This is a genomic window from Wolbachia endosymbiont of Nilaparvata lugens (assembly GCF_007115045.1).
Taxonomy (GTDB): domain Bacteria; phylum Pseudomonadota; class Alphaproteobacteria; order Rickettsiales; family Anaplasmataceae; genus Wolbachia.
This window is the reverse complement of sequence record NZ_MUIY01000001.1, coordinates 189,335-244,078: the sequence shown is the minus strand read 5'-3', so window position 1 is coordinate 244,078 and position 54,744 is coordinate 189,335. Positions and strand designations below refer to the sequence as shown.

Sequence of the window (54,744 nt, the reverse complement as noted above, 5' to 3'; positions counted from 1 at the left end):
ATTTTCTTCTTTTTTAATAGTTGGTGATTATGGAGATGATTTATTGCGTGCTACTAAAAATTTGCACTATGTAGATTTAATCAAACCTATTGGGTTAAATGTTTTTGATATATTGAATCATGAATGCGTGATGTTAACAAAAGACACTTTAAAGCATCTTGAAGGTAGATTGTTATGATTAAATATAATAATATAATAAAATCTCCTGTAATCACAGAAAAGGCTTCTCTTTTAAGAGAGAAGTTTAATAAATACTCTTTGTATGTTTTTGTAAATGTAAATAAGCGTCAAATAAAATCGGCAATAGAGTCTTTATTTAATGTCAGAATTTCTTCTGTAAATGTTATTAGAGTTAAACCTAAATATAGACGTTTCAGAGGCGTGGTTGGTTGTAAAAAACAGAGAAAAAAGGTTTATTTTTCTTTGATAGATGGTCAAAAATTAGATATAATGAGCGTTTAATATGGGTATGAAACTTTTTAATCCTGTTACTCCGTCTTCTCGTGGGACTATATTAATAAGTAAAATTGGTTTATCAAAAGATAAGCCGGAGAAGTCTCTTGTATTTGGTAAGAAATCCAGTGGTGGAAGAAATAATCATGGTAGAATTACAACTCGTCACAGGGGTGGTGGTCACAAGAAGAATTATAGAGTTATAGATTTTAAACGTAATAGAGGTGATCAGGGTATAGTTGAGAAAATAGAGTATGATCCAAATAGAAGTGGGTTTTTAGCATTAGTATCATATAAGGAAGATGATACTAAATCTTATATATTAGCTCCTCAAGGTATGAAGTCTGGTGATGTTGTGACAGCTGGAGATGATGCTGATATTTTACCAGGGAATTGTTTACTACTCAAGCATATACCTGTTGGTTCTTTCGTTCATAATGTTGAGCTGAAGCCAGGTAATGGTGCTGCGATTGCTAGAGCTGCTGGTTGTTATGCACAAATCGTTGGTCGTGATGGCCAATATGTTTTATTACGACTCAGGTCTGGTCAAATTCGGTTGATTTTATCTTCTTGCAAGGCTACTATTGGTGTAGTATCTAACCCTGACCATAAGAATAGAAAGTTGGGTAAAGCTGGGAGAAGTAGGTGGCTTGGGATTAGACCTACTGTACGTGGAGTTGCAATGAATCCGGTTGACCATCCTCATGGAGGTGGAGAGGGAAAAACTTCTGGTGGTCGTCATCCTGTTACTCCTTGGGGTGTTGCAACAAAAGGAAAGAAAACTAGGAAAAAAAATAAATCTAGTGATAAGTATATAAAAAAATTGAAAGGTTAATTTATGAGTAGATCTGTATGGAAACCACCTTTTTTACACCCATCTGTACTAAGATTAGTTCAGAGAACTTTAAAAGAGGGTTCTATTAATAAGGTGATAAAAATTCATTCCAGGGCTTCTGTAATTCTTCCTAATTGTTTGGGTTTAAAGTTTGCTGTTTATAATGGTAAAGATTACATTCCTGTTAGTGTTGATAACCAGAATATGATAGGTCATAAATTTGGTGAATTTTCACCTACTCGTAAATTTACTGGCCACGGTGGTGATAAAAAGGCAACAAGAAGATAGGTAATTGATATGAAAAGTAGGGATATAATAGTTGAGGCTGGTTCTAGGATTTTAAGATCAACTCCTCGCAAATTGAATTTGGTTGCTGGTTTAGTACGTAATAAAAAAGTTTCTTTTGCTAGTGTACAATTAAGATTTTGTAAAAAAAAAGCTGCTGGTTTTATAATGAAGGTGTTGAATTCTGCAATTGCTAATGCTCAAAATAATTATGGATTGAACATTGATAATCTATATATAAAGGAAATTTTAATAGGCAAGTCCCTTACTTTGCGTAGAGTATATCCAAAAGCTATGGGTAGGGCTAATAGAATGAGTAAATTTTATAGTAATATTACTATAAAATTGAAAGAAGTTGTATGATTTATAGAAATGGAAAGTTAATAAGGAAAGTGTAAATATGGGACAGAAGGTTAATCCTAAAGTATTTAGATTGCAAATAAATAGTAATACCTGGGATTCTATTTGGTGTGCTACAGACGATTATAAACAGAAGTTACATCACGATCTATTTATTCGCAGCTATATAAATGAATCCTTTAAGCATGCTGGTATTTCTAAAGTAATTATAGAGCGTACAGTTAATTTAACGTCTGTAATAATACATTCTTCTAAGCCTGGAGTTATAATAGGTAAGAAAGGTTCGGATGTTGAGAAGATAAAGCAAAAAATAGCTAAAAAAGTAGAAAGTAGCGTTGAAGTGAATGTAGTAGGAGTTAAAAAGTCTGAAATAGATGCAGCTTTAATATCAAAGAGTATTACACATCAGCTAGAAAAAAGGATTTCATGTAGAAGAGCGATGAAAAAAGCTATTCAAAATTGTTTGAAGATGGGTGCTAAGGGTATTAAAGTAAGTTGCTCTGGGCGTCTTGGCGGAGCTGAAATAGCTCGTACTGAATGGTACAAAGAAGGTCGCTTGCCTTTACACACTTTGCGGGCTAATATAGATTATGCTTTTTGTAAAGCAAAAACTATATGTGGTATTATAGGAGTTAAAGTTTGGGTTTATATTGGTAGTTAAGGTATATTGAAATGTTTGTTCCCAAAAAGAGTAAATATAAAAAGGCATTTAAGGGGAGAATTAAGGGTAATGCGAAGGGTGGTAGTACACTATCTTTTGGCGATTATGGCTTAAAAGCTTTGGAAGGAGGTAAGATTCAGTCTAAGCATATTGAAACTGCAAGGCGCGTAATATCTAGAACGTTAAAACGCTCTGGTAAAGTGTGGATAAGAATTTTTCCTGATACTCCGGTTAGTAAGAAGCCGGCAGATGTGCGTATGGGTAAAGGGAAAGGTAGTGTTGAATTTTGGGTATTTAAAGCTAGGCCAGGTAGGATTTTGTTTGAAATTAGCAGTGATGTTCCCATGCCTTTAGCAAGGTTGGCGCTTGAAAAAGCGGCTGCCAAGTTTCCTATGAAATGTAAATTTATATCTAATCATAATTGAATGGAGTTGCAATGGATATAGTTGAAATTGAATCAAAAGCCTCAAAAGAATTGCATGAAATTCTTTTGAGCTTGAGGAAAGAATTTGTTAATTTGGCTTTTCAAAAAAAACTGGGCCAGTGCAACAATTTTTTGCGTTTTAGCTTAATAAGAAAGAGCATAGCTCGTAGTCTAACTGTATTAAATAGAAGAAAGAGAGAGGGAAAAAATGCCTAAGAAGGTTTTTTGTGGTGTCGTAACTAATGCTGAGTCTGATAAGACTGTAAAGGTTTCGGTGTTACAAGTGTATAAGGATAGGCTATATAAAAAGGTTATTAAAAAATATAAGAAATACACAGTGCATGACGAAAATAATAGTTGCAAAAAGGGAGATAGGGTTTTAATACAGGAACACAAGCCTATTTCTGTTACTAAAAAATGGGTTGTTATCAATAGCTAAAAAGGAATAGGTATTTATATGATTCAAAAAAATACATTGTTAGAAGTAGCTGATAATTCTGGTGCGCGTGCAGTGCTTTGTATTGGCTTGTTAGGTGGTAGGAAATCTGCATCCGTAGGTGATACGATTATTATATCTACTAAGTCTATTAACCCAAAAGGTAAAGTTGAAAAAGGAAAAGTATATAAAGCAGTTGTTGTTAGAGTAAAAAATAGTGTTAAGAAATCTGATGGTTCTGTAATTCGTTTTTCTAGCAATGCTGTGGTTTTAATTAATGATCAAGGTGAACCACTTGGCACTCGGGTGTTTGGTCCAGTAAAAAAGTTGTTATCTGGTTCTTTTATGAAAATAATGTCATTAGCTGATGAGGTTTTATAATGAGTGCTAAAATAAAAAGTGGTGATGATGTTATAGTTTTAACTGGTAAAGATAAGAGAAAAATTGGTAAGGTAATCAAAGTTATAATACGTGATGCTAAAAAGAAAGTAGTTGTTTCTGGCGTAAATGTGTGTAAGAGACATACTAAACCAAGAGCTGGTGGTGGTGGTATATTGAATAAAGAGTTAGCTATTGATGTATCCAATGTTGCAATATTGGATCCTAAGTGTAAAACTCCAACTAAAGTAGGATTTAAGATTATAGATGGTAGAAAAGTGCGTTTTGCAAAAGTTTCTGGAGAAGTGATAGATTAGGTTGATATGTTTAAACAATTGTATAAAGATAATATAGTAAAATCCTTAAGGGATAAGTTTAATTACAGCAATGTAATGCAAGTGCCTAAACTTGTCAAGGTGTGTATCAATATGGGCGTTGGAGATGCTGCTACGGATAATAAAGCGATAAATGAGCCATTTGATAATCTACATTTGATTGCTGGGCAAAAGCCTGTGTTAACCTTTGCAAAAAAATCTATTTCTGGTTTCAAAATTAGAAAAGGTGCAACTGTAGGTTGTAAAGTGACTTTGCGTAGAAATAAAATGTATGAATTCTTAGAAAGATTAATATATATTGCTTTGCCAAGGGAAAAAGATTTTAGAGGGTTTAGTGTGAAGCAATTTGATGGTCATGGTAATTTTTCCCTTGGTATCAAGGAGCATATATCATTTTTAGAAATAGACTATAATAAAATAAGTAAAATTAGAGGTATGGATATTAATATTATAACAAGTGCAGTTAGTGATAAGGAAGCAAAGGAATTATTACTGGCTCTTAAATTCCCTTTTTTTGATAATTGAGAGAAAATATATATGGCAAAAAAATCCATGATACAGAAGAATCTTCGTAGAATAAAGTTATGCGATCAGTATAGGGTGAGAAGAGAAGAATTGAAATTTATAATGAATAATAAGGATTTATCTATTGCAAAAAGGTTTGCAGCTCAAATTAAGCTGATTAAAGATTTGCCTAGAGATTGTGCTCAAAGCAGAATTAGGAATAGATGCGCTTTAACTGGTAGGCCGAGAGCAGTATATAGAAAATTTGGTTTATGTAGGATTGTTTTACGTGATTTGTGTTCTTTTGGACAAGTTCCAGGGGTTACAAAATCTAGTTGGTAAATGTGATATAAGGAGTGTAATAGTGTCGTTATCTGATAGTATTGGTGATTTTTTAACAAGAATACGTAATGCTCAATTGGCAATGCATAGGGAAACAAGAGTCCTATTCTCTAAAGTGAATTCTTCTATATTGAAGATCTTAAAAGAGGAAGGGTATATTCTTAATTATAAAAAGCAAGAGAGTGATAGTGTCCCCTCGCTTTTTGTGCAGTTGAAGTATTATGATAAATCACCTGTGATTAATGATATAGCTAGGGTATCAAAGCCCGGTTGTCGTTATTATTCTAAGTGTAAGGACATTTCTAAAGCATATAATGGTCTTGGAATTTTTATTATATCTACGCCGAAAGGAGTGATGACCGATTATAATGCACGTAGATTAAAAGTTGGTGGAGAAGTTTTGTGTCGTGTATTTTAAATGATAGGAGAAATGTATGTCTCGTATAGGTGCCGCACCTATCAATATTCCTGCTGATCTTTCAGTTGAATATAATGATGGTAGGGTATTAATAAGAAGTGTTAGGGCAGAAAAAGAGCTGAACTTGTGTAGTGGCATTCTGTGTCAGACAGTTGATAATCAATTGTTACTTTCTGTTGATCAAGGCAGGGATGATTATGATAAAATAAAATCTATATGGGGCACTTATAGAAGTAATATTAATAACATGATTAACGGTATGGTTAATGATTTTTCTGTTGATCTTGAGATTAATGGTGTAGGGTATAAAGCAGAATGTGATGATAAGTATTTGACTTTATATCTTGGTTATAGTCATAATATTAAGTATAAAGTGCCTAAAGACGTTGAGATTAAGTGTATAAAGCCAACTCATTTAGTGATTCGCGGTATGGATAAGCAAAAAGTCTATATGGTGGCTTCTGATGTATGCAAAATTAGAAGATATGATCCTTATAAAGGTAAGGGTATTGTAATAAAAGGCAAATTTATGCTGCGTAAGGTTGTAAATAAAAAGAAGTAATTAAAATGAAAAGATTGTATAATTTTTTAGGTAGCTATGAAAAAAGGAAACTTCGTAATAGAGCGAAGCTCGATAAGAGCGCTGGGCGTTTACGTATATCCATATTTAAGTCTAATAAACATTTTTACGTTCAGTTGATTAACGATGCAAAAGGAACAACCCTAGCTTCTGCTTCTACTTTGGATGATAAAATTAGGAATGTATGTAAAGGTGGGGTCAATGCTGAAACTATAAAACAGGTTTCTTCTTTATTGATTGAGCGTCTGTCTAGTACAAAATTGCAGCAGCGGTTCGTCTTTGATCGGGGGGCATATAAGTATACAGGATTGATTTCTCAATTTGCTGAAGCTTTAAGAAGCTCTGGATTTGAATTTTAGAAGGTTTGAAGTATGGCTGTAAAGAATTTACAAAATAATAATGATTTATCAGAACTTTTGGTTTCAGTCCGAAGGGTAACAACGGTTACTAAAGGTGGTAGAAGATTTTCATTTTCAACTTTGGTTGTTGTTGGTGATGGTAAGGGTAGGGTAGGATGTGGAATAGGTAAACACGCAGAGGTTGCTGAAGCAAGAGTGAAAGCTGTAAATGCTGCAAAGAAGTCGATGATTAGGGTGTACTTACGTGAAGGTAGAACTTTACATCATGATATTAAAGCTAAATTTTGTTCTGGTGAGATAGTTTTAAGAGCTGCAAGAACTGGAACGGGTATTATTGCTGGTGGAGCAATGAGGTCGGTTTTTGAGGTATTAGGTATAAAGGATGTGGTAGCTAAGTCTACTAGATCAAATGATCCTCATAATATTATATGTGCAGTATTTAAGGCTTTTGATGTTATGTTATCTCCTCGCCAAGTGGCAGGTAAGAGGGGTAAAAAGATTAGTGAGATAGTTGGAAATAGGTAAAGTATGAATGATGCTGTAAAATTAAATTCTGTATTTACCAAATTATCTAAGAAAAAGAAGCCTAAATTATTAGGCAGAGGTATTGGTTGTGGTAAAGGTAAAACATCCGGTAGGGGGCATAAAGGGCAGAAAGCGAGAAGTGGCGTTTCTATAAATGGTTTTGAAGGTGGACAGCAGTCTATATATACTCGTTTACCTAAAAGAGGTTTTAAGCCTATACGCAAAAACTTATACTCTATATTTAATGTTGGTGATGTACAGTGCTTAATGGAAGCTAAAAAAATAGTCAAGGATTCTATAATAGATAAGGAGCTACTGCATAAATTAGGTTTTATCAGATCTGTAAAAAGTAAAATCAAACTTCTTAATAAGGGTAAATTAAGCGAGAAATTTGTGTTTCATGTTGATTTTGCATCAGAAGCTGCAAAAAGATCTGTAGCTTCAGTTGGTGGTAGTGTAGAAATACTATCATGAATTATGAACAGTAAATTTGCATTTGATAGTTTGGGTTCTACGTTATTATATAAAACTGATTTACTAAAGCGCATATTTTTTACGCTGATGGCTTTAGTTTGTTATCGTTTAGGCACTTATGTTCCTATTCCTGGAATTAATCTTGATATAATCAATGATATATTTCCAAAAGAGAGTTCTGGTATTTTTGGAGTATTTAATTTATTTTCTGGTGGCGCTTTAGCTAGAATGACGATCTTGGCGTTAAACGTTATGCCATACATAGTTGCATCCATAGTTATGCAATTATTGTCTTCTGCCGTTAAAGTAATCAATGAAATTAAAAATGACGGAGAGTTGGGACGTCGAAAGATGAACTCTTATATACGCTATATGACTATAGTGTTTTGTATCTTTCAATCAATTACGATCTTAATAGGGTTAGAAAGAATGAATAGAGAAGGGATATTAGTTGTAGTTGAACCTGGTATTATGTTTCGTACTATAGGTGTCTTTAGCCTTTTAGGTGGAACTATATTTTTAATATGGCTTGGTGAGCGGATCAGTGTGAGCGGTATAGGCAATGGTATCTCATTAATCATTTTTACTGGCATAACATCTGAATTACATAATGCTTTATCATCTCTGCTAACATTAAATAAAAATGGTAGTATGTCGTTTTTCATTACCCTTTTTGTTATAGTATTGTTTTTTTTACTGCTCCTTTTAGTCATTTTTACAGAATCTTCTTATAGAAAGGTAATTGTTCAATATCCCAAAAAACAGTTTAAAAAATTACATAATGATGATTTTAGTTACATTCCATTGAAGATCAATTTATCTGGTGTAATACCAACTATTTTTGCTAACGCAATTTTATTAACGCCTATTTCAATTGCAAATTTCTATAAAGGTCATGCCATTGCTGATTTTATTTTAAACTACTTTATGGCAAATAAAGTGATGTACATTATAACTTACTTAATACTCATAGTACTTTTTAATTTTTTCTATACCAATTTTATATTTAATCCAGAGGAAAATGCTGATTTTCTTAGGAAAAATGGTGGTTTTATTCCTGGTAGAGGGCCTGGAAAACATACTTCTGATTATCTTCAAAATATAGTTTTTAAATTAACATTTATTGGGTCTGCGTATTTGGTGGTAATATGTACTATACCTGAAATTATGAGGTATCATTATGATATACCATTTATTTTTGGTGGGACGAGCTTGCTGATTATAGTTAACGTTATTACTGATACTATTATGCAAGTACAATCTTATGTTTTTTCAAATAGGTACGATAGTTGGATAAAGAAATATGAGTCTAAAACAAGGAGACTAAAGTGATTATTACAATTTTTGGTCCTCCTGGCTCTGGTAAGGGTACTCAGTCCAGTTTGTTAATAGCAAAGTATAATTTTAAATTAGTTTCAGTAGGAGATTTATTAAGGAATATTATATCTAGTGGAAGTAAATTAGGTAAAGAAATAAAGGATACTGTTGAATCTGGTAATTTAATTCAAGATGAAGTTATATGTAAATTATTGTGTGACCAGCTTGCATTAATAGATGGTGATTTTTTGTTAGATGGTTTTCCAAGAAATTTAAATCAAGCTCATTTTTTAACTCAATTTTTGCAAAAAAGATGTAATAGGGATGTTGATCTTGTAATTGAGTTGCAGCTTGACGATAATATTGCAATTGATAGATTAAAAGATCGTCTTACTTGTTTGGATTGTAAAAGTATATATAGTATATCTTCTTTTAAAAATACTACTTGTGCTAAATGTAAAAGTACGAGATTGGAGAAGAGAATTGATGATGCTAATATGCTTGCAATTAATAAGAGGATAAGAGAATATCATTTTCAGATGAAGGGTTTGCGCGAGTATTATAAGGGCAAGTTGTTAACAATTAACGCTAATTTGAGTGTTGATAGAGTAATGCAAGAGATTGAAAGTAAAATTTCTTGTAATTTGATTTGACTATAAGTTGTTTTATGGTATAAATTAAGAGTTATTATTAATAAAGTATCGAGGTATCAGTGGCACGTGTTGCAGGCATAAATGTTCCAGTAAAGAAGTGTATTCCTTTTGCATTAACTTATATACATGGTATAGGTATTACTACTGCGAATATAATTTGTCGTAGCTGTAAAATTGATGAGCGTAAGCGTGTTTCAGAATTACAAGATGAAGATATAGAGAAAATTAGTAGTTTTATTAGGCAAAAATATGTCATAGAGGGTGAGCTCAGAAAAAAAGTGGCTATGGATATAAAATCTTTAATGGAAATCGGTTGCTATAGAGGATTAAGGCATAGAAAAGGTTTGCCTGTGAGGGGACAAAGAACCCATACTAATGCTAAAACTCGTAAAGGCAGATCTAAATTGCCTATTGCTGGGAAAAAATAAAATTTGTTATTATCGTGAGTTTTTATGAAAAAAGTTAAAACGGTTGGTAAGAATACAAAAAGGTTTATTACTGGTATTGTCCATATTCGTGCAACTTTTAATAATACTTTTGTAAATGTGACTGATGTTTGTGGTAATACGCTTTACCAGACTTCTGTTGGTGCATGTGGTTTTTCTGGTTCGAGAAAATCCACACCTTATGCTGCAGGTAAGGTTGCTGATTCTGCTGCGAAGAAAGTAATAGAGAGATTTGGTATGAAGGTTGTTTCTGTAATAATTCGTGGTCCTGGTTTTGGTGCAGAAGCTGCAGTTAAAGCACTTCGGAATTGTGGATTGACTGTCACTTCAATTGCAGATAAAACGGCGATACCTCATAATGGGTGTAGATTAAGGAAAAAAAGAAGAGTATAGGATATTTGGAAGGTTTTTGTATGTATTATAGTGATAGTGTTTCTTTCTGTGGAAATTTAGATAGATTAACTAAGCCTAATGCGATTAAGGTAATATCAGGTGATTCAAGTAAAAAAAGTGATATAGTTCTAGAACCTTTGGAAAGTGGTTTTGCTTTAACGTTGGGCCATGCATTAAGGCGTGTAATGTTGTCTTCTCTTCGCGGTAGTGCTGTTTATGGAATAAAAATTGAAGGCGTGAATCATGAATTTACTTCGATCCAAGGAGTTAGGGAAGACATAACTGATATAGCATTAAATATGGGCATGTTGAGATGTAAGCTAAATAACACGTCTAATAAGTGCTTAAATTTGAGCGCTAAAGGGCCTTGTCAAGTATTAGCTGGAATGATAGAAACTGGTGACGAATGCTCTATTGTTAATAAAGATTTGGTGATATGTACACTAGGTCAAGATGTGGAGCTTAACGTTACTATATATGTTGCTAGTGGAAAAGGTTATCTTTCTGTAAATAAATATAAAGAAAATGAATTTTTAAAGTTTATGAATGAACAAGATTTAATTGGCTTTATTCCGATTAATGCTTTATATAGTCCTGTCGAGAGGGTTTCATATAAGGTAGAGAATAGTCGTGTTGGTCAAGTTACTGATAAAGATAAGCTGATATTGTCAATTGAAACTGATGGTACAATCTCTCCAAGTCAAGCTATTGATTATGCTGCAAGAATATTACAGGAGCAGTTGCGGCCTTTTGTTACTTCTAGTATAGGTGATAAAAGATCGAGGGTTTCTTTATCTGGTGATGCTAAAGGTTTGGGGTATGATCCTGTTTTATTGCGTAAAGTAGAGGAACTGGAATTATCTGTTAGGTCTCACAACTGCCTGAAAAATGAAAATATTGTTTATATAGGTGATCTTGTATCGAAGACAGAGAGTGAATTATTAAGGACTGCTAATTTTGGCAGAAAGTCTTTAAATGAAATTAAGGAAGTTCTAAGGAGTTTAGGCTTGTCTTTGGGTATGAATATACCAAATTGGCCACCTAAAGATATAGATGAACTAGCTAAACAACATACTGAGGAGGATTAGGTAGTGTATGAAACATGGAGTAAAAAAAAGTAAATTGTCTCGTTGTACCGAGCATAGGTTATCAATGTTAAAGAATCTATCTATCTCGTTAATTAATCATGAGCAGATTGTAACTACTTTACCAAAGGCTAAAGCACTTCGTCCATATGTGGAAAAGTTTATTACAATTGCTAAGAATAACGATTCTTTACATGGTAGGAGGCTGTTGCTTTCACGTCTTCATAATAGTAAGTTAGTAGTTGATAAGTTATTAAGCGTTCTAGCTAATCGTTATCAAGACCGTAAAGGTGGATATTCTAGAATAATAAAATTTGGTACTCGAAAGGGTGATTGCGCTCCAATGGCAGTGATAGAGCTAGTTGATAGAGATATTTCAGCAAAAGGTGAGATTTATAGTAAAAATAAAAAAGGAAGCAAAGTGGTTACACAAAGCTAATCATTCTTTTTATGGTAAATAGGTTACGCTATTTTGTAGGTTACTTTGGAGAATTGTTAGTTTCGATATATTTAAAGCTGAAATTCTATAATGTTATAAAACGTCGCTTCCGTTGTAAGTTGGGTGAAATTGACTTAATTGTATCTAAAAAAAGGGAGCTGATTTTTATAGAAGTTAAAACAAGTTTATTTGGAAAAGAAGTACCGATATCTCATTTTCAGTGTCAGTCTATTATAAATTCTTCTAAATATTTCTTAAGTAAAAATCTTGATTTTTTAGATTATTCAGTCAGATATGATTTATGTTTTCTTTCCTTAAAGAGAAGGCCTATTTATATAAAAAATGCTTGGATTGAGGAATGGTAGCTTAAATAACTTAGATTTACTAGAATAGGTAATTTAATATGAAAAACAATAATTTAGTTTCATCTTATGCTAGAGCACTGTTTCATGTCTCAGGAAGCAGATTAGGTATTATAAGAAAAGAAGTAGAATTTTTGTTAGCTTTTTTTAAAGATCAAAGTGATGTTTTTGTGTACCTATCTCATCCTATGGTTTCTCTTGTGCACAAAAAAGAAGCGATACTTTCTATAAATGAGAACTTGAGTGAAAACTTAGTCAAATTTATTATGGTTACACTTGCAAACAAGCGCTCCCGTTTATTAATCCTTATATTAGAAAAATTCTTAAATCTTGTCAGGGAAAGTGAAAATGAATTGGAAATTACTATAAAATCAGCAGAGATTTTAAAGAAACCTGATATAAAAATAATTACTGAATCTTTGAACTTTCTTGGTAAAATAATAAAAGTCAGTCATGTGGTTGATCCTTCTATACTAGGCGGCTTTGTAGTTAGGTATGGTTTTAACTTGATTGATGCTTCGCTTAAGAGTTATTTGGATAGATTGGTTGATTTGAGTAAAATGGAAATGTTGAAAATAAGGAATTGTATATGAAGAATAGCATAAACGCCTCTGAAGTAGTAAACATAATAAAAGAGAAGGTTGAGACATTTGATAATCCTATAAAACGAGAAAATATAGGTGAAGTAATTTCAGTAACGGATGGTATCACATTGGTTTATGGGCTGGAAAAAGCAAAGTTTGGTGAAAAGGTATCTTTTGCAAGCGGTGTAGAAGGGATAGTTCTTGATTTAGATCATGATACAGCTGGAATAGTTGTGCTTGGCAATGATCGTGATATAAAAGAAGGGGACGTTGTAAAATGTAGTGGCGATGTTGTACAGGTGCCTGTAGGTCATGAATTATTAGGGAGAGTTGTAAATGCATTAGGCGATCCTATAGACGATGGCGGAGAAATTAGAGCCAAGAACAAAATGTATATAGAATCTAAAGCGCCAGGTATTATTGACCGTAAATCTGTGCATGAACCTCTGCAGACAGGAATTAAAATTATAGATTTGTTGATTCCTATAGGTAGAGGGCAACGTGAGTTAATTATTGGTGATAGACAAATTGGTAAAACCACTATTGCGATTGATACTATTATCAATCAGAAGAAGATTAATGACGAGGTAAACGAAAATCAAAAAATTTACTGTGTTTATGTTGCTATTGGACAAAAAATTTCGACAGTAGCAAAAGTGGTGAATAAGCTAAAAGAAAGTGGAGCATTAGAGTATACAACCGTAGTTGTGGCTAGTTCATCTGACTGCGCGCCCATGCAATTTTTAGCACCTTATACCGGTTGCACTATTGGAGAATTTTTCCGTGATAATGGAATGCATTGCTTGGTGGTATATGATGATTTATCTAAGCATGCTGTGGCATATAGGCAGATGTCCTTATTGCTCAGACGTCCTCCTGGTCGTGAAGCTTATCCTGGAGATATATTCTATGTACATTCTCGCTTGCTTGAAAGAGCTGCTAAAATGTCTGATGAAAAAGGACAAGGGTCTTTGACTGCTTTGCCGATTATTGAAACTCAGGCCGGTGATGTATCTGCATATGTGCCAACTAATGTGATTTCAATTACTGATGGACAAATTTTTCTTGAGTCTGAGTTGTTTCACAAGGGATTTCGCCCTGCGGTGAATATAGGTTTATCAGTTTCTCGGGTTGGCTCTGCTGCACAATTGAAATCTGTGAAAAAAGTTGCTGGTTCTATAAAGCTGAGTTTGGCCCAATATAGAGAACTGGAAGACTTTGCTAAATTTGGTTCTGATCTTGATGCTACTGTTCAATTGTCCTTAAACAAAGGTAAATACCTTATTGAATTATTAAAGCAAAAACAGCATTCACCTATGTCAATAGAAGAACAAGTATTGCTTATGTATATCTTTTCTAATCTGTATAGTCAATTAAGTAAGGTACAGGTGAGCAACATCAATAAGTTCGAGTGTGATCTTATCAATTATTTTCAAACTGTTCACCCTGGAGTTTTAAAAAAGTTGTCAGGTGACATGAATGATGATATAAAAGATGATATTGTTGGTATTGTGAGTGATTTTGTCACTCAATTTAATTGCGTTTAGGCGGTGATTATGACTTCATCCATTGTTAACAAGTTCCCTATTACAAGGGAAGGTTTTGAGAGTATGCAAGTCGAACTTGAGAAATTAAAGGAAGAAAAACCTTCTATCATACAAGCTATTTCTGATGCCCGTGATCAAGGTGATTTATCAGAGAATGCAGAGTATCATGCTGCGCGGGAAAGATTAGGTTTTATTGAAGGTCGTATAATCGAGTTAGAAAATAAGCTTTCGCATGCAGAAGTAATAGAAGTGAAAGATTTGTTTGGTGATTCAGTAATATTTGGTGCAACTGTTACGGTAAGCATGTTAAATGATGATAACAGTGAAATTGAATATGTTTATAAGATTGTAGGTGGATATGAAGCTGATGCTTCAAAGCAGTTGATCTCTACGGATTCACCACTCGGTAGTGCTTTAATTGGCAAAAAAGTTGGTGAGTATGTGGAAGTGATAGTGCCAAATGGAGAGAAATTGTATAAAATAGTTAAGATTGAGTTTAAGTAAATCATGGTACAAGCAGCTTACCCTTCAATTGATCTGTCTCTCATTTCTTCTGTGGAAGGTGTATTAGAGGATGCGCGTTCCGGTAAATTATTCATTTTAGTTGATAATGAAAATAGAGAGAATGAAGGTGATTTGGTTGTTTTAGCTGAAAAGGTGAAGCCAGAACATATTGCTTTTATGGTTAGGTATGGCACTGGTATTGTGTTTTTAGCTATGACGAAGTTTTACATGAATAAACTTAACCTTGAATTTATGAAGAGAAGTAATGTAGATGAAGCACTTATTCCTCACACTGCATTTACTACGTCAGTTGATGCTCGTTATGGTATTACAACGGGTGTTTCTGCTCATGATAGAACGCATACGATACTTACCGCTATTGATGAAAAAAGTACTAAGGATGATATTATTACTCCTGGTCATGTTTTTCCTATTATTGCAAGTGAGGGCGGGGTTTTAGCACGCAACGGTCATACTGAGGCAAGTGTTGAGATAGCAAAATTGGTTGGATCTAATCATGCGGCTGTAGGGTGTGAGCTAGTGAATGATGATGGATCTATGATGCGCTTACCCCAGTTGCTTGAATTTGCTGAACAACATAATATTAAGTTAACTACCATTGATAAACTTATCAGTTACGTTCAAAATTTAAACTAGCGTTTATAGATTCGTATAGTTTAAGTGTTAAAATATAAAATTCCTCAAAGTTATACAAACAAGGAATTTCCATGTCTAAGCTTTTTGTTTTACTATTTTTTTTCGTATACTGTAATAGCGCTTACTCTGTTAGTATTATTAGAGATAGTGAAGTGGAAGCGGTAGTTAAGGATCTAGCGCAACCTTTATTTTCTGCTGCGGGTATTGATAATGATAAAATAAAAGTTTTTATAGTTGATGATAGATCGATTAATGCTTTTGTAATTAACAATAATAGCATTTTCATTCATTTAGGGCTTTTACAATATTCGACTGAACCTTATGTCTTACTTGGTATATTAGCACATGAAATTGCTCATATATCTGCTGGTCATGTATTACAAATGAGTAGTGCTGTAGGTTATTTTCAATCAATAGCAATGATTAGTTATATGGTAGGATTAGTTTCTAGTATTGTCATTAACCCTCAGGTTGCGAGTGCAATCTTGCTTAGTGGTGTAACGCTTAGTTCAAGGTTGTTTTTTAACTATTCTCAAGAGCAAGAGAGTGTAGCAGATAGCTATGCTTTAAGATACCTAGATGAATCTGGCTATGATAATTTGGGTATGAAAGAGATTTTTGACTATTTTAAGAGTATTGAGCATGAAAACACTGAAGAGTATTTCCGCACTCACCCACTTAGTGATAAGCGTATATTTGCTGTACAGAATTATAAGGTTAAAAACAATATAAAACCAATCCTTGCAGATAAATTGCTGAAGTTTGAGCGTATGGTTGCAAAGCTAGACTCTTTCTTTGCTCCTATTCATGTGTTATCTAATAAATATGAAGGTAGTTCTAAGTATGTAAATGCTGTAATTCACTATAGGCAAGGAAAGATAGAAGAGGCTATTACTAAAGTTAATTCATTGATTCAAGAGTCACGCAATGATCCTTATTTATATGAATTAAAAGCGGAGATGTTATACAAAGCTGGAAATTTAAGTGAAGCAATAAAAATGTATGAAGAATCACTTAGATATTTATCTGAGAAGAATAACTATTTAGTGAAACTTGCGTTATCTCATACTTTATTATTACACGGTGAAATAGAGAAGGCAATTTTTTACCTAGAGCAGGTTGCAAGCGTAGAAACAAATAACGCCTTTGTCTGGAAGTATTTAAGTATTGCATATAAACGTAGCGCTGATATGGCAATGTATTATTTTGCTTTGACGAAAAAGGCTTGTATTGAAGGTAATTTAGAGAAATTTATGAAATACGCTGAGTTAGCTATTAAAACTTTACCGAAAGATAGCTCTTGCCTGCTGCAAATTGAGGATATGAAGGAACAATACACACAAAAACACACTTATTTTTAGGTTATCTTTCTCCACACTTATTCAACGTCTCTCTTACTTCATCGCTTATATTGGGTATAATTTTCGTTATAATCGTTTTGGCACCAAAAAATACACCACAAAACATACCTAAGGCAAAGAGAGCTGGCCATGGCATTCTACCAAATATTGCAAGCAAAGCTGCACCTATTATGACTACAGTCATAAGTGGCCCACCTATTCCCCAAATATAACCAATAATATTGCATATTACTTGGGCAGTTGTATCATCTATATCATTAGCAGCATTTGCGTAATCTGAAAAAGAGAGAAACAGCACTATACATAAAGCATTAAAAAATTTTTTTATTATATAGCTCATTCTTTTGCCTCCAAGTAATAAACTAACGCGAAAATAAATTTATATATATACTTATTTTAAAGTAAAACTTATAATTTGTCCATAAATAAGTGTTGCTACATAAATAGCCCACCATTGATATTAAGCACATGTCCCGTTATGTATTTTGCCTCATCGCTTGCTAAAAACAATACTCCTGCTGCTATTTCTTTTCCTGTTCCCATTCTTTTCATTGGGATGTTATCTAATATTTTTTCCTTTTGTCCTTCATTTAAAACTTCAGTCATTTTAGTATCTATAAATCCAGGAGCAATACAATTTACTGTTACATTACGACTTGCAACTTCTTTTGCTATAGATTTACTCATGGCTATTATCCCAGCTTTAGAAGCTGCATAATTTGCTTGCCCGGCATTTCCTGTCAATCCTACTATTGAGGAAATATTTATGATTCTTCCCCAATTATTTTTAATGAATTTCTTGCATGCTTCTCTATTTAGCTTAAATGTGGAGGTCAAATTAATGTCAATCACTTTTTGCCATGCTTCATCTGTCATTCTCAACAATAAGCTGTCTTGTGTAATTCCTGCATTGCATATGAGTCCATCAAAGCCTTTCATCAACTCACTTGCTTTATTTATTAGTTGATTTACCTCTTCAGGATTTGATAAGTTGCAAGGAAGTACGTGAATGTTTTTTTCATATTTTTTAGCAACTTCTTCGATTATTTCTTTTTTTGTACTAGAAATACATAAAGTTGCTCTGGCCTTATGCATAATTTCTACAATTGCCTGGCCTATTCCTCCTGATGCACCAGTAATCAGAAATTTCTTATTCTCTAATCCAAACATAATAATTTTTATTTGTTCCAGCTCTTAACAGAATATTAAAAGACTTGCAATAGATTTTTTCATAACTTTCATTTAATAGAAGCTTCTTGACAAATCTTGTATTTATTGGCGAAATTATGGCGGCTGCATGCCTTTTTTATTTTTTCTACATTCGGCCAGATCGCGCTTATTTAAAGCGTTAGCACATTATCAATTACAGTAATAAAATTAGCACCATGTGGATTCTTTTGCCTTTTTTTGATTGGTAAATTTCTTAACACTTATAGTTAAAGTAATTTAAGAGAGCCAGCGCGTGACTAGTTCTTATTACTTGATCAGTTTTCTGGATACCAGTACTGGTATGACAGGAGTGTGAGATAAGGCTACATTCATACTCCAACAGGTATGACGGTGTCATTCCAGCACTTGATGCTGGAATCCAGAAGTCTTTACTATAAATAATCATATTGAGCACAAAATTATGCTAAAACACAACGTTTTTGTTGAGATTATGGACGAACTGGATTCCAGCGTCATGCGCTGGAATGATATCATAGAGTTCATTGAGATGACAGACTTGAATGACAATAGGGACACTAGAATGAAAGGAAAAGAGGCTATTTAATTGTGCTGAATTTTACAAAATTTATTACTCCTGCCTGACAAATTTATTAGAATAGTATGTTTATTAGTGAAAATCCGAAAAAAATGCAAGAAAAGTTAGTATATTACTTTAGCCAAAGCAACTGTGAAGGCAATGCAGCAATGAGAAATCTACTAGGAGGGAAGGGAGCAAATCTGGCAGAGATGTGTAACATTGGCATTCCTGTTCCACCTGGTTTTACAATTTCCACTGCTGTTTGTCAGGCCTATTGTCAAGATAATGAATTGTCGTGTGATCTACGTAACGAGATAAAAAACTACATGGCGATGCTCGAAAGTGACATCGGTTGTAAATTCGGGGATTCAAATAATCCTTTATTAGTTTCCATACGTTCTGGTAGTGTGAATTCAATGCCGGGCATGCTCGATACAGTCCTAAATGTTGGCCTAAATGATGCAACCGTTGTTGGTCTTGCAAAAAAAAGTGGCGAACGTTTTGCTTACGATAGCTACTGCCGTTTCATCATGATGTACTCGAATGTTGTACTACAGCTTGACCACAACCTATTTCAAGACATTATTGATAGTGAACAGCAAAAAAGTGGAGCAAAAAGCTTAGCTGATCTTGATGTTGATGTTTTAAAGGGGATTGTTAATGATTTCAAAGATGTAGTATATGAGAAAATAGGAAAAAATTTCCCGCAGAACGTTGAAGAACAGTTACTCAATTCAGTAAATGCAGTGTTTTCTTCTTGGCAAAATGATAGAGCTGTTTCCTATAGAAAAATAAATAATATTCCTGAAAACCTTGGAACTGCAGTCAACGTGCAAGCAATGGTTTTTGGTAATCTGAATGATAATTCAGCAACTGGTGTGATATTTACAAGGAATCCTTCAACTGGAGAAAAAAAGCTTTTTGGTGAGTTTTTAGTTAATGCTCAGGGTGAGGATGTGGTTTCTGGTGTTTATACTCCTATGCCAATTGACGGGGAGCAAGAAAGTACCATGGAGAAGTTGCTACCAAGTGTCTACCGAGAATTATGCGCGGTATGTGAAAAACTTGAAAGACATAATAAGGACATGCAGGATATCGAATTTACTGTACAGGACGGTAAGTTATGGATTTTGCAGACTAGGTCTGGCAAGCGCACAGCCGAAGCTGCTATTCGCATGATAGTTGATATGGTAAACGAAGGAGTTATTACAAAAGAGGAAAGAATATTGAGAATTGATCCAAAAACTTTTGACAATTTATTGCATCCAGTTCTTGATGTTAAAATCGATCAAGAAGTAATAGGCAAAGGACTGCCAGCTTCTCCAGGTGTTGCTTCTGGATATGTAGTATTCAGTGCAAGTGATGCTGAAAAAGCTGCAGAGCAGGGTAAAAAAGTAATTTTGGTAAGATCAGAGACGAGCCCTGAAGATATTAATGGAATGAATGCTGCAAGTGGAATAGTAACAGCGAGGGGAGGTATGACCTCCCATGCCGCTGTTGTAACTCGTGGAATGGGTAAACCATGTATTTGTAGTCTAAGTGGACTTTATATTGATAAAGATGAAAAATTTCTTTCTATGGGGGATATAAAAGTAAATAAAGGTGAACCAATCACCATCGACGGAGGAACAGGAGAGGTTATGCTTGGTATTCTTCCGACAGTTTTGCCTGAATTATCTCAAGAGTTCAAAACGATAATTAACTGGGTAGATAAAATCAAAACAGTGAAGGTGAGAGCGAATGCTGATACTCCAAAAGATGCAAAAATTGCGAAAGAATTCGGTGCAGAAGGTATAGGATTATGTCGCACAGAACATATGTTTTTTGCTAGTGATAGAATCGAATTCATTCAAAAATTGATAATAGCTGATGATGAAAATGAAAGGGCAAATGCATTAAATAAACTCGAAGAAATGCAAAAGTCTGATTTCAAAGAAATATTTTCTATTATGGAGGGCAGGGAGGTTACTATACGTTTACTTGATCCACCTCTACATGAGTTTTTGCCCCACAATCAATCTATTATAGAGAAAATTGCCAAATCACTGAATAAGTCAGTTGAATCAGTAAAAAATAAAATAGTACAGTTATCAGAAAAAAATCCAATGCTTGGCCATCGAGGTTGTAGGCTTGCTATTTCTCATCCTGAAATATATAAAATGCAGATTAGGGCAATACTCAGTGCTGCAAGTGAATTAAGGAAAGAAAAGAAGATAGAAGTGAAACCTGAAATCATGATTCCTTTTATCATGAGCGAGAAAGAGTTTGTTCTGATATGCGAGTTAGTAAAGAAAGAGGCTAAAAATTTCGATGTGAGTTATTCAATCGGAACGATGATAGAACTACCAAGAGCAGCACTGATTGCTGATAAGTTAGCAAAACATGCAGAGTTTTTTAGTTTTGGCACTAATGATTTAACGCAAACAACCATGGGACTTTCACGAGATGATTCAGTTAATTTCCTCGATTCTTATAAGGAAAGCAATATATTTGACAATGATCCATTTGAAGTGCTGGACATCGAAGGGGTAGGGGAGTTAATCAAGATAGCCATTGAAAGAGGCAAAAAAACCCGAAGAAAAATAAAGCTGGGTATATGTGGAGAGCATGGAGCAGATCCAAAATCTATAGAGTTTCTCATCAAGTCAGGGGTGGATTATGTTTCATGCTCACCATATAGAGTACCGGTTGCAAAATTAGTGGCAGCACAGCTTAGCATAAGTTTGTTGGGCAGCACAACTGTACGAACATAGATTTCGCTAACAAGTGGCGGAATGATGATTTTTCAAATTGTCGATAAATCTAAGTCAGTTTAGCTATTTTGCTGCTACTTTTTTCTTAATATCTTAAGAAAGATTGACTTTTTGTTTAAAATAATATAGGATAAAATAATAGTGGGTGAGGTAAAAATGTCAGTATCAAAAGAACGTAAGGAATATTTACTAGAAAAGTTTAAATATGCTGCTAAAGAATTTGGCAAATCTGGTACAAAGTCCAATCATCTAGCAGTACCAAAGGAACAGCAACTCTCTATTGATTTAGGTAATAGAAAAGTTTTTGGTATCATAAATAAGATTCTGTATTGGATAGAGAATAATTTTACTTATTTTTTTCCACGATATAATTTGTTTCCAGAAGTTGGAGTTGAAGGAAGAAAAATTCCTGGAACTAATACAAGGGTTAAGTATTTTACTCCAGATGACCAAGTAGAATATACTAAAATTCCTTATAAAGGAAAATTATACGTGGACTTAATGCCAGAAGTGGAAGGTAACAAGTTACAAGGCTTTAAAGGCAAACTATATGATACAACTGATAAAATTAGTAAGGGTAAAAAAGGTTGTGTAGCTTATGTGATCACGCTTGATGGAAAGCTATTAACTCATGAACATATTAATGTTAACAAAAGCGAATGGGCTTATCGTCATTCAACTCTTGCAGGTGGTAGGCCAGTTTTATGTTCTGGTTTAATGAAAGTGGTAAATGGTAAAATAACTTATATAGACAATAATAGCGGGCATTATAAACCAGAATCAGCAAACTTATACAATGCAGTGAAAAAATTAGAAGGTCTATTTTCGAAAGATGCAAAAGTTGTTTTCCTACCATATTGGATTAGCTTGAAAAAACAAATTCCGTTTATACGCAAAATTACTCTAGCCAAACGGGAACCTGTAGAGAAATTCTTGGAAAGGATGGAGAAAAAAGGAAAAGATGGGTTGACTCAATATGAAAGACATTTTGAAAAGATAAAGGAATTTAATGAGCAGTATGAACAAAAATTGCTCCTTGCAAGCTATAAGTCACCTACAAGCGAGCTGTCCTATAAACCAGCTATACATAAAAAACACAGATTGAAATACTCTGAATATATTAACTTACACCTTAATTTTTTGAAAGAGTTTGATGAAAATCCTGAAGTGCAAGAAATAGCAATAGAACATTCAATAAGAAGGGTTATTGGAACAAATTATGGCCATAAGCCTACAGTTGCGCTTGCTAAGGCACAGGTAATAGATAAAGATGGAAAGCTGCAAGAAACGGACGAAATAGTAGGTATAAATGTTGCTTTTCACCATGAGAATGATCGTGATAGCTTTGCTAAACTTCTAGATTTCAAAGAGTATAGCTATATTTGTCATTTGCAAAATAAAGATAGAGCTGTTATGGAAAAATTAATGCCCAATAAACATACAGTTTTTATGAGTACAGACCAGGCTAATAAATTTATAAAGGGCACTTTACAAATTAAAATTGATAGTGTTGAGCAATTGGGTACCCGTTTAGTGAAGAGCTAAAGATCTTACCTTATTTTACCACTCTGCTGAATGGATACATAAAATTGACCATCGATAAATAAATTATCAGACGTTATAGCGTTAATAGGATCTCCTCTTCCTGAAAATACGGAAAGTCAGTAAAAAAAAGCCCAGGCATTAGCACTTCAGCGCTGCAGTTGAGTCAATATGAGAGAGTAAGTCTACAAAAGTAGACTTACTAATTGAACTTTGATCCTTTATTTTACTATAGAACAGAAACTGAATCTGCGAGATAACAAAATTTATTTCCAATCTCTCTTAATGTACTACTTATATCAATAAGTGTCGACTCTTCTTGTGAATCAGATTTAAATAAGCCATGAGTATCTTTCAGACGACAGTACCACTCGCAATTATTTCGCTCCGCTGTTACCTGCCAACTATTACCTGGTGATTTTTCTTCACATTCTCTATAGCAATCATGAAGTGCCTTCCATTCAAATGGAGGATTGAGTATAAGATTTGTCATAATATATTCCTTAATTATAGAACTAATACCACGTTAGTACTTATATGCTAATATAATGTTAATACCTATATTAGCATAATAACTTTTCAGATACGGTTTCTTGATTAAAAATTCCATTTTAGCAATAAAAAACTTACTTATTATAGGAAAATGTGCTCATATAAAACTATTTATAAAGTGACAATAGATGTATTATACTTAGATTCTGATTTGAAATTTTATGCACTTGTTTCTAACAAGATTGGTCAATAAATTTTACTGTTTAAGGATGAGAAACAAAGTAATCATTGTTTCCGGTATTGCTCTTATTCTACTGTTTTTTATCAACAGTACATTTTTAAAAAAAGATCAGGCGGTTCATAGTGATAATCCAATTAGTAGTTTTTCAGTAAAAACTCAGGATTATACTCCACAAAATCGCGCTGTATATTTAAATTTTTCTGGTACAGTAAATCCCTTGCATAGAGCAAGCCTTGTCTCAAGAACAAGTAGTCAAGTTATTGCCGTTTATTTGTCTGATGGTGAAAAGGTAAAGAGAGGCGATGTAATTTTAAAGATAGAAGATTATGACAGAGTTGAGCAAGTTGAAAAAGCCAAAGCTTTATTAAATCAGCGTGAAATTGAGTATGATTCCTCTCGAAAATTGAATACAAAAGGGTATGGAGCGCAAATAAAAGTGGAATCAGCTTTTACTGCGTTGCAGAGTGCAAGAGCTGACCTAAAAAGGCTAGAGTTGGATTTGGAAAATACTGCGATTAAATCCCCTATTGATGGTTATGTAGATAAGATCAACGTAAATGAAGGGGATTTTGTTAATTCTGGACAGAAGATAACTGACATAGTTAATTTTGATCAAGTTCTTGTGGTATTGTATGTTTCAGAAAATGAAGTAAATAAAATAAAACTGGGTAGTGCAGCGCAAATTAATTTGCTAGACGGAAGGGAATTAGTAGGTGAAGTAAGTTTTATTAGTAAAATTGCTGAGCCTAAAACTGGATCTTATAGAGTGGAGGTAAAGGTAACTGATAATGAGATTATATCCTTGCAAGGACTGACTGCTAGTGTAAGCCTCCCTTCAGGTGAAAGATTTGCATATAAAATTCCTTCTTCGGCCTTAAGTTTAAATGATGATGGCGTTCTTGGAATAAAGATTGTTGATGACAATAATTATGTGGTATTTACAGCAATAGAAATTGTTGATCATGAAGATGATGGTGTTTGGGTGGTAGTAAATAACGAAGATAAGCCTATAAAGTTAATAACATTGGGCCATCTATTTGTTAAGCCTGGTGATAAGGTATAACTCGAATGTAACATGACTGTCATCCCAGTGCGTGGTCATAATCTCATCAAAAACTCAAAATTCCTGGATCCCACCTGGGATGACACCAAATGAGCTACTCGCATTTTTGAGGACAATATTTGTACAGTTGTGTGTGTGCTACTAAAAGGGCGTCATTCAAGCAGCTGACACTGAAATCCAGAAAAGAAGTCAGTGTCTGGACACTGCCACTATGTTTTTATTTTGCCACTCTGCTGTGTAAACTTACTCCGCAATAACCTTTTTTTCTTTTAACAAATTTTGTAATTCACCTTTTTCATACATTTCGCGGGTTATGTCACAGCCACCAACAAATTCTCCCTTTATATATAATTGTGGAATTGTTGGCCAATCAGAAAAGCTTTTTATGGACTGACGTATTTCATCATTCTCAAGTATGTTGATGCATTTAAACTTTACATTCAAATTTTTGAGAATTGATACGACGAGCCCGGAGAATCCGCATTGAGGAAAGTCAGAGGTGCCTTTCATATACAGCACTACATCGTTTTCTGCTATGTCTTTTTTTATTTGTTCAAAGTTGTTCATAAATATCACCTTAATTTTAAGCTCCAGTTTCTAGTTGCAATGCATGTATAGACTGACCTTCAAGAGCCTTGTATACCATTCTGTGTTGTTCTATTTTTGTCTTTCCAGAGAAACACTTGGAAGTTATTTTTAAATGGTAGTGATCATCATCTCCAGCAAGGTCTTTAATTTTTATATCAGCATCAGGAAATGATTGTTTAATAATTTTCTCTAACTCGTGAATTGTAATAGTCATCAGTTTATTTTAATTATAAGTCTAAAATATGCAATTGATTATTGTGAAGACAATAGATTCAGCGTGCTGAGAGCACTAGCAAGACGAGATTTTAATTGACTTGCATACTCATTCCAGTCCTTTATTTCCTTTCTTGCTACACCTGAGGTAATTGCAGCTTTTGCAACAGCAGGAGATACTATAGAAATTAATCTTGGGTCAAATGGAGTAGGTATTATATATTCACGTCCATAGCTCATTTTACGACCACCATAGGCTGCAGATATCTCGTGCGGCACTGGCTCGCGAGCAAGCTTTGCTATTGCATCTGCAGCGGCAATTTTCATTTCATCATTTATTGTCGTTGCATATACATCAAGTGCCCCTCTGAATATGTAAGGAAACCCCATTACATTATTGACTTGGTTGTTATAATCTGACCTACCAGTTGCAATTATTGCATCTGGCCTTACAGATTTTGCAAATTCAGGCCTTACTTCTGGATCAGGGTTAGCAAGAGCAAAAATGATTGGGTCTTTACCCATGCTTTTTAACATTCCTTCACTGAGCACATCCTTTGCAGAGAGTCCGATGAATACATCAGCATCTTTTATGGCATCGAGTAGAGAACGTTCTTTAGTGTCAATTGCATATTTTTCTTTCCACTCATTCATATCCTCTTTTCTGTCTTTGTGTATTACTCCTTGTTTATCGCATAGTACTATGTTCTTAGCACCCATAGACTTCAGTATTTCCAAACACGCAATACCAGCTGCTCCAGCACCATTCATGATGATCTTTACATTTCCTAATTTCTTTCCAACAATATCGAGGGCATTTTCTACACCAGCTGCAACAACCACTGCAGTTCCGTGTTGATCATCGTGGAAAACTGGAATATCCATCAATTCATTTAGACGTTTTTCTATTATGAAACAATCAGGAGATCTTATATCTTCTAGATTTATTCCCCCCCAACTTGGACCAAGATACCTTACTGCATTGATGAAATCTTCTATGTTTTCTGTGTCAACTTCTATATCAATTGCATCAATGTCAGCAAAACGCTTAAATAAAACAGCTTTGCCTTCCATGACGGGTTTTGAAGCAAGAGGACCGATATTGCCAAGTCCCAGCACTGCGGTGCCATTTGAAATAACAGCTAAATAATTGCTTTTTGCCGTGTAATCATAAACAGCCTCAGGATTTTTAACTATTTCAAGGCATGGAACTGCAACACCAGGGGAATAAGCAAGTGATAGATCATGCTGTGTAGACAAGGGTTTTGTCGGTATTATCGATACTTTACCAGGTTTACTATTCCTATTGTGATACTTAAGTGCCTCTTGTTTTGCAGTGTTATCTAAATCATTACTCATTCTTATATTTTGAATTTGTCGTTAGTAATTTCCTAAGTATATGAAGTTTTTATGAATGTTCAACTATTAGCTTGTGAGTTGTACTTCGCTTCTGTATAAGTTTGTTATGCTGGATTAGAATTGCGATACATGTTTAAAAAAAATCTACCTAATTTACTCACAATTTCTCGTGCGCTCGCAATACCGGCAATAATATCAAGCTTTTATATAGAAAGTAAGTATGCAAGTCTAATAACAATATTGATCTTTATGTTTGCGTGCATTACAGATTTTTTTGATGGTTATTTAGCACGTGCATGGAAAGTCCAATCGAATTTTGGCAAGTTATTTGATCCAATTGCCGACAAGTTAGTAGTAGCTTCAACAATAATCATGCTAGTTTATAAGCACAAGATAGATGATATTACAATTATACCGTCAGTTATAATTGTTTGTAGGGAGATATTAGTTTCAGGTATGCGGGAGTTTTTGATAGCTACAAACGTTAGCCTACCTGTGAGCAAGGCTGGGAAAATTAAAACATTTTTGCAGATGGTTGCTATAGTAGCGTTAATAATGAGTGATTATGAAGCAACTAAATATATAGGTGTGGTTTGCTTATGGGCTGCGGCTGTTATGACTATGTGGTCAGGCTATAATTACGTTCTAGCTGGCATCAAACAGATTGACTAAATTACTTAAGAGCATACAAAGAAAGTTAATAATTTCACAATATTGACTGAGTAGTTAAAATCCTGTATAATGTATTAGTTTATAAATTAGTCAAGTTTGTATGACTGGTATTATTATAGATAGCTTTAATACTGAGTCTTCCTTTAAGGGATCAAGTTCTGAGAAAGATACTAAAATAGAGGATTTTTTTCGAGATTTCTGGTCAACAGTTGATGAAGAAGAAAAAAAGAGAAAAAAACTTGAGCAAGAATTATTAACACTTGAAGAAGGAAAAAAAAAGCAGAAGCTGGAACAGGAGTTATTAACGTTAAAAAAAAGAGAGCTAAATAGAAAATGTGTATCATTGGCAACAATGGTTCCATTTGCATTGCTGATGGCAATTGAGCTCGAAAAAACATGTAGCGATCAGGTATTACTTGGCCTTATAAGTAGCGCATTGAGCCATACTATATTACCTTTTACAACTTTATATCTTATTTGCACACTATATTTAATTTATAATAATAGAAAAATAGCAGAAAAAGAACGAGAGTTGGGGAATATTGAAGATGGAGAAAAAGAAAAGAGAGATATTCCTTATACAGTTGATGATTACTGTAACTATGCTGATGCTGCTTTAGTTACATTAGTTATTGTGGCTAGCATAGTAAGCGAAGCATTGGCACAAGGAATAATAGAAGACGTAGCTTTTTCAATTTCTAGTATATTCTACTTTGTAGCGAGTGCTACTTTTTGCTATTTTGAGTACAAGAAAAATAAAAATTCTGAAGTAGAAAAAGAGCAAGGCTTTGATGAGAAATTTGAAAAAAAGACAAGCAATATGTCTACAGCTAAGTTAATGCTTGCTGGTTCTTCTTTATTACTAATCAGGAGAATAATATTGATTTCTGGAGTAGCATTAGCATCATCTGCTGTTGGGCCTGCTTTAGGTCTGGTAGGTATTGCTCTTTTGATGGTCGGAAGTGGATTGATCATACATTCTTATATTAGAAAGCTAGAGAACGTAGAAGTGAGTGGAAAAGGTGTTCCAACAGGTGCTGGTATAGGTAATATACGGGAAGGGCAGGTTTTTGCTCGATGATAATGCCAAAAATTTGTTTATTTAGGTAATATTTAGTCTATACTTTATTTTGATCAAAAAAAATCTTATGTATAAGACTTTAATCATATGCTTTTTTCTCCTTATTTGCTCCTTTGTGCATTCGTATGGGGATGATCTGGAACACACTGAAACTGAACTATATGAGGAGGCAGTTAAGCTTTATGATCAGAAAAAATATAAGCAAGCTATTAGAGCATTTCAAAAGATAGAGGATTTGTATCCTTTATCTTATTGGGCAATGAAAGCAAAATTATTATCTGGAGTTTCTTACTATAATATGGGTAACTACAGCAGTGCTGCAAGTGATATGGATGATTATATATACGTTTATCCAAATGGTGAAGATTTGCCATATGTATATTACTTAAGAGTATTATCTTATTACATGCAAATTAATAAAGTGCAGCTTGGGCAACAAATTGCATATAAAACTTTAGAGCTAGCTACTGAATATATTAATCTTTTTCCGAATAGCGAATATATAGAAGAGATCAAAGAAAAAGAAAAATTAATCACAGAACATATATCAAAAAAAGAGTATTCTATTGGTGAATTTTACCTAAAGCGTGGTGAATATTTAGCAGCAATTAAGCGTTTTCAAAATATGATAAGCGATAAATATTCTTCTAGAGTTATTAGTTATTTAATAACAGCTCACTTAGCTCTTGGCCTTGACTTAGAAGCTGAGCAGTATGAAAATATGTTAGCAGAAGGGGTGAATTAGTTTTCTTATGGCTGGTCATTCACAGTTTTCAAATATAAAACATCGAAAAGGTGCTCAGGATGCAAAGCGCTCGCAAAAATTTACGAAGCTCATTAGGGAAATAACAGTTGCTGCAAAACAAGGGCTGCCTGATCCCGAACTCAATCCACGTCTTCGCTCTGCTATCTTTGCTGCGCGAAAGGAAAATCTACCAAAAGATAAAATAGAAACAGCAATAAAAAATGCAGCTGGTAACGTTGCTGGAGAAAGTTATGAAGAAATACAATATGAAGGCTGCGGACCTTCTGGTACTGCACTTATTGTTCATGCTCTGACAAATAATCGCAACCGAACTGCTTCTGAGATACGTTATATCTTTTCTCGCAAAGGCGGTAATTTGGGAGAAACAGGAGGTGTGAGTTACCTTTTCGATCATGTAGGCTTAATTGTCTATAAAGCAGAGGATATGAATTTTGAAGATTTATTTAACTATGGAATTGAATTAGAAGTATTGAATGTTGAGGAAAATAACAAAGAAGAATTATATGTTATAACTTGTGAAGTAAAAGACTTTGGTAAAGTACGTGACGCTTTCTATACAAAATTTGGAGAACCAGAACTTGCTCGTCTTTCATGGCAACCAAAGGACCTGATTGAAGTTAGCGACAAAGAATTAATTGATAAATTATCTATATTAGTTGAAGAGCTAGAAGATAATGATGATGTGCAGTATGTTGAAGGTAATTTTATTTTTGCTGATAAACTATGAGGCTGGTAATACTTCCACTGCTTTGTATTTTACCAGCATATTCAACTGAAACATTTGCGCAGAAAGACTATTATCATTCCAGTGCCCAGACACTGGAAATTGATTGTAAACAGCATGCTATACAACATTTTCGATTAAAAAATTGGTCAAGCACTGAAATGACACTAACCCACTCTCCAGTGTTATTCCAAGACGGGATCAGAAAAAAAAAAGCTGCTTTGGTGACAGAAAGTGATAGAAAGTTGTTATTCATATCCAGTGACATAAAATCCTCTTTTTTTGATGCAGGAGGTTTAGCGCCAGATACAATAATGAGATTAATCAGCATATATAAAGATTATGGTGTAGATTTTAAAAAAGACATTGTGCCCAAAAGCAAGTTGGAAGTTCTGTGTGAGAGTAATCAGAAGGCTGAAGAAAAAATTTTATATACTTCACTTACAACAAGAAATAAAGCTATAAGTTTATATTATTATGAGTCACAAAACGGCAAAGAAGAGTATTTTAATAAAGAGGGGATAAGCTTAAAGAGTTTCGTAAGTCCTTTAAATGGAGATTTTCGTATATCCTCGAAATTTGGTAATAGAAAACACCCTATTCGTGGTAAAGTTGTTTTTCATAAAGGAGTAGATTATGCAGCTAAACTTGGCGCTCCTATACACGCCACTGCAGAAGGTGTAATAGAATATATAGGAAAGAATGGTGGCTATGGGAATTACATCAAAATAAAGCACAACAATAAATATTCAACTTGTTACGCACATATAAGCAAATTTAGTAGCGATATAAAGTTAGGCTCTAAAGTAGAGCAGGGACAAATCATTGCTTATGTTGGCAGCACTGGTGTTGCAACAGGACCTCATTTACATTATGAAGTTATATATAATGGTAAACATATTGATCCGCTTACGATAGCTCATGGCAATGAGATAAAGTTGCCTGATCGTGAATTAAGAGAGTTTAAATTATTTGTAAGTAAGGTAGATGAAATAATCAGCAGAGAGGGTGCAAATGAAAAAGCAATCTGATGAAGACAGTACAGATAAAAATACAATAAATGATAGAAATCTAAGTAAAATTCGGGCTTTTCCTGTACTAATAGCGCTAGGGTTAATTTTATTGGTACTTTTTGTGTATGACAGCACAATTGCACTTGGAGTTGCTGCTGTTTCAATATTGACTTTTTCTCAAGGATTTTTCGTTAATGATCCTAATGAAGCAAGAGTGATAGAGTTTTTTGGTCATTATATTGGAACTTATTTTAAGTCTGGAATATGCGTAACGCTTCCATTTTCGAGTAAATATAGAGTTTCTTTGAAATTTCAGAATATCAATACAGAAAAAATTAAAGTTAATGATGCTAATGGAAGTCCGATAGAGATTTCAGTAGTAATTGTTTGGAGAGTGAGCAGTCCTGCAAAGGCGTATTATAATGTTAATAATTATCATGATTTTGTTTTTGTGCAAAGTGACTCGGTAATTAGAGAACTGGCAAGTAATTATCCGTATGATAGCGAAAACGATGAAGAATCTTTGCGTAAAAACTCTGACAAAATTTCAAATGAATTGCGGTCAATGCTACAACAAAGATTGAATATTGCTGGAATTGAAATTGCAGAAGCAAGAATATCGCATTTGGCCTATTCATCTGAGATTGCACAAGCAATGCTGAGGCGTCAACAAGCGCATGCCATCACCTCTGCAAGAAAGCATATAGTGCAAAATGCAATAGGAATTATCGAAGAAGTAATAGCCCATTTTGAAAAAAATAAAAGCTTACAATTGGATGGAAAACAAAAGGTTCAATTGATAAACAATTTGCTAGTTGCTCTGATCTCTGAGCAGGATGCACAGCCGACTATTAGTTTGGATAATAATTAGCATAGAAGCCGATAGAGTTTCATGAATGCAAGTCACTGTTAATTTCTTGATTAATAGACTAAATGATGTTATAAATTACACGCATTAGGGGTGCTCTAAAAAAGCTGAGAGTACATAAAGTACAACCCTTTGAACCTGATCTTGTTAAAACAAACGTAGGAAAATGTATGTATATAAATATTGAAGAATGCTTTGGCTTCATCGCGTTCATTACATCTCTCATTGGGTTATTGCCTCAAGTATATAGAGCATATATCACAAAACTTACTCGTGACGTATCGATGCTAATGTTGGTGAATTATCTTATTTGTTCATCATCTTGGCTTATTTACGGTATTTGTCAGGGTTTAACTTTTGTGATACTCAGTAATATTGCTGGATTAGTGATCAGTATAATATCAATTGTTCAAAAATGTTACTACGATGCAAAAACTGCACGAAGCGTTTTATAACCATATGCTACATTGTAGCGTGGAGCAAGAATATCGTTCTATTGTAGTACTAAATGGAGAAAGACCCGATTCATCGTTTTTTAAACAAGATATACCTGTTATTGCTGTAGATGGAGGAGCAAACAAGCTTCTATCAATTGGCGTAAAACCTGATCTTGTAATAGGAGATTTGGATAGTATAAATCCGAATTTACTTGCTAATTTAAATACAGTATATCTACCTGATCAAGATTATTGCGACTTTTCTAAAGCAATAGCTCACTTAAAAACAGTAAAGTTATTGCCATCAATAGTAACGGGTATTACTGGAGGAGCAATTGATCATATACTACAAAATATCAACATTTTTTCAAGTACAGATAGTATCTTTTATATGCCTTCGCCTTCCATGGTGGGGTACGCCTTACAAAAGGGTATTACCTGTTTTTCCTCTTTGCTAAAAAATACTAAAATATCTTTACTTGGTATACCGAAAGCTCAAATATCAACTAAAGGATTAAAATGGGAACTATGCCATAGTAACCTTGCTTTTCCAGGAAAGAATTCTTGCTTTAATCGAAGTCTAGGCAATGAGTTATCTATAGAAATACACAGCGGCGTGTGTTTAGCAATGATATATTTAGAAGCAGTAAATGATGATGGTGTGTATTGAGTTAAAATATTAAGAAAAAAAAGTAGAAAAACCGTGTTAACACTAATTCTAAAAACTACAGGCGCCTGTTGTTAGCTAAAGTAAAGGTCAAATATCTGGAATTCTGGACATAAAATCCTCCTGTATAAAAAAGATTCAGAATGTACACACAACAGATGTGGCTGAATTTTTATTGAAAAATTGGTTAAAAGGTCTGCAGACCGAGATAGATTTTGAGCTCTCTCAATATCTCTACCATCATTATAATGGTATCTTGAGTATGCGTAAGCAATTTTTTCATTAAAATAAAAAATTTTATTCTACAGCGCGGCTACTTGAATGACAAGGGCCACTCGGATGATAAGAAATGGATCACTGAAAAAAGTAGGTGTCATTCCAGCGTATGACGCTGTAATCCACTCTTTTCGTTAATCTCATCAACTTAGGATTACTTTTGTACCTAAAATCCCTAGATTCCAGTGGGCTTTGTTGCATAGGTCAAATAAAAAGAGCTGGCAGTTACTGACAAAATTCACTATAAGACAAGCATTTAACCTACTAAAGAAAAATATGCTACAAAAAATGAGAGTCAGTAACTGCCATGAATATAACAAATTTCTCCAAGAGGGGGGAAATATTTTTTATTACGTCAATGATGCCATAGAAAATTGGTACGAAAAAGGTCCAAAAATGGCTGTTGGCAACTATATTTATAGCGATAAGGTCGTGATTCTGGTTCACATAATAACTTATTTATTTAGAATAGGTCTGAGACAAACAGCGGGATTTATAGCAGGGTACCTTGAGCAAAACTTGCAAGTTATTACAGGCCTCAAGAAGGCTTAAAAAACTTAACATCAAAATTGAAGACATGATAAAAATAATACAGAAGATATTGAGATTGCCATAGATAGTACAATAATATTCCAGGTCATAGCAAGGCAAATGGTACAGATAGAAAGTATCGCCGCTATGAGCAAACAAGATGTAATGCTAGAGATAGGTAGCAAAAAAGTTATAGCAGCAAAATACAGTGGTGGAGTTTATTCTGACCACTATGTGATCTTATTGCAAGGATTGATGTTAATATAATATAAGCACACTATATGCAGACAGATCGAAAGAAGTTATACAAACTGTGCGATGAGCTTGACATAAAGACAAGGATTCCTCCGCAAAATAATGCAGTAGAGCATCCAAAGTTGGATTATATGGATGAGAGAAATAAGCTCATAAAGTCATATGATGAAGATGGTATGAAGAGGTGGAAAAAAGAGATAAATTATGGGAAGAGATCTTATATAGAAAGTTTTTTCTCGCGACTGAAGCAAACATTTTGGTTTAGTTTTAGAAACAAATCTGAGGTTAATCGTGAGAGAGCTCAAGTGTTATTTGCTTAACGAAATTACTGATATAGGCATGGCTAAATTTGAGATAGCTTCATTCCACGTTACCTATTATCCGAAGAGTGATGCAATAAAGCCATTCCAGTGTCACAAGCTGGAATAACAAGAAAAAGGGTACTGGCATGACATTAAATGATTTTCCTTATTTTAGCATTAAACGCGATGAAGAAAATCATTTATAATCGCTATAGCAACTAGTGTTGAAACCTGACGTGCTTTTTGGCTTGACAAACGAGAGTTTTTATTTGATTTGACAACAAGGGCTTCTAGATGACTTTGAAAGTAAATATTACCATGCTTATCTTCGATAGCTTCTATTACCCCGTCATTGGCAAATGCTGCAATTTTATATCCAAGTAGCTCTAGCCTTCTTCTATTCTCTGTAGTATTACTTACTGTACCTGAATGAGCATTCGGAAAATAAGTTGAAAACCAGCCATTTTGATTAGGTAGTAAAAATCTAGCTACCACTTTTTCCAAACGACTACCTGGAACAATTTTTATCTGCTGAAGAGGTATATTCTCTTTTTGTGCTGATTTTAAATGATTCTTCTCATCATTAACAACATTTGTTACTTTAATTTCTTTTGCATACATAATGTCTTGTAAACCACCGCATATGGCAAGCAAATGAATTGTAGGATTGTCATCTACTATTTTTACAATTGCTTCATTCACAAGCTGGCGGTAAGGGTTAAGAGCTGAATGAAAGTTATCTGAAATAAATATTCTGTTTATCTTTTGCTCTTTGATAAATTTTGCAACTTCAACTTTTATTCGATCTAGTATCAGCTTTTTTGCCAATATTTCATCTTGTTTTGCGAACTCTTCTTGGATTTCTTTTAGATTAATTATTTTGTCGTAGTCAATGAATATAGTTTTAACCCCAAAATTATTGAATATCTCATAGATATTTTGAGATTCATCTGTTTGCAATAAACCAACAATTATATTATAGTTTACTGCATTTTCCACTGTCAAAGCAGATAATTCTTTGTTTACTTTTTCACTATAAGCGATATTACTTAATAGTAGAAATGTAATTAATAGTATATTAAATATTCTATTGTAACATTTATACATTATTTCCTAAATAATTATATTAATATTATAATATATTATAGAACATTAAGAAAAAGAATGTGGCCTGAGCAGGAATCGAACCAGCGACACAAGGATTTTCAGTCCTTTGCTCTACCAACTGAGCTATCAGGCCAACTACGTACTTTCATTTTTAGATAAAAAACGTTATCATGTCCATCAAAAGTTTTTGAAGTATAGAAACAAAAAATGAACATTAATAACAAAATAGGAATTTATCCTGGTACATTTGATCCTATAACTTTGGGGCACCTTGACATAATAAAAAGAGCATGTAAGCTAGTCGATAAGTTAGTAATTGGTGTTGCAGAAAATGTTAACAAACATACTAGTTTCAACATAAATCTACGCACAAGCATGGCTGAAAATGAAGTGAAAGGACTAGGAATTGACGCAGATGTCATATCTTTCAATGGATTATTAATGAATTTTGCCAAAGAGCAAAATGCTTCTGTTATTATCAGGGGGCTCAGAGCAGTATCAGATTTTGATTATGAATTTCAAATGAGCTGGGTAAACTATAAACTCCTTCCTGAAATCGAAACTATATTTCTTCCTGCATCTGAAGATACTCAATTTATCTCATCAGGTTTTGTGAAAGAAATAGCGAGATTAGGAGGAGATATTAGCAATTTTGTATCAAAAAGTGTCCAAAGCGAATTGATTAATCTAAATAGGGTAAAAAATGGAGAATAAATATTTGTTGTTTTCTCCACTTCAAAGAGGTTATGCTTGATGTACAAAATACTATAAAATAAAGGAGCAGTATGTCAGAAGTGAGGGATAATAATCTAATAGTTTGCTGCCGTGGTGGTGAGAATGATGATGGTTCTGGTCATCCAGTAGTATATTTACATAAAGAAGGAGAAATGTATTGTCCTTATTGCAGTAAGCCCATGAGCGAAATAGTAAACTCCGAAGAATTTCAATCTGTTGAGGTGAAAGCAGTGAATAAAAAGGAAAGGACCAAAGGTTAATAGCACTTCATTCTTTAGCTTATGTAAATAGCAATAAAGGGGGCAGTAAAGATGAAACTGTCCATACGGTCAAGTACTCCTCCATGGCCAGGTATTATACCTCCACTATCTTTAACATTGTAAACTCTTTTTATGAGTGATTCAGTAAAGTCTCCAAGTTGGGCTAGAATAGCAATTGTAACGCCAATTATTGGGGAATAGAAAATTGGAAATAAACTCAAAAATATTGAGCCAAAAATTGTACACACTATTCCAGCTAAGACTGCACCAAAAAGTCCTAACCAAGTTTTCCCAGGGCTAATGATTGGACAAATTCTAGTTTTACCAAAATTTTTGCCGAAAAAATAGGCAGCAATATCGATGCTCCAAATAGTTAAGATAAGCCATACTAATGCATATTTTCCCTGTGGTAGATTATATAGGCATATTAGCGAGGCATTTGGTAGTGCGATTAATAGTAATGCGAAAATGTATAAGATTCTATTGCCCTGAGTTAGATTATACCATTCAAAAGAAGATAAAACTGCAATTGAAAAAATTAGTAGATAAAATGATAAATCACTGAAATATGTAGCAAAAGAAAATATGAGTAATATTACTATTGAGGACAATATTCTAACCATAAAGTTATTATCTACCATATTTTTTTTCTCTTTTTGTATAATCTTCTAGTGCTTTGGTCAAATCTTGACAAGAAAAATCGGGCCACAAAGTATCACAAAAATACAATTCAGCATAAGCTGCTTGCCATAATAAAAAATTGCTTAACCTTTTTTCGCCACCAGTGCGAATTAATAAATCCAATTTTGGCAAATCTTTAGTATACAGAAATTTTTCAAATTCCTCTTCCAATACGCAATCAATATTTCCTTTTATGACGTTGTTGATAGCATGTATAATTTCCTGCTTTGCTCCATAACTAACTGCAACAGTGAGTAATAGACCATCGTTCTTATGTGTCACTTCTTCTGCTTTTTTGATTTGATCGAATATTTTACTGGGCAATAGACTTAAATTGCCAATAAAATTTAACTTAATGTTACAATTGTAAATGAATTTCATTTTATCTTCATTAGTTAAAGTGGAGTAAAATAAATTAAATAGGTAGTCTGTTTCGTTTTCAGATCTGAGCCAGTTTTCCATGGAAAATGCATACAAAGTTAAGTAAGGTATGGCCAGGACTGTGCAATGCTTAGCAATATCAAATACAACCTCACTGCCTTTTCTATAACCATCAACTTTTACTCTTCCTTGATTGTTTGCCCACCGACCATTACCATCCATAATAATTGCTAGATGTTTTGGCAGAGATTCTAGATTCAACATTTGAATTCAACCTGTTCTAATTAGCTTAATGTCTATATCTCTGTATGAAACGTTCACTATATCACCCTAAAAACTATATTATTACTGAAAAATCATTGATAGTCTATACTCTACTCTATGAATAAAATTCTTTGAACCTTGGTGTTAGCTACCAGTGATTTTACCAAGAAAATATAGTAAAAATAGTCTGATATAGATGGTTTTACGATATAGTAAAATTATTATAAATAAATGAATTTAGTAGTGTTAGGAATACCTAGCTCTTTTATGTGGATTGATATTTTCAATAACCTGCTCTAGAGATAAATTATATAATTTTGACACAGGTTCTTCGCATTCAGTACATCCTTTGAATGTAGAGAGTGGTATAAGTGACTCTATATTTATGTCCCGCTCTTGAGGAAGATCTTTAACGTCTATGCCAATCCCTGGGAAAGGATATTTAGTATATATGCTCAGCTTTTGGGGAACATATTTAATTATATCTTCGCAAATACGTTCCTTGTTGTTCAAGTAATCGATATTAATATCTGTAACTTTACCAGCTCTACGCAGAGGTATAGCAAGCCTCAAAGACGACTTTACGCTAGGTTTAAAATTTTTAAATATACTTACAAACACCTCACCAGTAACATTATCCGTTATTGCTTTTAGCTCTTTAGTGTTAACAGAATTGATGTCCTTAACAGCATTTTGATCTTCTAGTACTTCTATAATATCTAGAAGACTAAACTTCTCACATATGAGTTCTGATTTCTCAGGAGCAATATTTTCTAGTAGTTTTATAATATCTTGAAGACTAAACTTCTTAAATATGAGTTCTAATTCCGTAGGAGTACTAGAGCCGATTCCCTTAACAATTTTCTGATTTTCTAGTAGTGTCTTAATATTGCTAGAACTAAACTTATTACATATGAGCCTTAATTTTTCAGGAGTAATATTTTCCAGTACTTTTATAATATTTTGAGGGATAAGCTCATAACTATAAAATAAGAGTTGCAATTCTTCAGTTTTATAATCAGAAATGTTATAAACAATTTTCTGATTTTCTAGTAGTGTCTTAATATTGCTAGAACTAAACTTATTACATATGAGCCTTAATTTTTCAGGAGTAATATTTTCCAGTACTTTTATAATACTTTGAGGACTGAGCTCATAATTATCAAATATGAGTCGCAATTCTTCACCAATTTTTCTATCAGTAGTGATGTTATAAACAATTTTCTGATTTTCTAGTAGTGTCTTAATATCGCTAGAACTAAACTTCTTATTATTACATATGAGTTCTAATTTCCAAAGAGTAATAGAGCCGATTACCTTAACAACTTTCTGATTTTCTAGTAGTGTCTTAATATCGCTAGAACTAAACTTATTACATATGAGCCTTAATTTTTCAGGAGTAATATTTTCTAGTACTTTTATAATATCTTGAGGACTGAGCTTATCATTACAAAATATGAATTCCAATTCTTGAATTTCATAATCAATAATGTTATTAACAGCTTTCTGATTTTCTAGTAGTCTCTTAATATCGCTAGAACTAAACTTATTAATTATGAAGTCTAATTTTTCAGGAGTAATATTTTCTAGTACTTTTATAATATTTTGAGGACTAAGCTCATAACTATAAAATACGAGTTTCAATTCTTGAATTTTATAATCAATGATGTTATTAACAATTTCCTGATTTTCTAGTAGTTTTATAACATCACTAAGAAAAAACCTCCTCTTTTCATCATTATTAAGTATGAATAATGCAAGTTTTTCATAACCAATAGAACAGATATTCTCAACAATCTCTTTCTTTTCTAGTAATTTTATAATCTTGTCATCGACACTAGTAGACCGATTACTATACTCACTATTACAAATAACTTTAAATGTTTGATTATCAATAAAACTGAGGTGCTTAACAATTTTCTGATTTTTTAGTAGTGTAATAGCATCGCTAAAACTAAACTCATTACATATGAATTCTAATTTCTCAGGAGCAATAGAATCAATTTCCTTAACAACCGCCTGATTTTTTAGTAGTCCCCTAACATTCATAAAACTGAACTTATTACATATGAGCCTTAATTTTTCAGGAGTAATACTTAGTACCTTTATAGTATATTGAATATCAAAAGAGCTACAAATATTAAACACGTGTTCCAATTCTTCATCATTATAGTAAGTTATATTAACAACAGCTGTATGATCTTTTAGTATTTCTATAATCTCTTCAGAACGAAACTTCTTAAGTATGTATTGCAATTTTTCATCATTAATAAAAAATTGGCACACAATAAGTCTATAAATTTCTAGTTTTGTTAGACCACTAAAAGCAATATTTTTACAGAGTTCTGATCTCTCATCATCCCTATTTTCTAATAGTTCTGTAATCTCTTCAGAAGAAAAACTATCATATAGGAATTGCCAATTAATGAAAGATTGTTGCTTAACAAATTCCTCGCAATCATTTTGATTTTCTGATGATGTTTCCATTTTTTTGCCATGAAGATAGGAATAACTTTTATCCTCCTTACTATCACTTTGACTTTTCGATGACATTGCCATCTCCTCCTTACTATCACTACTTTCGAATTCATTATTGGTATTGCAAACCTCCCCACCTTTTAGTATTTCTAGAATATTGCCCTCTAAAGGTATATCATTTAGCATGGAGCTAAACATTTCATCATCGTAATCATTGATGTTATTAACAATGCTCTTATCTGATAGTAATTCTTCAATACCTTTGCAACTAAACTTATTATTATACTTGCATAAGATTTTAAGTTTACTGTAATCCATTGAATTAATGCCATCAACAACTCTTTGAATTGATAATAACCTTCTGTTATAAGTCTTACATATCAGTTGAAGTTTTTCGTTATCTAAATCTTCTCCATTGCCTGCTTTATCAGAATCCATAATCTTATTTTAATTTACTTAGTATTTTAGTTTTAAATATCTAGAAAAAACAATCAAGCATCTTTAGCCAAACTTTCTAATAGATAAATTAAAAAAAATTGAACGTTTGGTAATGACGACATATGTGGAGAAGGATGGCAACCACCACAATTCGGGAACATTTAAAAAAGCATAAGGGTCAAGTTAAGGAAATAAAGGTATGAAGAAGATAGGATAAGAAGATATAAAATTCTCTCGGGTATATTTTAGTGAGAGAACTAATGATGAATAAAATAACTTGCTTATCAAATCACCTCAACAAATTTTTCAATGAAATGGCAAATAATTGAAACAGAAAAGGAAAAGAAAATTGAGTAATTGATGATTCATAAAAGCTATAATTTTGGGTAATATAGGGGTTACAAACTGAATCATAGATACAATGTGCCAATTATTAAATGAAGAATCTGTGATAATAACGAAACAGGGTTTAGATTTCAGGTTTACTAAAGAAGCAGTAGAATTTATGAAAAGAATGTACAATGGCTTTATTTAAAATACCCTGCAAATTGATTGTAGAATCTTGCAGCAATTTAAAAGCATTGGATAGTAGCTTTGCCTAACAGCATGGAAAATCTATATAAAGGTTATGGAAAAGGTTATGAGAGTAACACTAAGTGTGGAATAAAGTTAAAATTAGTTTTTGATTACCTAAATCAGACATTGGATCAACTTAACATAACGGAGGGAGTAAGAAGGTTATAGGGAGAAGTTGCTAATATCTGACCTTGGTTCAAGTTCTTTTAAACAGATCAATGGAACGGGAGCTTATTTTATAAGTCGTTGATACCAATGTATATGCTATAGAAACAAATCAAAAAATGGAATTATTGGAATGTTTAGGAGATAAGCTATTTTTAGAAATGAAGGTGTTGTTGGGAAAAGAAGCAAAGATTAGAGTAAGAATGATATGTCATAAATTAACTGAAGAGCAGTCTCTAGCCAGAAGAAGAAAAGCTAATAAATTGGCAAAATCACATGATCTTCCAAAAGGAATCAGAAATTGTTGAACTGGTCAAAACTAATATTCCAGAGGATAAAATTAGTGCTGAGCAAGTATTACAGAGTAAGGTGGCAAATTGAGTTGTTTTTAAACTATACAAGAGCTACATAAGACTTAAAAGGGAAGCCACACAGAGTATTGTGTGAATTATATGCTAAATTATGTGCAATTCTCATATTTCATGAGTTGTACAAAATTAAAAAAGAATACAGAACTCAGTTTAACAAAGGCATTTATTGAGCTAAAAAGGCGGATTAGAGAGTTATTTTTAGCACTAAAGAATAGAGTTAATAGTTTGAAAGTTTTTCTTAAAAAGATTACAATAACTTGGTCATGATTTTCATTAAAAGACAAGTACAGAAAAACTAGAGTATCTACTTTAACTTCCCTAAATTTTCAACGTTCATATGATTATAAGCAGTATAGCTATTAATCATCGATTATTGATATACCTGAATTATTCTCAGTAAATAAATCAAGTATAATGTTAGGTACTCTACCATCAACTATGTGAACAACCCCTGCACATTCTTCTACCATTTTAGTATATGACATAAGCCTTTCAACAAATTTTTCTCCTTTAATTTTTCCACAATCAATCGATTCTTTTAAATTTTTAATTAAGACTCTTCTATTGCCAAATTTGTTTATTTCTTCATCTGTATCACTCAAGATTATCATTTTAGATGCGTAAACTGCAAGTGCAATTGCACTTGCAGTGCTATCAGTATCAATATGGTATGTTTCTCCATTTTTTCCATAACCGATAGGTGCAATAACTGGTATAGAATCTGATTCTTCAATAAAGAATAATATATCAGGATTGATTTCAGTTGGTCTACCGATAAATCCCATGTCTAGTATTTTTTCAATATTATTTAATCTATTTTCCCTAAGCGTAGTGCTTATCTTTTCAGCTTTTATGAGGTTGCCATCTTTTCCACATAATCCAATAGCTGAACCACCAGCAGAATTTATATGCTGAACAATTTTTTTATTAATTGAACCACACAGTGCCATTTCAATGATTTTCATAGTGCTTTTGTCTGTAAGTCTGACACCATTTATAAACTTATCATTCATACCTAGCATTTTTAACACTAAGTTAATTTCATATTCTCCGTCATGAACTACCACCGGATTTATACCAAGCTGTTTCAACAGAACAACATTATGCGCAAAAGCACTAAGCAGCGTTTCATCTGAGATTATTACACTGCTGCATTTGATGATAAAAGTTTCGCCTACAAATTTAGGTATGTTAGACAGAACTTCAAATAATATCTCTGTTTTTTCCTTCAATGGCATCTTACCATTTAAAGATTCATCACTTTTCATTTTTTTATCTTGTAAATTTGAAAAACTCATCTCTTACCTTGGTGATTTTATGCTTAACACGAATGCTTATTTGATGAATTGATACATGTTCATTATTAACCCACTTTTGAGTATTTTCTAGAATAGCATCTAGACTTTCCTGATTCACTTTATCTATTTTTGTTAGCACAATATTAAAGTTAATATTATTACATATTAACCAATAAACAAAGTCTTTGTCTATTTCTTTTAATCCTACCTTGCTATCTATAAGCACAAACACTCTTTTTAGATTTCTCCTGTGAATTAGATAATACTCAATTAGGTTTAAGTACTGTACTGCTTCTTCTTTGCTTGCGCAAGAATAGCCATAACCCGGTAGGTCGACAATCCTAAACTTATCATTGTACATAGAGTAAAAATTTATTTGTCTAGTGCATCCAGGTTTAGAAGAAACTCTTGCAGCTTTTTTGCTGTTTATCAGCAAGTTGATCAAACTCGATTTTCCTACGTTTGATCTACCAGCAAACGCAATCTCTGGAGCCGACTCATCTGGTAATGATTTTTTGTCTGAAGCTCCAAATATGAAGCTGCAGATTGATGTTATCTGTTTTGCCATTATACTTAGGTAGAAATACTTGAGACAACTATAGTGTTATTGCTTGATATAAGAAATTTTTTATTTCAGTATATATTACTTACTTAAACAGCTAAAAACTAGACCTATACTATATGGATATAGAGAATAATTTACAAGACTTAAAAAAAAAGTTTTCTGATGTAGAGAGAAATCTGGAAAACCCTACCAATTTGAGTCAAAAAGAATTCGTTAGTTTTTCAAAGGAATACTCTGAACTCAGACCAATTATCGAGATAATCGATGAATATAATGTATTAAAAGAGGAAATTTCAGATTTAGAAGAAATCATGAAAGATGAGAACAGCGAGAGTGATATAAAAGAGTTAGCAAAAGAAGAACTTCTTGAGAAGCAAAAGATACTATTACCAAAAGTAAAAGCCAAGCTAAAGTTAGCGCTATTGCGAAAAGATGAAGATGACTCAAGAAATGCAATATTAGAAATTAGAGCAGGCACAGGAGGAGAAGAAGCAGCATTGTTTGCAGCGATACTATTTCGCATGTATCAAAAATATGCAGAAAGAAGAAATTGGAAATTTGAACCAATAAACATTTCTAACACAGGTATAGGTGGTTATAAAGAAGCTTCTGCAATCATTAATGGAACAGAAGTTTTTGCAAGGTTAAAATTTGAGTCAGGAGTGCACAGAGTACAAAGAGTGCCAGAAACTGAATCCTCAGGAAGGTTGCATACCTCAGCAGCCACTGTTGCAATATTACCTGAAGTTGAGGAGGTTGACTTTAAAATAGAAGAAAAAGACTTGCGAATAGATGTTTACAGGTCTAGTGGCCCTGGCGGGCAATCAGTGAACACAACCGATAGTGCAGTAAGGGTTACTCACTTGCCAACAGGGATAGTTGTTATACAACAGGATGAAAAATCGCAACACAAAAATAAAGCTAAAGCACTTAAGGTATTGAGAGCTAGGTTATATGAAATTGAAAGACAAAAAAAAGAAATGGAAAGATCAACAATGAGAAAAAGTCAAATTGGTTCTGGAGATCGCTCTGAGCGTATAAGAACTTATAACTTTCCACAATCAAGAATTACAGACCATAGAATTAATCTGACTTCACATCGATTAGAACAGATTATAAAAGAAGGTGAACTAGATGAATTTATTGAGGCATTGATTTCACGAAATGAAGCAGAAAGGTTGGCTGGAGGGGGTAACGTCACTCTTTGAAGGGAATTTGAAGTAAAGCATAGGTATCAGGTTAAAAAGAAGTAAAGTTAGTTGTTCATAAGGTTGAGAATTATTTAAATTTATGCTATAATTAGCAGCTCTATAACTTACAGAAACTATGGAAGTTGACTTTAATCAATATGTTAATAGTAACACCTTAGAGTTAAATAATCTATATGTATATATGGAGAAGCTAGTAAACTTTTTACAGAAAAAGCAAAATATTACAAGCTTGACTTTATCTAATTGTTATATTGATGCTCAGTGCGGAGAAGTTTTAAATGAAGCATTAGAAAATATTAATCTTCCAAATATTACTGAGTGTAAATTAACTTCTAGCATTATTGGCGCAGAAGGTTCGATAGCAATCACTAAATTGTTAAAGAATGGTAACTTTCCAAATCTTGTTAAACTTGATTTAATTTCTAATGATATTGATGTTGAAGGTGGAATAATATTAATGAATGCACTAAGGGATGGTAGTTTTTCAAATATTAAAGAATTTAATTTACTTTATGACAATGTCTGCAATGAAGGCATAACAGCATTACGTGAATCATGGAACAATAATATGCTTCCAAATCTTATTAAGTTTAGTATTACTAATGATAACAAAGATATAGAAATGTCAAGCCAATACCTATTCGGTGAATAGTATCATATAGAAAAAGGCAAGTTACATTTATTTGTTGCTGCTTATAGAACACCCAAATTCAACCATGGAACTGTTAAAAGATGTAGGCAGTCTTACTGCTATTGCGAAAATTCCATCAATAATTTTCTCTCAAAAAGAGACAAGTTTAGTAAAAAATAATGATATTATAAGTGGAACATAAAATAGTCCCACTGCAGTACTAATTAGGAGCAATAAAGTAGCTTTATCTGGTTGATAATTTAAAATATTAGCAAGTATTATACTGGATCCAGAAATCGGAATAATAGCCAGTAACATCAGTGCTTTATAGATGCTTTCATCATATATACCTGTAACATGCTTGTCTAGTAAGACAATTCCCAAAACAAATAACGGCCAGAATATGTACTTTGCTACAATAGTGGTCAAAGCAAGCTTCCAATCTACTTTAAAATTTGTAATTTGTGCAATACTTACTCCAAGCAGCACCATTCCTAATGTGATAAATGTACTTCTAATATTTATCATAACATCTGTCAAAAAAGTGGGTATTTGTATATCATATATACTTAAAAAGAAACCTAGAATCATCGCATATAATGAAGGAAGTTTGAGTAACTTTAATACGCATTCTTTTGCAGTATAGATACCATTTGCAGCTATATAAAATCCCAAGCTATTTTCAAATAGTGCCATTCCTATGTAACAGACAACATACACAGACACTGAATCTTCATCAAATAAAGCCATGGCAATCGGTAGACCAAAATAACCCATGCTTGTGCTGCCCGAGCTAAACGCTAATATGTTTCTCGTGTTGTCCTTAAATAAAAAAGAAGAAAGATAATACACTGATAAGGACATAGTACTACCTATAAACCATATCAAAATCGGCAGAGAAATTACTTTTAAATTAACTTCTGTATGAGATACTCCGTATAAAATCACTATTGGATTAGCTATATAAAAGAGTATTTGGGATATAGTGTTTCTATCAATTTTAAGGTATTTTCCTGCTAAATAACCAATAAGTATTGTAATGTAAATAGGTAATATTTTTAGAAAAAGAGTAAAGAACATACTAGCCTATTGTGATACCTTTGACTGATAAAGTGATATTAGATTTTAAGGTATTGTAAAAGTAAATAAAATTTATTTTCCAATTGATTAAACTCATAGTTAGTAAAAAAAGATTCACTGAGTGCCAAAATTTGAGGACCTAAGAATAATATTTTTATGATAAAATTATGTTAAATTTGTATAAAGCCTCTTGTATGTTTTTGTAAACCACTTGTAATAATTTAATCAGAAATTCTTGCCTTAATCATTAAAATCGCACTATTACTTTCCATAATTTTTTTAAAGACAACTTTTTCGTAAACACGGATTGCACAAACATTTGCTATACCTGGGTCGACAAAGGCATTCTCATAAACTTTAAAGACAAATTTGTTTAAAAATATATTCAAAGCTTGTGAACCAACTCCTTTACCTACATAATTCAGCTCTCCGATATACCAGTCTATAGCAGCACAACTTTCTGGAAGTTCTAAAGTGTTATAGATCTGTTCAGATGGGAAATCATGTTTGTTGTAATATTGAATATAACCAATATCAACTCCATCACAATTAATAATGAAGCCGTGCATTGGTTTTTCAATAATTTGTGTCTTAAATTTCAAACGTTTGAATCCTTTAACGTAGTTGCTATATTTTTTCTCAATTAACTCTTGTGTCCAATTTATATCCGTATCCCACCACTTCTTTATATGGGGCATTTCTACCCATTTTAACAATAGTGAAAAATGTTCTTCTTTCAACGCTTTAAATGTGATATTTTTATTCATTAATTAAAGATTTTAAGTGTTACTACCGTTTTTATTAATTCTATCTCTAATTGCTAAGTTCATTGAAATTGATATTTCTGTACCTAGTTTTCCTGATATAGTACGCTATTTTAACGTACCGAAAGGCACAATTCAATTAACTATTGCTTATAATTTTTTAGGCGTTTGCATAGGAGGGTTATTTTTTGGTCCATTGTCTGAATGCTATGGCAGAAGAAGGATGATGATCATAGGCAACACTTTGCTACTCATCGGTGCTGTTGGCTGTGTTTTTGCGCTGTCAGTTTCTTGGCTTTTAATCTCTCGCTTTATTCAAGGCATTGGTGTTAGCACATCTGTAGTTGTGTTTGCAATTATTGCAGACAGCTATAAAGGCAACGAAGCAGTAAAATTTATTGGAATCATGAATTCTATTATCACAGTTCTATAGCAATTGCACCAGTATTAGGCAGTTTCATCAACAAAATTGTTGGGTGGCGTGGCAACTATGCAAGTGTTGCAATACTTTGTTTCATCTCTTGGGTTTTGCTGCTTTTTCTGTTACCAGAAACAAAAAAGGACCGTGATATTTTTAGTCTAAAAAAATGATGAAAGACTATAAAAAATTATTATCAAGTTCAAAATTTATGGTGTTGTCTTTGGCACAGAGCCTTTTTTCTGCGGCTTATATGTCATTCATTACTTGTGGCCCTTTTTTGTATATGGAAACTTTTGGTTTATCCAGCACTATTTATGCGCTACATCAAGGTGCAATGGTTGGGTCTTTCTCACTAATTAGCCTGTTTTCCAGTAAGATCTCAAAGAAACTTGGAGCAATTTGGTGTGTAATTTCCGGTACAGGCGTAATTGCTATTGGATCCCTATCACTTTTAATATTCAGTATAATCATGCCCAGTGCTTACTACTTAGTAACGCTGTCTATGGTTATTTTTTGTATTGGCTGTGGAATTTGTCAAGCAGTCATTTTCAATGCATCATTAAATATTTTCCCTGAAATGAAAGGCACAACTTCTTCTGTAATTTCATTTATTAGAGCTTCTATCATGGCTATTTTTATCGGCTTAACAAGCTACGTTTACGATGGTCAAGCAACCAGTGTAGCTATTCTTGTTTTTTTTGCAGTAGTTCTAATTTACTGTCTATTTATTGTTTTCAAGATCTGGAAAAATCTATAATCACCATATATATCCTTCTCATTTCTAGTTATTGCGGTAATATGTATTGTAACTTTGCCGGCTGCTCTAGATGTATCTCTTCCAAATCACTAATCTATATTAGTTAAAGAGTATTATCTTGCTCATGCGCCTAAAGTTTGAGAGCCAATTTTCATCAATCCAATCAAATTCCAATTTTTTTCAAACAACTGTTTCTTGCTATTTTTGTACCTTAAAAAATTTAGCTTACTTTTACGCTAGCTTGTTCAAATAGCATTAGTACGATTTACTTTTTTTGAATGTAGAGATTTTCTAGGGATTGTCCTCTTAAATTCTATAGTATCTTGTTTAACATTGAAACGAGAATCCAGTTTCAAGCATTGAGGTGATGAAGAAAGGGCTGCTTTTATTCCACCCCTCTCAACTACTCGAGTAGTGGACAATGGAATACGATTACTTTCGTTTATACTAATCAGCACGTCAAATTCTATGCTATTATTGTGTTGTTTGATGTTGCTAGCTCTAATTTTACCATTTCCAAACCAAAACTTTATAGAATTACTCGCATCATGATTGATGTCTGCAGAATCAGGTAAAATAGCAAAATTCGCGTTGTTTACAAATCTAGAAAACGCATTTTTGATGTCGTTAAATGTACCGTAATGGTCTATATGGTCGTCATTAATACTTGTTACAACAGCAATATCTGCAGGAATTTTTAACATAGTTCCATCAGACTCATCAGCCTCAATTAAGAAAATGTCACTTTTGCCAAGTTTTGCATTACTCTGATAGGAATTTAATATTCCTCCAACAATGACAGTGGCGTCAGCACCAGAATGATCAAAAATGGAAGCAATCATAGCTGTCGTCGTCGTCTTGCCACTTGAACCTGAAACTGCTATCACATATTTACCTTTCATAATTTTAACCAGCATGTCTGACCTATGCAAAACGGTTTTATTGTTATTTCTTGCTGCAACTAGCTCCACATTATCAGGTTTTATTGCGGAAGAATGTACAACTATTTGAGCTTGTCTAATACTACTTGCATCGTGACCAATATAGACCTCTATACCTAGTTTTTGTAACCTATCTATATTGTCGTTTGATCGCGTATCACTGCCTTGAACTTTATAACTAGAATTATGAAGAATTTCAGCAATTGCGCTCATTCCAATTCCACCTATACCGATTATATGTATTACTTCTTTTTTAGTGCTGTGCATATTTGGCAGTAGACGTTTACTTATTACTAAATTTATTATAGTATAATTTAAAATCCTCATGGTATCGAACCATTTCACTAAGTACAATGATAAAAAAACTAGCCTTTCTATGTCTAATATTCGTTTTGATGAGTAGTTGTAGTTTTAGCAATAGGTGTAATCACACCGCAGGTCATTATAAAATTGGCAATAGCTATACAATAAATGGTATCACCTACCACCCAAAATACTGTAGCTGTTATGAGGAAGTAGGAATAGCATCGTGGTATGGAATAGAAGATCATGGCACAATTACAGCTAACGGTGAAGTGTTTAATCGTCACTTGATTTCTGCAGCACATAAGACCTTGCCCCTACCCTGCTTTGTTCGTGTTACTAATTTAGAAAATGGAAGAAAGCTTGTTATAAGAGTTAATGATAGAGGGCCATTTGTTGAAGGTAGAATAATAGACTTGTCAGAAAAAGCAGCACAAGTTTTAGGACTTCATAAGTCTGGGCTTGCGAAGGTAAAAGTCGAGTACTTAAGAAAGAGGTCAGAACAATTGATACAAAATACTCCTCATTACAAAAGGCAATATGAAAAAGAAATGCAGAAACGTCACCCAAAACAAAACAATGCAGAAAGTAAGGGATATGTAGCATTTTTTGTAAACGCTCAGGTAGCTAAATCAGCTGCATCAAAGCTTCGTAATCAAGGAATAGAAAATGTTAGATTGCTTTTCAAGAATGATCAATATTGCGTAAAAGTGAGTTAAAACCTGCATTACAGATTGTGTAGCATGACAGAAACTATTTGACAAATGAGAATGTTCCAAAAGCATGTGCGTCAAGTTGAGAAACTATCGTGAAATATAGCAATATTTAAGATTGGTATTTTATTTGTTACATTTCAGGTAGTGACAGCTACCTCAGCTGTAGCTGTAAAAAATAATCTACCACTTAAGAAATTTCATTAAAAAAATAGCATAATCTTATTTCTCTAAAAAATACTATCTTCAACTTGAATATGTTGAAAAATATTTTGCGTATTATCCAAAAAGTCATCCTTTATAGCAGCTAGCTCGGATTGTTTTTGAGATAGATTATCTTCTATTGTTCTATTAAAACAATCAAGATCATTGCACTTTAGTTGAGAGCGCGTGTCTCCATTTTCATATAAACCTCGTATAACGTCATAATATGCTCGAGTTTCATCAGTTTCTGGTTGTTGCTTTTCTTTGAGTATTGCCTTTAATTTTGAATCTATGTCTAATTCTCTTTTTATATCTTCAGTAGCATTTTTATGATATTTTTCATAATCTTCAAAACTCTTTGATATTTTATCTTTTACTTCGTTTTGTAACATCTTTAGCAAATCTTTAGCATGAGGTTTTTCAATTTTTTCCTTCCACTCATCATACGTATATTCTTGTCGAATACCATATTTTGTATCTTGGCACTCGCCTCCTATATTAAACAGTTCTTTGTTACAGATTTTATCACCCTGATAAAAGTGATCACTTATATTGATTTTATCGCTAGTTAAAGTTTGTTTAATTGCTGCTTTGTTTTGCCCAAGTTCTTCTCTATATTTAGAGATACAGTTTCTCATTTCTTCCTTACAATCTGTAGTCATAAGCTGTTTCCTTTAATAAAGTTAAAACCTATTTCAGCATAAAATAATTAATACTTTATTACTAATCTGAGGTATACTAAGGTAGTGATAAGAAGTCCAGCATCTACAAAGTTTGTTTAAACTATTTTCAAAACGAATAGAATGTAATTTTAGGTAAATAAAATGAATTACGATGTAATCATTTCAGGTGGTGGGCTAATTGGTCTTATTACTGCTATTGGCCTGAGTAATGACTCTGTATCTGTAGCCGTAATTGAGAAAAATAGTTTACCACGTGCAGTTGATGATAATCGAGCATTTGCCATTTCTCAAGGGTCAAAAAAAATACTAGAAAAATTAGGGATTTGGCAATTCTTAGAGAGTGAAGCTGAACCAATACTTGATATATGCATATTAGATGGAGATAGCCCATTTACTGTTCATTATAACCATAAAATGGTTGGTGAAGAGCCAATGGGTTATGTAATCAAGAGTGCTATTATATGGAATGCAATCAATAATAATTTTTTGCATAAACTCAATATATATTCTCCACGTTCCTATAAAATAATCGCTTGTGACGAAGGATACGTGGAAGTTACTCTTGATAATGATCAAAGATTGATATCATCGCTATTTATCTGCGCTGAAGGTAAAAACTCTAAGTTGCCAGAGTTATTTTCTATACCAATGATAAAATTTGATTATAAACAAAATAGCATGGTATTTAATGTAAAGCATGAATTACATCACCAAAACTTAGCTGTAGAGCGGTTTTTTCCTGGTGGTCCATTTGCAATTTTGCCAATGAAAGGTGGCTATACTTCTTCAATAGTTTGGACAGAAAAATGCGAAATTTCAAAAATGCTGATGAGCTTATCCGAAGAGGAATTTATTATAGAACTCAAAAAAAGATTTGGTTCTTATTTGGGAGAAATTGAATTAGAGGGTGAAAGAAGATTCTATCCTTTGAGTTTTTCTTTTGCAAGAAAGCTGCATAAAAGCAGAATTTTGCTGATTGGCGATGCAGCACATTCAATCCACCCGGTTGCAGGTCAAGGACTTAACCTTGGAATGAGAGATTTAGAGAGTGTTATTAGACAAATAACTGCTGCAAAATCCTCTGGCATTGATGTTGGTAGTAACTATCTATTGAAGAAAGTTTCACGTGATAGATACTTTGATAATTTTACTATGGCACTTGCAACTGATGGATTAAATAGGATATTTTCCAATAGAATATTCTGCGCTAGAGCATTTGGTTTAATGGTAGTTGAAAATTCAGATTTTCTTAAAAAACGCTTCATTTGCCACGCTATGGGATTTATGTAAATCATTAGATTTCTTTTATAATCAGGTGTCATTTAAGTAGCTGATACTGGAGCCCAAATTCCATAACTTCATCCCAGTGTGATACTTTATGCCTTTTTTCTCTACTAAATCTTTTAGGGTATACTTTTATTTTAACCTCCAGCTTCTTATTTTTTGTGCTATTTTATACCTTATAGAGATATTTGCCATCATTACAGCTGCTAGCGATTACTCACGAAAACAACCATATATACCTGATTGTAGACAATTTGAGTATGATTTTGTTTATTTTGGATGTTATTAAAAGTAAAACTTTTGGCAATAGCAAAGATCCTATTTCTTTTTATCAGTCAATCAATTTTAACAATACAACTTTTTAATTTATTATTATATTGATTTTGAATTTTCTTTACATGAAACGAGGGATTCTAAATTAACCTTCTAGTTTCCTATATGTAAGCATAGAAATATTTGAATCTTCCAATAATTCCCGAACTTCTTTCTCAGTAAATTTTGCAACTGATTTGTTTTTCGTAGCTAAACTTTCAGAAATACCTTTTCTCCTTTCGATCATGCCTAAATCCTCAAAGTTAACATCAAAATAAAGTAGTTCTAAAATTTCTTTAGCAGTATTAGATACTTCTTCCTTTGTGATATCAAAAAGTGCTATACAATTAGGGTCAAAAAGTGAAAAGCTTTCTTTAATGTCACTATTTCGCCTTACTAACATTGCATGTCCACTACCATTTGGACGAGTAAAATATAGAGTTGCATAGTATCCAGGTTTTACTTTATCTAGATTTTTGCTAAGTATTGCGCTGTTTATTTTCCTGTCGTTCTATCTTGAACCATAATACATTTATGGTCTTCACATGAAACATAATCATTAGGGTAGCAACCCATAAGTGTTGAAAGTGCTATAAGTGGAGTGATACAAGGTGATTGACGGCATGTAAATTCCCTCCTGATAGTAAAACAATTGAACGTATAAAAGAATCATTAAGATCCAATGTGAATTGTAATAGTGCTATTTTGAATCCGTGTAGATTATTTTTGATTTTATAAACAAGAAATAACAAAGCCGTAATAATAATCATGTAAATATACACCTTCATGCCATTCATAGTATGGCTTAAAAAGTGCTTATATCCAAGATTTTGCTTTATAAATTTAAAGAATACCTCTATGTCCCACCTGCGCCTATATAGCTCTGTTACTTCATAAGCTAACATTTCAAGCAAGTTGGTTAAAAACCATATTTCATCTCCTGCCTTATTTCGAATTTTTATTAAACGTAGGTCATGCTTTTCTGCTACTTTACCTCGTGCACGATAAAGATTAACTATTATATCTTCTAAAATCTCTGATCCATCCGATTTTTGTTCTCCTATAACTTTGTTCCTGCTTATAACATCATGTTTTCTTCCTACTTTAACTCTTGTGATAAATTTGTACTCCTTTTCATCAAATTCGGCAAAAGTTCCAACTTTTCTGATTCCTCTATCAAATAATAAAATATCCTCTTTTTCAACTTTAGCTTCATTAATGGCTCTCACTAATGCTATATCTTCACTAATTTCTTCTTGTCCTTTACAAAATCTTATACTTGTCGGCAATTGATCCTTTAATCCTACACTCACTTTAACTTGACTGTCGTTACTTTTACCGCCTATTTTTAGCCCATCTTTTATGAGATATCCCGATAAATTTATGATTGTCGAATCAAACTTATGTAAATTATTTGATGTTTTTTGGGGTAATAGCTTTTTAATCTTGCTCATCAAATCAATATATACTCCCTTAAAATATTCTGGATTTATAACTTTTAACCTTTTTGACAAACCACTGTATGTTACTGTACTTTTATCGCTATTCTTATCCATTATACACCTGTTTATTACCATTTCTAGCGCTCTTAAGCTTGTTTTTTGCCCCATTAATATTAACTTCATTAGACCTTTAAATATAATCTTGCCCAACAATTTAGTATTACATTTATCTACTTCACTTAATTTTCCTAGCCTTTCTAAATCCTCATCTTTTATTAAATTTAGTACTCTTTCTATTTGATCCATTATTGCCTCCATTTTCTTGCAATAACAGTTCTTTATACTTTTCTGATACTACTTTCAACACTTATG

67 protein-coding genes, 1 tRNA gene, 3 pseudogenes and 1 riboswitch (1 of these 72 running past the window's edge) are annotated in these 54,744 nt (G+C 33.0%); of the genes and pseudogenes, 52 read left to right on the top strand and 19 right to left on the bottom strand.

All coding sequences use genetic code 11. The features are described from left to right. The 30 genes from rplD to BWZ41_RS01075 all read left to right on the top strand — a co-directional run. Positions 1 to 178: the end of a 50S ribosomal protein L4 gene (gene rplD / locus BWZ41_RS01220; RefSeq protein ID WP_143689139.1), read on the top strand. 437 nt of this gene lie to the left of the window's left edge; 178 of the gene's 615 nt are visible here — the last part of the coding sequence; the start codon falls outside the window, past its left edge; the stop codon is at positions 176 to 178. After that, a complete protein-coding gene (locus BWZ41_RS01215; protein WP_143689138.1) occupies positions 175 to 462 on the top strand; it encodes a 50S ribosomal protein L23 in 288 nt (95 codons plus the stop codon). The genes rplD and BWZ41_RS01215 overlap by 4 nt, the downstream gene beginning before the upstream one ends. Before the next feature lies 1 nt (position 463). Then, positions 464 to 1,288 (top strand): 50S ribosomal protein L2, encoded by an 825-nt coding sequence (gene rplB, locus BWZ41_RS01210; RefSeq protein ID WP_143689137.1) that lies wholly within the window; start codon positions 464 to 466, stop codon positions 1,286 to 1,288. Positions 1,289 to 1,291: 3 nt separating this feature from the next. After that, positions 1,292 to 1,576 (top strand): 30S ribosomal protein S19, encoded by a 285-nt coding sequence (rpsS, locus tag BWZ41_RS01205; RefSeq protein ID WP_017532489.1) that lies wholly within the window; start codon positions 1,292 to 1,294, stop codon positions 1,574 to 1,576. A 9-nt stretch (positions 1,577 to 1,585) separates the two neighbouring features. After that, positions 1,586 to 1,936 (top strand): 50S ribosomal protein L22, encoded by a 351-nt coding sequence (gene rplV / locus BWZ41_RS01200; protein ID WP_143689136.1) that lies wholly within the window; start codon positions 1,586 to 1,588, stop codon positions 1,934 to 1,936. 37 nt (positions 1,937 to 1,973) lie between these two features. After that, positions 1,974 to 2,594, top strand: a complete 621-nt coding sequence (gene rpsC, locus BWZ41_RS01195; RefSeq protein ID WP_143689135.1) for a 30S ribosomal protein S3 — start codon at positions 1,974 to 1,976, stop codon at positions 2,592 to 2,594. An 11-nt stretch (positions 2,595 to 2,605) separates the two neighbouring features. Next, on the top strand, positions 2,606 to 3,019 hold the full coding sequence (gene rplP, locus BWZ41_RS01190) for a 50S ribosomal protein L16 (protein ID WP_143689134.1): 414 nt from the start codon (positions 2,606 to 2,608) through the stop codon (positions 3,017 to 3,019). Positions 3,020 to 3,030: 11 nt separating this feature from the next. Further along, entirely contained in the window at positions 3,031 to 3,234 is a 204-nt protein-coding gene (rpmC, locus tag BWZ41_RS01185) for a 50S ribosomal protein L29 (RefSeq protein WP_143689133.1), read from the top strand. Beyond that, on the top strand, positions 3,227 to 3,457 hold the full coding sequence (gene rpsQ, locus BWZ41_RS01180) for a 30S ribosomal protein S17 (RefSeq protein WP_143689132.1): 231 nt from the start codon (positions 3,227 to 3,229) through the stop codon (positions 3,455 to 3,457). The genes rpmC and rpsQ overlap by 8 nt, the downstream gene beginning before the upstream one ends. A gap of 18 nt (positions 3,458 to 3,475) precedes the next feature. Further along, entirely contained in the window at positions 3,476 to 3,835 is a 360-nt protein-coding gene (gene rplN / locus BWZ41_RS01175) for a 50S ribosomal protein L14 (protein WP_007302542.1), read from the top strand. Next, complete coding sequence (gene rplX / locus BWZ41_RS01170; RefSeq protein ID WP_143689131.1) at positions 3,835 to 4,149, top strand: 50S ribosomal protein L24; 315 nt, start codon at positions 3,835 to 3,837, stop codon at positions 4,147 to 4,149. The genes rplN and rplX overlap by 1 nt, the downstream gene beginning before the upstream one ends. A 6-nt stretch (positions 4,150 to 4,155) precedes the next feature. Beyond that, complete coding sequence (gene rplE / locus BWZ41_RS01165) at positions 4,156 to 4,692, top strand: 50S ribosomal protein L5 (RefSeq protein ID WP_143689130.1); 537 nt, start codon at positions 4,156 to 4,158, stop codon at positions 4,690 to 4,692. A gap of 12 nt (positions 4,693 to 4,704) precedes the next feature. Next, positions 4,705 to 5,013 (top strand): 30S ribosomal protein S14, encoded by a 309-nt coding sequence (gene rpsN, locus BWZ41_RS01160; protein WP_143689129.1) that lies wholly within the window; start codon positions 4,705 to 4,707, stop codon positions 5,011 to 5,013. A 22-nt stretch (positions 5,014 to 5,035) separates the two neighbouring features. Beyond that, positions 5,036 to 5,431 (top strand): 30S ribosomal protein S8, encoded by a 396-nt coding sequence (gene rpsH, locus BWZ41_RS01155; protein WP_143689128.1) that lies wholly within the window; start codon positions 5,036 to 5,038, stop codon positions 5,429 to 5,431. A 16-nt stretch (positions 5,432 to 5,447) separates the two neighbouring features. Continuing rightward, positions 5,448 to 5,993 carry a 50S ribosomal protein L6 gene (rplF, locus tag BWZ41_RS01150; RefSeq protein WP_143689127.1) on the top strand — a complete coding sequence of 182 codons (546 nt, stop codon included), beginning with the start codon at positions 5,448 to 5,450 and terminating at the stop codon, positions 5,991 to 5,993. Between the two features lie 5 nt (positions 5,994 to 5,998). Beyond that, on the top strand, positions 5,999 to 6,370 hold the full coding sequence (rplR, locus tag BWZ41_RS01145; protein ID WP_143689126.1) for a 50S ribosomal protein L18: 372 nt from the start codon (positions 5,999 to 6,001) through the stop codon (positions 6,368 to 6,370). Positions 6,371 to 6,382: 12 nt separating this feature from the next. Next, entirely contained in the window at positions 6,383 to 6,895 is a 513-nt protein-coding gene (rpsE, locus tag BWZ41_RS01140) for a 30S ribosomal protein S5 (protein WP_010404712.1), read from the top strand. A 3-nt stretch (positions 6,896 to 6,898) separates the two neighbouring features. Continuing rightward, positions 6,899 to 7,369 carry a 50S ribosomal protein L15 gene (gene rplO / locus BWZ41_RS01135; protein WP_006012263.1) on the top strand — a complete coding sequence of 157 codons (471 nt, stop codon included), beginning with the start codon at positions 6,899 to 6,901 and terminating at the stop codon, positions 7,367 to 7,369. A gap of 3 nt (positions 7,370 to 7,372) precedes the next feature. Then, on the top strand, positions 7,373 to 8,701 hold the full coding sequence (gene secY, locus BWZ41_RS01130) for a preprotein translocase subunit SecY (protein WP_143689125.1): 1,329 nt from the start codon (positions 7,373 to 7,375) through the stop codon (positions 8,699 to 8,701). Then, complete coding sequence (locus BWZ41_RS01125; RefSeq protein WP_143689124.1) at positions 8,698 to 9,339, top strand: adenylate kinase family protein; 642 nt, start codon at positions 8,698 to 8,700, stop codon at positions 9,337 to 9,339. The genes secY and BWZ41_RS01125 overlap by 4 nt, the downstream gene beginning before the upstream one ends. A 59-nt stretch (positions 9,340 to 9,398) precedes the next feature. Then, entirely contained in the window at positions 9,399 to 9,767 is a 369-nt protein-coding gene (gene rpsM, locus BWZ41_RS01120) for a 30S ribosomal protein S13 (RefSeq protein ID WP_143689123.1), read from the top strand. Between the two features lie 24 nt (positions 9,768 to 9,791). Then, positions 9,792 to 10,178, top strand: a complete 387-nt coding sequence (gene rpsK, locus BWZ41_RS01115; RefSeq protein WP_006012273.1) for a 30S ribosomal protein S11 — start codon at positions 9,792 to 9,794, stop codon at positions 10,176 to 10,178. A gap of 20 nt (positions 10,179 to 10,198) precedes the next feature. Then, entirely contained in the window at positions 10,199 to 11,266 is a 1,068-nt protein-coding gene (locus tag BWZ41_RS01110; RefSeq protein WP_143689122.1) for a DNA-directed RNA polymerase subunit alpha, read from the top strand. Between the two features lie 7 nt (positions 11,267 to 11,273). After that, on the top strand, positions 11,274 to 11,702 hold the full coding sequence (gene rplQ, locus BWZ41_RS01105; protein WP_143689121.1) for a 50S ribosomal protein L17: 429 nt from the start codon (positions 11,274 to 11,276) through the stop codon (positions 11,700 to 11,702). 11 nt (positions 11,703 to 11,713) lie between these two features. Continuing rightward, on the top strand, positions 11,714 to 12,067 hold the full coding sequence (locus BWZ41_RS01100) for a YraN family protein (RefSeq protein ID WP_143689120.1): 354 nt from the start codon (positions 11,714 to 11,716) through the stop codon (positions 12,065 to 12,067). 38 nt (positions 12,068 to 12,105) lie between these two features. Next, complete coding sequence (gene atpH, locus BWZ41_RS01095; RefSeq protein WP_143689119.1) at positions 12,106 to 12,657, top strand: ATP synthase F1 subunit delta; 552 nt, start codon at positions 12,106 to 12,108, stop codon at positions 12,655 to 12,657. Beyond that, positions 12,654 to 14,195: a F0F1 ATP synthase subunit alpha gene (gene atpA, locus BWZ41_RS01090; RefSeq protein ID WP_143689118.1), complete on the top strand. Its 1,542-nt coding sequence runs from the start codon at positions 12,654 to 12,656 to the stop codon at positions 14,193 to 14,195. The genes atpH and atpA overlap by 4 nt, the downstream gene beginning before the upstream one ends. A gap of 9 nt (positions 14,196 to 14,204) precedes the next feature. Then, positions 14,205 to 14,699 (top strand): transcription elongation factor GreA, encoded by a 495-nt coding sequence (gene greA, locus BWZ41_RS01085; RefSeq protein ID WP_143689117.1) that lies wholly within the window; start codon positions 14,205 to 14,207, stop codon positions 14,697 to 14,699. A gap of 3 nt (positions 14,700 to 14,702) precedes the next feature. Beyond that, positions 14,703 to 15,356, top strand: coding sequence for a 3,4-dihydroxy-2-butanone-4-phosphate synthase (gene ribB / locus BWZ41_RS01080; protein WP_143689116.1), 654 nt, complete (start codon positions 14,703 to 14,705; stop codon positions 15,354 to 15,356). A 71-nt stretch (positions 15,357 to 15,427) separates the two neighbouring features. Next, positions 15,428 to 16,717, top strand: coding sequence for a M48 family metalloprotease (locus BWZ41_RS01075; protein ID WP_063631059.1), 1,290 nt, complete (start codon positions 15,428 to 15,430; stop codon positions 16,715 to 16,717). Position 16,718: 1 nt separating this feature from the next. On the opposite strand, the gene BWZ41_RS01070 is transcribed toward BWZ41_RS01075, so the two are convergent. Then, complete coding sequence (locus tag BWZ41_RS01070; RefSeq protein WP_143689115.1) at positions 16,719 to 17,057, bottom strand: TrbC/VirB2 family protein; 339 nt, start codon at positions 17,055 to 17,057, stop codon at positions 16,719 to 16,721. 95 nt (positions 17,058 to 17,152) lie between these two features. After that, on the bottom strand, positions 17,153 to 17,887 hold the full coding sequence (fabG, locus tag BWZ41_RS01065) for a 3-oxoacyl-[acyl-carrier-protein] reductase (protein WP_143689114.1): 735 nt from the start codon (positions 17,885 to 17,887) through the stop codon (positions 17,153 to 17,155). 460 nt (positions 17,888 to 18,347) lie between these two features. Here fabG and BWZ41_RS07600 point away from each other — a divergent pair, with 460 nt between their 5' ends. The 3 genes from BWZ41_RS07600 to BWZ41_RS01055 all read left to right on the top strand — a co-directional run bounded on the left by BWZ41_RS07600 (position 18,348) and on the right by BWZ41_RS01055 (position 22,762). Further along, positions 18,348 to 18,491, top strand: coding sequence for a hypothetical protein (locus tag BWZ41_RS07600; protein WP_017532507.1), 144 nt, complete (start codon positions 18,348 to 18,350; stop codon positions 18,489 to 18,491). Between the two features lie 56 nt (positions 18,492 to 18,547). After that, positions 18,548 to 21,217 (top strand): pyruvate, phosphate dikinase, encoded by a 2,670-nt coding sequence (ppdK, locus tag BWZ41_RS01060; RefSeq protein WP_143689113.1) that lies wholly within the window; start codon positions 18,548 to 18,550, stop codon positions 21,215 to 21,217. A gap of 156 nt (positions 21,218 to 21,373) precedes the next feature. Further along, positions 21,374 to 22,762, top strand: a complete 1,389-nt coding sequence (locus BWZ41_RS01055; RefSeq protein ID WP_143689112.1) for a hypothetical protein — start codon at positions 21,374 to 21,376, stop codon at positions 22,760 to 22,762. A gap of 226 nt (positions 22,763 to 22,988) precedes the next feature. On the opposite strand, the gene BWZ41_RS01050 is transcribed toward BWZ41_RS01055, so the two are convergent. Further along, complete coding sequence (locus BWZ41_RS01050) at positions 22,989 to 23,252, bottom strand: hypothetical protein (RefSeq protein ID WP_096618017.1); 264 nt, start codon at positions 23,250 to 23,252, stop codon at positions 22,989 to 22,991. A gap of 268 nt (positions 23,253 to 23,520) precedes the next feature. Here BWZ41_RS01050 and BWZ41_RS01045 point away from each other — a divergent pair, with 268 nt between their 5' ends. Further along, positions 23,521 to 24,555: an efflux RND transporter periplasmic adaptor subunit gene (locus tag BWZ41_RS01045; protein ID WP_241653840.1), complete on the top strand. Its 1,035-nt coding sequence runs from the start codon at positions 23,521 to 23,523 to the stop codon at positions 24,553 to 24,555. 243 nt (positions 24,556 to 24,798) lie between these two features. On the opposite strand, the gene grxD is transcribed toward BWZ41_RS01045, so the two are convergent. Genes grxD through BWZ41_RS01030 form a run of 3 tightly spaced genes read right to left on the bottom strand, consistent with a single transcriptional unit; the run spans position 24,799 to position 26,715 of the window. Then, on the bottom strand, positions 24,799 to 25,122 hold the full coding sequence (gene grxD, locus BWZ41_RS01040) for a Grx4 family monothiol glutaredoxin (RefSeq protein ID WP_143689110.1): 324 nt from the start codon (positions 25,120 to 25,122) through the stop codon (positions 24,799 to 24,801). Positions 25,123 to 25,138: 16 nt separating this feature from the next. Then, complete coding sequence (locus BWZ41_RS01035) at positions 25,139 to 25,357, bottom strand: BolA/IbaG family iron-sulfur metabolism protein (RefSeq protein WP_006012412.1); 219 nt, start codon at positions 25,355 to 25,357, stop codon at positions 25,139 to 25,141. 38 nt (positions 25,358 to 25,395) lie between these two features. Next, positions 25,396 to 26,715: a malic enzyme-like NAD(P)-binding protein gene (locus tag BWZ41_RS01030; protein ID WP_143689109.1), complete on the bottom strand. Its 1,320-nt coding sequence runs from the start codon at positions 26,713 to 26,715 to the stop codon at positions 25,396 to 25,398. Positions 26,716 to 26,844: 129 nt separating this feature from the next. On the opposite strand from BWZ41_RS01030, the gene pgsA reads away from it, so the two are divergent. The 9 genes and pseudogenes from pgsA to BWZ41_RS08630 form a co-directional block, all read left to right on the top strand. Further along, a complete protein-coding gene (pgsA, locus tag BWZ41_RS01025) occupies positions 26,845 to 27,387 on the top strand; it encodes a CDP-diacylglycerol--glycerol-3-phosphate 3-phosphatidyltransferase (RefSeq protein WP_143689108.1) in 543 nt (180 codons plus the stop codon). Positions 27,388 to 27,487: 100 nt separating this feature from the next. Continuing rightward, positions 27,488 to 28,468, top strand: a complete 981-nt coding sequence (locus BWZ41_RS01020; protein ID WP_143689107.1) for a hypothetical protein — start codon at positions 27,488 to 27,490, stop codon at positions 28,466 to 28,468. A 67-nt stretch (positions 28,469 to 28,535) separates the two neighbouring features. Continuing rightward, a complete protein-coding gene (gene bamD, locus BWZ41_RS01015) occupies positions 28,536 to 29,213 on the top strand; it encodes an outer membrane protein assembly factor BamD (protein WP_143689106.1) in 678 nt (225 codons plus the stop codon). A 7-nt stretch (positions 29,214 to 29,220) separates the two neighbouring features. Further along, the gene (locus tag BWZ41_RS01010; RefSeq protein WP_143689105.1) at positions 29,221 to 29,961 is read left to right on the top strand and encodes a YebC/PmpR family DNA-binding transcriptional regulator; all 741 of its coding nucleotides are present in this window, start codon (positions 29,221 to 29,223) and stop codon (positions 29,959 to 29,961) included. Further along, on the top strand, positions 29,958 to 30,989 hold the full coding sequence (locus BWZ41_RS01005; RefSeq protein WP_143689104.1) for a M23 family metallopeptidase: 1,032 nt from the start codon (positions 29,958 to 29,960) through the stop codon (positions 30,987 to 30,989). The genes BWZ41_RS01010 and BWZ41_RS01005 overlap by 4 nt, the downstream gene beginning before the upstream one ends. After that, entirely contained in the window at positions 30,973 to 31,842 is an 870-nt protein-coding gene (locus BWZ41_RS01000; RefSeq protein WP_019236939.1) for an SPFH domain-containing protein, read from the top strand. The genes BWZ41_RS01005 and BWZ41_RS01000 overlap by 17 nt, the downstream gene beginning before the upstream one ends. 76 nt (positions 31,843 to 31,918) lie before the next feature. Beyond that, a riboswitch (TPP riboswitch) is annotated at positions 31,919 to 32,021 on the top strand. Next, positions 32,010 to 32,294: a SemiSWEET family sugar transporter gene (locus BWZ41_RS00995; protein WP_017532519.1), complete on the top strand. Its 285-nt coding sequence runs from the start codon at positions 32,010 to 32,012 to the stop codon at positions 32,292 to 32,294. Its footprint overlaps the riboswitch before it by 12 nt. After that, entirely contained in the window at positions 32,266 to 32,946 is a 681-nt protein-coding gene (locus BWZ41_RS00990; protein ID WP_143689103.1) for a thiamine diphosphokinase, read from the top strand. The genes BWZ41_RS00995 and BWZ41_RS00990 overlap by 29 nt, the downstream gene beginning before the upstream one ends. A gap of 561 nt (positions 32,947 to 33,507) precedes the next feature. Further along, positions 33,508 to 34,368: pseudogene (locus tag BWZ41_RS08630) on the top strand (transposase); the annotation flags it as partial. Positions 34,369 to 34,484: 116 nt separating this feature from the next. Here the strand turns inward: BWZ41_RS08630 and BWZ41_RS00975 are convergent. Further along, a complete protein-coding gene (locus BWZ41_RS00975) occupies positions 34,485 to 35,414 on the bottom strand; it encodes a gamma-glutamyl-gamma-aminobutyrate hydrolase family protein (protein ID WP_143689101.1) in 930 nt (309 codons plus the stop codon). 60 nt (positions 35,415 to 35,474) lie between these two features. Further along, positions 35,475 to 35,547: transfer RNA gene (locus tag BWZ41_RS00970), tRNA-Phe, on the bottom strand. A gap of 74 nt (positions 35,548 to 35,621) precedes the next feature. Between BWZ41_RS00970 and coaD the strand changes: the two genes are divergently transcribed. Together coaD and BWZ41_RS00960 are read left to right on the top strand one after the other, a co-directional pair. Continuing rightward, positions 35,622 to 36,128, top strand: a complete 507-nt coding sequence (coaD, locus tag BWZ41_RS00965) for a pantetheine-phosphate adenylyltransferase (RefSeq protein WP_143689100.1) — start codon at positions 35,622 to 35,624, stop codon at positions 36,126 to 36,128. Positions 36,129 to 36,199: 71 nt separating this feature from the next. Next, on the top strand, positions 36,200 to 36,409 hold the full coding sequence (locus BWZ41_RS00960; protein WP_143689099.1) for a zinc-finger domain-containing protein: 210 nt from the start codon (positions 36,200 to 36,202) through the stop codon (positions 36,407 to 36,409). Between the two features lie 14 nt (positions 36,410 to 36,423). On the opposite strand, the gene BWZ41_RS00955 is transcribed toward BWZ41_RS00960, so the two are convergent. From BWZ41_RS00955 to BWZ41_RS00945, 3 genes are all read right to left on the bottom strand, one after another. Next, a complete protein-coding gene (locus BWZ41_RS00955) occupies positions 36,424 to 37,050 on the bottom strand; it encodes a phosphatidate cytidylyltransferase (protein WP_143689098.1) in 627 nt (208 codons plus the stop codon). Beyond that, complete coding sequence (uppS, locus tag BWZ41_RS00950; RefSeq protein WP_143689097.1) at positions 37,040 to 37,735, bottom strand: polyprenyl diphosphate synthase; 696 nt, start codon at positions 37,733 to 37,735, stop codon at positions 37,040 to 37,042. The genes BWZ41_RS00955 and uppS overlap by 11 nt, the downstream gene beginning before the upstream one ends. Positions 37,736 to 37,981: 246 nt before the next feature. After that, on the bottom strand, positions 37,982 to 40,651 hold the full coding sequence (locus tag BWZ41_RS00945; RefSeq protein WP_143689096.1) for a hypothetical protein: 2,670 nt from the start codon (positions 40,649 to 40,651) through the stop codon (positions 37,982 to 37,984). A 263-nt stretch (positions 40,652 to 40,914) separates the two neighbouring features. Here BWZ41_RS00945 and BWZ41_RS00940 point away from each other — a divergent pair. Next, positions 40,915 to 42,126, top strand: a pseudogene (locus tag BWZ41_RS00940) (IS4 family transposase). Here BWZ41_RS00940 and argB read toward each other — a convergent pair. After that, positions 42,123 to 43,061 (bottom strand): acetylglutamate kinase, encoded by a 939-nt coding sequence (gene argB / locus BWZ41_RS00935; RefSeq protein WP_241653838.1) that lies wholly within the window; start codon positions 43,059 to 43,061, stop codon positions 42,123 to 42,125. The pseudogene BWZ41_RS00940 and the gene argB sit on opposite strands and share 4 nt — an antisense overlap. Continuing rightward, positions 43,036 to 43,632 carry a ribosome biogenesis GTP-binding protein YihA/YsxC gene (yihA, locus tag BWZ41_RS00930; protein ID WP_369800778.1) on the bottom strand — a complete coding sequence of 199 codons (597 nt, stop codon included), beginning with the start codon at positions 43,630 to 43,632 and terminating at the stop codon, positions 43,036 to 43,038. The genes argB and yihA overlap by 26 nt, the downstream gene beginning before the upstream one ends. A gap of 110 nt (positions 43,633 to 43,742) precedes the next feature. Here yihA and prfA point away from each other — a divergent pair, with 110 nt between their 5' ends. Both prfA and BWZ41_RS00920 read left to right on the top strand, forming a co-directional pair. Then, a complete protein-coding gene (gene prfA / locus BWZ41_RS00925; RefSeq protein ID WP_143689095.1) occupies positions 43,743 to 44,834 on the top strand; it encodes a peptide chain release factor 1 in 1,092 nt (363 codons plus the stop codon). A gap of 118 nt (positions 44,835 to 44,952) precedes the next feature. Continuing rightward, complete coding sequence (locus BWZ41_RS00920) at positions 44,953 to 45,489, top strand: leucine-rich repeat domain-containing protein (protein WP_241653837.1); 537 nt, start codon at positions 44,953 to 44,955, stop codon at positions 45,487 to 45,489. A 129-nt stretch (positions 45,490 to 45,618) separates the two neighbouring features. Here BWZ41_RS00920 and BWZ41_RS00915 read toward each other — a convergent pair whose 3' ends face one another. Further along, positions 45,619 to 46,548, bottom strand: a complete 930-nt coding sequence (locus tag BWZ41_RS00915) for an AEC family transporter (RefSeq protein ID WP_143689094.1) — start codon at positions 46,546 to 46,548, stop codon at positions 45,619 to 45,621. 221 nt (positions 46,549 to 46,769) lie between these two features. Beyond that, positions 46,770 to 47,315: a GNAT family N-acetyltransferase gene (locus tag BWZ41_RS00910; protein ID WP_143689093.1), complete on the bottom strand. Its 546-nt coding sequence runs from the start codon at positions 47,313 to 47,315 to the stop codon at positions 46,770 to 46,772. Between the two features lie 16 nt (positions 47,316 to 47,331). Between BWZ41_RS00910 and BWZ41_RS08380 the strand changes: the two genes are divergently transcribed. Together BWZ41_RS08380 and BWZ41_RS08375 are read left to right on the top strand one after the other, a co-directional pair. Continuing rightward, complete coding sequence (locus BWZ41_RS08380) at positions 47,332 to 47,745, top strand: MFS transporter (RefSeq protein WP_241653836.1); 414 nt, start codon at positions 47,332 to 47,334, stop codon at positions 47,743 to 47,745. A 157-nt stretch (positions 47,746 to 47,902) separates the two neighbouring features. Continuing rightward, positions 47,903 to 48,490, top strand: coding sequence for an MFS transporter (locus BWZ41_RS08375; RefSeq protein ID WP_241653835.1), 588 nt, complete (start codon positions 47,903 to 47,905; stop codon positions 48,488 to 48,490). A 439-nt stretch (positions 48,491 to 48,929) separates the two neighbouring features. Here the strand turns inward: BWZ41_RS08375 and BWZ41_RS00900 are convergent. Continuing rightward, a pseudogene (locus BWZ41_RS00900) lies at positions 48,930 to 49,758 on the bottom strand (Mur ligase domain-containing protein); the annotation flags it as partial. Positions 49,759 to 49,784: 26 nt separating this feature from the next. On the opposite strand from BWZ41_RS00900, the gene BWZ41_RS00895 reads away from it, so the two are divergent. Continuing rightward, positions 49,785 to 50,453, top strand: coding sequence for a septal ring lytic transglycosylase RlpA family protein (locus BWZ41_RS00895; RefSeq protein ID WP_012481726.1), 669 nt, complete (start codon positions 49,785 to 49,787; stop codon positions 50,451 to 50,453). A gap of 224 nt (positions 50,454 to 50,677) precedes the next feature. Here the strand turns inward: BWZ41_RS00895 and BWZ41_RS00890 are convergent, their stop codons facing one another. Then, positions 50,678 to 51,313 (bottom strand): hypothetical protein, encoded by a 636-nt coding sequence (locus tag BWZ41_RS00890; protein WP_143689091.1) that lies wholly within the window; start codon positions 51,311 to 51,313, stop codon positions 50,678 to 50,680. 162 nt (positions 51,314 to 51,475) lie between these two features. Here BWZ41_RS00890 and ubiH point away from each other — a divergent pair, with 162 nt between their 5' ends. Then, the gene (gene ubiH / locus BWZ41_RS00885) at positions 51,476 to 52,624 is read left to right on the top strand and encodes a 2-octaprenyl-6-methoxyphenyl hydroxylase (protein WP_143689090.1); all 1,149 of its coding nucleotides are present in this window, start codon (positions 51,476 to 51,478) and stop codon (positions 52,622 to 52,624) included. A 412-nt stretch (positions 52,625 to 53,036) separates the two neighbouring features. On the opposite strand, the gene BWZ41_RS00880 is transcribed toward ubiH, so the two are convergent. Both BWZ41_RS00880 and BWZ41_RS00875 read right to left on the bottom strand, forming a co-directional pair. Beyond that, complete coding sequence (locus BWZ41_RS00880; protein ID WP_143689089.1) at positions 53,037 to 53,333, bottom strand: hypothetical protein; 297 nt, start codon at positions 53,331 to 53,333, stop codon at positions 53,037 to 53,039. Positions 53,334 to 53,520: 187 nt separating this feature from the next. Then, positions 53,521 to 54,678, bottom strand: a complete 1,158-nt coding sequence (locus BWZ41_RS00875; RefSeq protein WP_158619486.1) for an IS4 family transposase — start codon at positions 54,676 to 54,678, stop codon at positions 53,521 to 53,523. Positions 54,679 to 54,744 lie beyond the last annotated feature (66 nt).

What these genes read in the sequence shown, in the direction of transcription:
- BWZ41_RS01050 (WP_096618017.1), bottom strand. Translation starts at nt 23,252, where the DNA reads ATGACAAATCTTATACTCAATCCTCCATTTGAATGGAAGGCACTTCAT.
- BWZ41_RS07600 (WP_017532507.1), top strand. Translation starts at nt 18,348, where the DNA reads ATGCTAAAACACAACGTTTTTGTTGAGATTATGGACGAACTGGATTCC.
- BWZ41_RS00975 (WP_143689101.1), bottom strand. Translation starts at nt 35,414, where the DNA reads ATGTATAAATGTTACAATAGAATATTTAATATACTATTAATTACATTT.
- BWZ41_RS01010 (WP_143689105.1), top strand. Translation starts at nt 29,221, where the DNA reads ATGGCTGGTCATTCACAGTTTTCAAATATAAAACATCGAAAAGGTGCT.
- BWZ41_RS00890 (WP_143689091.1), bottom strand. Translation starts at nt 51,313, where the DNA reads ATGACTACAGATTGTAAGGAAGAAATGAGAAACTGTATCTCTAAATAT.
- BWZ41_RS00875 (WP_158619486.1), bottom strand. Translation starts at nt 54,678, where the DNA reads ATGGATCAAATAGAAAGAGTACTAAATTTAATAAAAGATGAGGATTTA.
- BWZ41_RS00990 (WP_143689103.1), top strand. Translation starts at nt 32,266, where the DNA reads ATGCAAAAACTGCACGAAGCGTTTTATAACCATATGCTACATTGTAGC.
- secY (WP_143689125.1), top strand. Translation starts at nt 7,373, where the DNA reads ATGAACAGTAAATTTGCATTTGATAGTTTGGGTTCTACGTTATTATAT.
- BWZ41_RS00910 (WP_143689093.1), bottom strand. Translation starts at nt 47,315, where the DNA reads ATGAATAAAAATATCACATTTAAAGCGTTGAAAGAAGAACATTTTTCA.
- rplB (WP_143689137.1), top strand. Translation starts at nt 464, where the DNA reads ATGGGTATGAAACTTTTTAATCCTGTTACTCCGTCTTCTCGTGGGACT.
- BWZ41_RS01035 (WP_006012412.1), bottom strand. Translation starts at nt 25,357, where the DNA reads ATGACTATTACAATTCACGAGTTAGAGAAAATTATTAAACAATCATTT.
- rpmC (WP_143689133.1), top strand. Translation starts at nt 3,031, where the DNA reads ATGGATATAGTTGAAATTGAATCAAAAGCCTCAAAAGAATTGCATGAA.
- BWZ41_RS01100 (WP_143689120.1), top strand. Translation starts at nt 11,714, where the DNA reads ATGGTAAATAGGTTACGCTATTTTGTAGGTTACTTTGGAGAATTGTTA.
- BWZ41_RS00915 (WP_143689094.1), bottom strand. Translation starts at nt 46,548, where the DNA reads ATGTTCTTTACTCTTTTTCTAAAAATATTACCTATTTACATTACAATA.
- rpsC (WP_143689135.1), top strand. Translation starts at nt 1,974, where the DNA reads ATGGGACAGAAGGTTAATCCTAAAGTATTTAGATTGCAAATAAATAGT.
- atpA (WP_143689118.1), top strand. Translation starts at nt 12,654, where the DNA reads ATGAAGAATAGCATAAACGCCTCTGAAGTAGTAAACATAATAAAAGAG.
- ppdK (WP_143689113.1), top strand. Translation starts at nt 18,548, where the DNA reads ATGTTTATTAGTGAAAATCCGAAAAAAATGCAAGAAAAGTTAGTATAT.
- rplE (WP_143689130.1), top strand. Translation starts at nt 4,156, where the DNA reads ATGTTTAAACAATTGTATAAAGATAATATAGTAAAATCCTTAAGGGAT.
- BWZ41_RS08375 (WP_241653835.1), top strand. Translation starts at nt 47,903, where the DNA reads ATGAAAGACTATAAAAAATTATTATCAAGTTCAAAATTTATGGTGTTG.
- pgsA (WP_143689108.1), top strand. Translation starts at nt 26,845, where the DNA reads ATGTTTAAAAAAAATCTACCTAATTTACTCACAATTTCTCGTGCGCTC.
- uppS (WP_143689097.1), bottom strand. Translation starts at nt 37,735, where the DNA reads ATGTTGAATCTAGAATCTCTGCCAAAACATCTAGCAATTATTATGGAT.
- prfA (WP_143689095.1), top strand. Translation starts at nt 43,743, where the DNA reads ATGGATATAGAGAATAATTTACAAGACTTAAAAAAAAAGTTTTCTGAT.
- rplO (WP_006012263.1), top strand. Translation starts at nt 6,899, where the DNA reads ATGAATGATGCTGTAAAATTAAATTCTGTATTTACCAAATTATCTAAG.
- coaD (WP_143689100.1), top strand. Translation starts at nt 35,622, where the DNA reads ATGAACATTAATAACAAAATAGGAATTTATCCTGGTACATTTGATCCT.
- BWZ41_RS01045 (WP_241653840.1), top strand. Translation starts at nt 23,521, where the DNA reads ATGAGAAACAAAGTAATCATTGTTTCCGGTATTGCTCTTATTCTACTG.
- atpH (WP_143689119.1), top strand. Translation starts at nt 12,106, where the DNA reads ATGAAAAACAATAATTTAGTTTCATCTTATGCTAGAGCACTGTTTCAT.
- rpsQ (WP_143689132.1), top strand. Translation starts at nt 3,227, where the DNA reads ATGCCTAAGAAGGTTTTTTGTGGTGTCGTAACTAATGCTGAGTCTGAT.
- rplQ (WP_143689121.1), top strand. Translation starts at nt 11,274, where the DNA reads ATGAAACATGGAGTAAAAAAAAGTAAATTGTCTCGTTGTACCGAGCAT.
- ribB (WP_143689116.1), top strand. Translation starts at nt 14,703, where the DNA reads ATGGTACAAGCAGCTTACCCTTCAATTGATCTGTCTCTCATTTCTTCT.
- argB (WP_241653838.1), bottom strand. Translation starts at nt 43,061, where the DNA reads ATGAGTTTTTCAAATTTACAAGATAAAAAAATGAAAAGTGATGAATCT.
- rplN (WP_007302542.1), top strand. Translation starts at nt 3,476, where the DNA reads ATGATTCAAAAAAATACATTGTTAGAAGTAGCTGATAATTCTGGTGCG.
- BWZ41_RS01005 (WP_143689104.1), top strand. Translation starts at nt 29,958, where the DNA reads ATGAGGCTGGTAATACTTCCACTGCTTTGTATTTTACCAGCATATTCA.
- BWZ41_RS00995 (WP_017532519.1), top strand. Translation starts at nt 32,010, where the DNA reads ATGTATATAAATATTGAAGAATGCTTTGGCTTCATCGCGTTCATTACA.
- BWZ41_RS00880 (WP_143689089.1), bottom strand. Translation starts at nt 53,333, where the DNA reads ATGTTAGTAAGGCGAAATAGTGACATTAAAGAAAGCTTTTCACTTTTT.
- rpsK (WP_006012273.1), top strand. Translation starts at nt 9,792, where the DNA reads ATGAAAAAAGTTAAAACGGTTGGTAAGAATACAAAAAGGTTTATTACT.
- BWZ41_RS01215 (WP_143689138.1), top strand. Translation starts at nt 175, where the DNA reads ATGATTAAATATAATAATATAATAAAATCTCCTGTAATCACAGAAAAG.
- BWZ41_RS01070 (WP_143689115.1), bottom strand. Translation starts at nt 17,057, where the DNA reads ATGAGCTATATAATAAAAAAATTTTTTAATGCTTTATGTATAGTGCTG.
- bamD (WP_143689106.1), top strand. Translation starts at nt 28,536, where the DNA reads ATGTATAAGACTTTAATCATATGCTTTTTTCTCCTTATTTGCTCCTTT.
- BWZ41_RS01000 (WP_019236939.1), top strand. Translation starts at nt 30,973, where the DNA reads ATGAAAAAGCAATCTGATGAAGACAGTACAGATAAAAATACAATAAAT.
- BWZ41_RS01075 (WP_063631059.1), top strand. Translation starts at nt 15,428, where the DNA reads ATGTCTAAGCTTTTTGTTTTACTATTTTTTTTCGTATACTGTAATAGC.
- BWZ41_RS00895 (WP_012481726.1), top strand. Translation starts at nt 49,785, where the DNA reads ATGATAAAAAAACTAGCCTTTCTATGTCTAATATTCGTTTTGATGAGT.
- BWZ41_RS00955 (WP_143689098.1), bottom strand. Translation starts at nt 37,050, where the DNA reads ATGGTAGATAATAACTTTATGGTTAGAATATTGTCCTCAATAGTAATA.
- ubiH (WP_143689090.1), top strand. Translation starts at nt 51,476, where the DNA reads ATGAATTACGATGTAATCATTTCAGGTGGTGGGCTAATTGGTCTTATT.
- BWZ41_RS01020 (WP_143689107.1), top strand. Translation starts at nt 27,488, where the DNA reads ATGACTGGTATTATTATAGATAGCTTTAATACTGAGTCTTCCTTTAAG.
- rplF (WP_143689127.1), top strand. Translation starts at nt 5,448, where the DNA reads ATGTCTCGTATAGGTGCCGCACCTATCAATATTCCTGCTGATCTTTCA.
- BWZ41_RS00920 (WP_241653837.1), top strand. Translation starts at nt 44,953, where the DNA reads ATGGAAGTTGACTTTAATCAATATGTTAATAGTAACACCTTAGAGTTA.
- rplV (WP_143689136.1), top strand. Translation starts at nt 1,586, where the DNA reads ATGAAAAGTAGGGATATAATAGTTGAGGCTGGTTCTAGGATTTTAAGA.
- rplR (WP_143689126.1), top strand. Translation starts at nt 5,999, where the DNA reads ATGAAAAGATTGTATAATTTTTTAGGTAGCTATGAAAAAAGGAAACTT.
- rpsS (WP_017532489.1), top strand. Translation starts at nt 1,292, where the DNA reads ATGAGTAGATCTGTATGGAAACCACCTTTTTTACACCCATCTGTACTA.
- greA (WP_143689117.1), top strand. Translation starts at nt 14,205, where the DNA reads ATGACTTCATCCATTGTTAACAAGTTCCCTATTACAAGGGAAGGTTTT.
- rplP (WP_143689134.1), top strand. Translation starts at nt 2,606, where the DNA reads ATGTTTGTTCCCAAAAAGAGTAAATATAAAAAGGCATTTAAGGGGAGA.
- BWZ41_RS01110 (WP_143689122.1), top strand. Translation starts at nt 10,199, where the DNA reads ATGTATTATAGTGATAGTGTTTCTTTCTGTGGAAATTTAGATAGATTA.
- rpsN (WP_143689129.1), top strand. Translation starts at nt 4,705, where the DNA reads ATGGCAAAAAAATCCATGATACAGAAGAATCTTCGTAGAATAAAGTTA.
- BWZ41_RS00960 (WP_143689099.1), top strand. Translation starts at nt 36,200, where the DNA reads ATGTCAGAAGTGAGGGATAATAATCTAATAGTTTGCTGCCGTGGTGGT.
- BWZ41_RS01055 (WP_143689112.1), top strand. Translation starts at nt 21,374, where the DNA reads ATGTCAGTATCAAAAGAACGTAAGGAATATTTACTAGAAAAGTTTAAA.
- fabG (WP_143689114.1), bottom strand. Translation starts at nt 17,887, where the DNA reads ATGTTTGGATTAGAGAATAAGAAATTTCTGATTACTGGTGCATCAGGA.
- grxD (WP_143689110.1), bottom strand. Translation starts at nt 25,122, where the DNA reads ATGAACAACTTTGAACAAATAAAAAAAGACATAGCAGAAAACGATGTA.
- rplX (WP_143689131.1), top strand. Translation starts at nt 3,835, where the DNA reads ATGAGTGCTAAAATAAAAAGTGGTGATGATGTTATAGTTTTAACTGGT.
- BWZ41_RS01030 (WP_143689109.1), bottom strand. Translation starts at nt 26,715, where the DNA reads ATGAGTAATGATTTAGATAACACTGCAAAACAAGAGGCACTTAAGTAT.
- rpsE (WP_010404712.1), top strand. Translation starts at nt 6,383, where the DNA reads ATGGCTGTAAAGAATTTACAAAATAATAATGATTTATCAGAACTTTTG.
- BWZ41_RS00945 (WP_143689096.1), bottom strand. Translation starts at nt 40,651, where the DNA reads ATGGATTCTGATAAAGCAGGCAATGGAGAAGATTTAGATAACGAAAAA.